We start from the raw sequence: 50,462 nt of genomic DNA on the forward strand, positions 1-50,462 counted from the left end.
AGTCCGTCGCCATCCGTGTCTGTTTTGTTAGTTGAGACTTCTATGAGTTTGGTCACGTCCAGCTCCATACCCGGTAGATCCTGGACCTGAAGCTGGGACAGCATTTCCAGAGCTGATACGGTTTCCACTGACAGGTAGGACGTTTTTTGGTCTGTGTTTTGATCAAAACTGCTTGACGCCACTGCTGTTTGGAACTGAGCAGCTATGAGGATTATTATGACTGCAATTATCCAAATCCGACCACCCTGCATGGAATGATTCCTCCCCCTCCTATATAATTATAATGGTTGTATTAGTACATATATATATTCCCATAATGTCCTTTTTAAAAAACTCAGTATGTTATATGAAAAAGAATACATGCAGCCGATTCTTCCGGCTGCTAAAATTTGATTTTAGAAATCAGTCATGACCCTGTACTGGTCGATCTCAGCTTTTTGCATGTCTTCCAGGAATACCTCGGTAGCCAACCTGACATCCTTGGCCTTGGTAATGGACCTGCCGACCACAATAATATCGGCTCCGGCATCACAGGCATCGCTTACTTTCGCAGAACCCGCTTCCAGCTTACCTATACCGCCAGCTACAGCCACCAGCAACTTGGGATGAACCTTCTTCATATCAGGAATGCTGCCCCATGCGTATGCGCTGTCCTCTGCATCAATAGCCCTGTGCAGTTCAATAATATCCGGCTTCACGCTCAGGTCCTTGAGCACCTTTACCGGGTCAGGCACATTGAGCATGTCAATACATGCATAGATGCCAGTCTTCTTTGCTTCCTTGATGGCCTTCTCAATAGTAGAGAGCGGCGCCAGTCCTGATATTACAATAGCATCGGCAGTAGCATCAGCCACCATCCTGGCCTCCAGGTTGCCGGTATCCAGGGTCTTCAGGTCAGCCACAATAAACGCATTGGGCCGCGCCTCGCGTATATTTGACACCACATCCAGGCCGTAGCGCTTGATAAGGGGTGTACCGGCCTCGATTATCAGGTGGTCGCTCTGTGGCAACTGATTCAAGACCTTCTTCACGAAATCCATATCCGGGATGTCGATAGCTACCTGCAGGTACGGCGGATCCCATAACCTTGTCACATTGAATCCCATTATGGGGTGCATGGTCCGATCCTTCTCATCCATCACAGTATCAACATCAGGGAAGCCTTCCATGGCCCTCTGCACTGCCAGTTTGGTAGCTCCATAGTTGTACCTGTATATCTTATTGTAATCCTCGGCCTGTGGGTGGATGAATACGCTGGCCACAATTACAATGTCCTCAGCCTGTTCCTTTGGTATGATACCCTCATCCATGGCATCGGCTACTGCCCGTGCAACCGCACTTTGGGCCGGTCCGAATATCTTGGCCGCACCATCCATATTTTGTACCGTCACCTTTGGTACGATAAGCGTTGCCGGTTTGGTAAGTAGGTTTGGTCGTATCACAGAAAGCAGGGGCGTGTGCCCTGCTGACAACTGGGTGAACCCAGTAGCAAAAGCCTGCCCGGCAGGCCCGTTTTTATCTCCAATGATAATATCAACATGTGCAAGTTCTGGTTCCTCGCCAATAAGTGCTTCTCCGATTAAAAACAATATTATTACACCTCTGGGCGATATTAATGACAAAAAAGTATTTAAGGATACCGTGAAACCTGCCCGACAATCCACATTTTATTTCAGGAAAACTTAATTAGCCACATCAACTTTCTATCCACCATGTCCCATACAGCACTGGACTGCTCCAGACTCCCCCGTAACAGGATCATGTTTATCCTAACCATGGGCTTGTTAATTGTTTTCATGTCGATCCTGTCCCTTATCCCAATGCTTCCTGCAGTATCCTGTGAACTGGATGTAAGTAAACCCATGATGGGTATGATTATGGGCTCGTTCATGGTGTTCATGGCAATCCCCCAGATACCGATCGGCGTACTTTCTGACAGGTACGGTCGCCGTCCCTTTATCATCATCGGTATACTAGTATTCAGCTTCGGGCTACTAATTTTCGGAACTGCCAGTTCAGGATTACAATTATTGGTGGCCCGCTCCCTGTCGGGTCTGGGGGTGGCTATGTTCTTCCCGGCTGCATATGCCATTGTAGGAGATATATATCCAATCAGGGAAAGGGGAAAGGGGTTTGGTATAGTTGGTCTGGCAGTTGGTCTTGGAACTGTATCCGGCTACATATTAGGTGGTGTAGTGGGCGGATTATTCGGATGGAGGACCGTATTCCTGTCTATGTTCTGGGTGTCACTGGTAATTGCAGGGGTCAGCCTGTGGCTGACCGAGACCAGCTCCTGTAGCAGGGATCTGGGTTTCGGAGCCAGAAAAATGATGGTGTCCACCCTACTCATGTTTAAGGACAGGAACATTTTAATGGCAGGCATTGTGAGCATGCTGTGTGGTGTATCAGTTATTGGGGCATCCTACGTACTCCCTTTCTTTGCCAGCGGCACTGTTTCTCCCGTCCAGATGGGTTTTATTTTCATCCCTTACGCCATAACCAGCAGCCTGGGCGCATCCGTTACCGGTACACTGAGTGACAGCATTGGCCGGAAACCTCCCCTCATTGCTATGATCATCCTGGGAGGTGGCGCATTGCTGCTAATGTCACATGTGACCCTAAGCCCATTGATGATAGCCATAAATTTTGCTTTTGTGGGATTGTGCCTGGGTCCGGTGGTTACACTGACTATAGCTATTATGGCAGACCAGGTAGTGAAAAAGGACACCCGCCTTCTTGGCACATCACTGGGTGCATTTAACATGATCAGATGGCTGGGGGCAGCCGCCGGTCCTATGATTGCGGGCCTGGTCATGGAACTCGAAGGTGCCAGGACAAGTTTTTTGGTACTGGCAGCACTTGCGGGCCTGGCAACTGTTATTGCTTTTTTCCTGAAGGAAACCGTGGAATAGAACAATACCGGGTTGTGACGTGCGAAATTAAACATTTTTTCTAGACTTTTTAAACAGTTAAGTTTATATACGTTTAACACTAACAAAAGGTTAGTAACCAAGTGTTAATAACTATAAGTTAGTAACCTGATGTTACTAACTATATGTAAATAATCACTCAAATATCAGGATGAAAAGGTCTATGGAGTCAACACAACTGCTGGATTTGCTTGGGAACGAGAACAGGAGGAATATAATCCAACTACTCGCCTCCAGGCCCTACTATGTAAGCGAGATCGCCGAGCGCCTTGGTGTAGGTCCCAAGGCAATACTGGGGCATCTGGAGCAGCTTGAGCAGACCGGACTGATCCGTGCAAAAACCAATAAACAGCGGCGCAAATACTACCACATAACAGAGAACCTGAAACTGGAAGTATTTGTGTCGCCGTACTCCTATACTATGGAAACATGCACGGTCCTGCAGCAGCCACAATCGGAAAAGCCGAAAAGTCCCCACCGGGGTCCCACGGATGATTCAAAATCCATTGAGACTTTGAAAAAACTGAACACGGAATTGTTCGAACTGGAATCCCGGAGGCGGCAGCTTGCAGACCAGCAGCACAAGATCGAAGGGGAAATGACTGATGTTATGGCAGAGTGTGTCAAATGGATCCATGAAGTGGTAGAGAACTACCCTGAAGAGGAGATATTGATGACAGTCCTGAAAAAACCGCAGGATATGCGCTCCCTTTCCATGAGCATGGGGCTGCCCGAATATTTCATGGAAGAACCTATCCGGTCACTGATGGACAGAGGAATAATAAACGAACGGCAAATAAACAACAGGCAGTTATTAACCCTTATCTAAAGCAACAAGTAATTAATACTAGTCATTAATAGATATAATCTATAAGAATAAGTAAAGGAGGCAAAAAAATGGCCAAGGAACTGACACTCAGGGTTGCGGAATCCCACCACCGTGATGTGGGACGCGACATCGCACGTATCGAGCGGGAAAAGATGGAATTGCTCGGACTGGTAAGCGGCGATTATATAGAGATTGTTGGTAAGGATACCACATATGCCATCGTATGGCCTGCTTATCCTGAAGATCGAGGAAATGACCTGATCAGGATCGATGGTAATATTCGTAATAATGCCGGGACAAGTCTGGATGACAAAGTAAAGATCAAGAAAGCAGAGGCTAAAGAAGCAAAGAGGGTTACACTTGCACCTACCCAGGCCATAAGGCTGGTAGGCGGTGCCCAGTATATTCACAGGCTACTTGAAGGCAGGCCTATAAATAAGGGACAGCAGATCAGGGTAGAAACTGTCAGCAACCCCCTGAACTTCGTGGTATTATCTACCAGCCCTAACGGCCCTGTATTTGTGGGAAAGAGCACAGCCATCAACCTCAAGGATGAGATTGTGGATGAAAGCAAGCTTAAAGGGTCGCCAAAGACAACTTATGAAGATATCGGGGGTTTAAGGCGCGAGATCGAACTTGTCAGGGAGATGATCGAACTCCCACTGCGCCATCCCGAACTTTTCCAGAAATTGGGAATTGACCCGCCTAAAGGCGTACTGCTACATGGTCCGCCTGGAACAGGCAAGACCCTGATAGCTAAGGCAGTGGCTAATGAGACAGATGCTAATTTCGTATCCATCAGCGGTCCCGAGATCATGTCCAAATACTACGGTGAAAGTGAGAAACATCTCAGGGATATGTTTGATGAGGCAGAAAAGAACGCACCTACAATCATATTCATTGATGAGATAGACAGTATCGCACCAAAACGTGGTGAGGTCACAGGTGAGGTCGAACGCCGGGTAGTGGCACAGTTGCTCAGCCTGATGGATGGGTTGAAGAGCAGGGGCGAGGTAATTGTAATTGCGGCTACAAACCGGCCAAATGCCATTGATGAGGCTCTGCGACGTGGTGGACGGTTCGACAGGGAGATCGAGATAGGTATCCCTGACATGAACGGCAGACTGGAGATATTACAGGTACACACCAGGGGCATGCCCCTATCCCCTGAACTTAATGATGAAGGTAACGATGCAGGCAAACTGAAAAGGATTGCGGAACGTACACATGGGTTTGTGGGTGCCGACATGTCATCACTTTGTAAAGAAGCGGCCATGCACGCACTGCGAAGGTTCCTTCCTGAGATCAATATGGATGAGGAGATCCCTGCCGAAGTCATAGAAAAATTGGAAGTTACTAACAAGGATTTCGATGAGGCGTTTAAGAATATCGAACCCTCTGCATTGAGGGAAGTGTTCTTTGAGATACCCCAGGTGCGGTGGACCGACATCGGTGGACTGGATGCCATCAAACAGGAATTGATAGAGGCAGTGGAATGGCCGCTTAAGTACCCTGAAGCTTTCGAGGCCATCAACACAAAACCACCCAAGGGTATACTTCTCTTCGGGCCTCCGGGTACAGGCAAGACCATGCTTGCCAAGGCAGTAGCAAACGAGAGCGAGGCTAACTTCATCAGCATCAAGGGACCTGAGATGTTGAGTAAGTACGTTGGTGAGAGTGAGAAAGCCGTACGTGAGACTTTCAGGAAGGCTAAACAGGCCAGTCCGGCGATTATATTCTTTGACGAAGTGGACAGCATTGCACCCATCAGGGGAACAAGTTCCGACAGCCATGTCACTGAACGGGTCATCAGCCAGATACTGACTGAAATGGACGGCATGGAAGAACTTAAGGATGTACTGGTAATAGCAGCTACCAACAGGCCTGACATGGTGGATTCGGCATTGCTCAGACCTGGAAGACTGGACCGGTTGATCTATGTAACGCCGCCTAGTGCTGATGCCAGGAAGGCTATCTTTGAGATACACCTGGATGGCAAACCGCTGGATGACAAAGTGGACCTGACCGAGCTGGCCAGGATGACAGACGGATATGTGGGTTCTGATATCGAGGCCATTTGCCGGGAAGCATCCATTATGGCACTCCGGGAGAAGATCACGCCCGGTATGGACAGGGAAGATGCTAAAAAGATCAAGAATTCCATTGTCATCACAATGGACCATTTCGATAGTGCCATGACACGGGTTAAGCCCACTACGTCCAGTGGTAAACTCCAGGATTATGAAAAGCTTGCCATTGAATTCGCCAGGTATGCTATTGTGGGTTCAAAGGATGAAACTGAGGAAAAATACAAGATATATGCATGAAAATAAATTAACACGGTGATTGATAATGTTGAATAGACGACGAAAGGATTTATTTGAGGATATTTTCGAAGATATTGATGACATAATCAGAGGTATGTTCGAATCCAGGATCGATACTGAAGAGATGGGTGAACCCCTTGTATGGGGCTATTCCATGACCCAGCGCGGGAACGAACCGCCTGAGATCAGGGAGTTCGGTAATGTAAGCCTGAGGGATGAAATGTTCTCCGGGCTTGGGTTGGAGCATCATGGTGGTGTTGCACATTTGGAACCAGGTATGCGCAAGCCTCTTGTTGATATCATAGAAGCTGAGGATAGCTTGCATGTGGTTGTGGAAATGCCTGGTATTACCAAGGAGGATGTCAGCCTTGAGATTTCCGGGACTGTGCTGAACATTAAGGCAAAGAATGGGGACCGGAAGTATTCCGAACGTGTGGAACTGCCTGCCAGGGTGCTGGCTGATTCGGCAAAGGCCACTTATAAGAATGGAGTGCTGGAAGTGGTGTTCAAGTACGACAGGTCTGATAATAAATCTATTAAGGTCGATTAGGCATCGCTATTGGATTTATGCCGGTTGAGTGTGTTTTTACCGGCGTTGTTTTCTTTTTTGTTCTCTTTGGTATTTTGTTTGATTATCTTTTTTTCTTGTGTTTCAAAGCACTCCGTCGCACTACTCCTAAGTGAATTCGAAGGCATTTGTGGAATTTACAGTGAGTTCGCTTTTAAGAGTTGAATAACGCTATTAGTTCCCTCTAATATACCATTATTAATTCTTGAATTGAAATAATTCAATATTCCATTCCAATGAGATTTAATGGTCTTTGCAACCTCAATCATCGGTTTTAATCTGCTATACGTAGCCCAAAAATACCATTTTTTAAGATAATCTTCAGCAAGAAGGCGTTCATTGATACTCCAGAATTCAAGTGTCAGATTGTAAAGGGCATAGGTCATATGGCACAATTCTAAAATCAAATTATTTCAATAATTTCAATAGACGCAGATTTACGCAGATTTACGCAGATGCAACCTTAAATCGGCGTTAATCTGTGTAAATCTGCGTCTTAAAAATAACTGAAAAATGGAACAGTGTCAGATCATATATCTAGCGATATTGTATGGTTGACTCGCAAGTTCCCCATACTAAAGAGCGAAGAGCCAAAAAGTTGCCGACTCGCTATCATATGTCATTGCAACGGAAACCTCAGTGGCTACTCCTGAAATAGTGCGATTATTCAACCTGCAGGAAGGCAAAACATACGATTGGAAAAATATTAATGGCTTCCCTGCCCTACGTGAGCGGAGATAAAATTATTTTTTCAAAGCTTCGGCGATTCTTTCGGGCAGATTGCCGAGTTTTTCATTCATACTATGTAATACCTACGTATTTTCAAGACCGTTACAATTTGTGTTGGTTAATCTAATTAAACCACAGATGAACACAGATGAACACAGATTTTCAGGTAGCGTATCCGCGTTTATCCACGTTCATCTGCGGTTAGTTTGATAATACCAACATTTAATGTAACGGTCTCGTATTTTCTTATAGTAATGCGATTTGCTCGGTTAATGTTGAACTTTGGTCTTTTAGTATAATAGTATGTTCGGCTAATGTTGGACTTTGGTCTTTTAGTATGCTTCGGGCTTTTCTTCATGGCATGCCTGATTTGGCAGGCACCGGATTATTGTCGTGCCGCCGATACATATAAATTATAGATTGCCGTTTGTAGATATATTTCAATCAGCTGATGTATTGAAGCTGATAGTAATCTATTCAGCCCGGGCGTAAACATACCAAGTAATTCGTGAAGGTAATCAAATGAGTATAGAATACGGCGTTAAGACAAAAACAAGACCAAATCTTGTAAAGGACCTGATACCTGGAGATATTCTCCAAGTAGGGTCTGAGGAAAATGGAGACGTTTTCAAAGTAGTCAAGATTAATAATAAAGAATATCTATTCCAACAGAAAAACACCGAGGCTGCTTACGCTTACAGCCGGGGTGTAATGAACCAGAAGATCATGGACTTCGATGTACTTTATGATGCATATTATATCGTCACACATGAAGACCTTGAATAATAGGCCTAAGGTTCTTTATCTTTTTTTTTCATAAATATTACTGTTCAGGCTGTCCCAAAACCCTAATAAATCCACAAATTTTCACATTTGCATATAATAGTTCACATGAGTTTTGTTTTTTAGTTTTCAAATGCATTTCCCCTTAAATAATCTAAATAACTATACCCCGCAGCAGAGCTGCGGTTGGGTGTGCCATTGCAACGTTTGACCTTATTCCTGCTTTAGCGTTAGATGTCATTGCGTATCTATTTTACTACTGGTGAAGCTTCTTGGTCAAAGGGGTTCCTTCTCATGGCCAGGGAGAACAGGTAAGGGTAATTGCCTTGCAAGTATTTCATATAATCCAGCCAAGAGTGGACCAGCAGGGTATATGCCCGTTTTATGTCGCCACCCAGGTGTTCATAATCGGAATCTGGCAGTTGGGTTACATCTTCCCTGCTGGCCAGCTCCTCTGTGAGGTGGAACACTGCCCTGAGTAGTTCTGTGAAGGATTCATGTTCAAGCAGGACAGGATTTTCCAGCAGCCTTACCATGAAATCCCTCCTCCCGATTAAGAAATCGTGCAGTTTAACCAGATCTATTTGTGCCATATCAACATTAAATTCATAATTCCTCAGATGTTTATCGCCACTGGAAAAATCCTGGTCAGACCAATCACCTGTCACTATGAGCCCTTCTTTGATTCCGTCCAGGCCCGGGTCGTGGTCTGAAAAGAGGGTGAGCAGTCTGGTCCCAACCTCGCTGAAGAAAGTTCCTATGACCATGTTCAGTTTTTCCATTCTGGCATGTTTTTCTTTCCTATCGAGCAGTTGGTGTATTATCAGGGTGACCAGCAGGACTTCGATGGGAACGAATGCGATGTCCCCTATCAGGTAGATTAAGATGTGATGGGCGTCATGGAAGACCAGATAATGTACGAAGTACCAGAGTGCTGATAACAGGACCAATGCCGTGCCGAAGAAGATTTGCCATTTTATGGATTTCATGGATTTTATTTAACACTCAATCAACTTAGATGTTTTGACTTCCGTTACCGCCTTAATGGCGCACATGCTCTCATGCGTTGTAGTGGCAGGCTGTCCCAAAACCCCCATAAGTCCAGCAATTCCCGCTCTCTCATCTTATTTTCATCCAGGCTGTCAAAAATTATACCGCCGCACGTCATTGATTTGCTTTATGACATGGCAAGTAGAAGCATGTAATATCATAAAATGTTTACGGAATAGCAAAGAAACAAGTTTTCGCTTGTATGCGTTTATAGCCATAGCGGGAATTTCTGCCAGAACTTCAAGATATCGTGAAAAGTTGTTTTGGAGACAGCCGGTGTTGGATCCTTACCCTGTGCCCTTGTACCGTCATTGTAATAACAATCCTGCAATACTTTATCCTTTGTACACGCTTCCAACCACTTCCCTGATACGCTGTGCTGTTTTCGGGCCGATGGATTCCACTTCCATCAGTTCATCCGGACCAGCCCTCATTACACTTTCCACACTCCCGAAATGCTGCAACAGCTTGCGGGCGGCGACGGGGCCAATATTGGATATGGAAGATATAATATATTTCTGCTGCTCACTCAACGTCATTGCCGTTTTCCTGCCATGGAGACTGGGCGTGCGTTTTTCATCCACCTGCTCACGTTTTGCTATCACCTGGATCAGGGCCGCCGTATCCTGGGCATCTCTGGTGCTTATTATCGGAATACCGAAATCAGTTGCAATGGATGCCAGCACTCCTCTTATGGCGTTGGGATGTATCTGCCTGGCCGTATACAGATTGGCACCTTCGATAATAAGTACGGGCCTGTCATAGGTCCTGGCCAGGTCAGAGAGCTGCCCGAAAATGTTCCTGTCCTTATCAATAATAGAATCCAGAAAGTCCACATCGGTCTTACGCTCGATAGCCACCCTGTCACTTACGATATAATCCCCCACTTCCAGTGTGGTCAGTATGACATCATTGCCTGCACTCTCAAGAGCCCGGGCCACACCAGAGCGTATCTCGCGCTGGTCTACATATATCTGCAGTTTTTCACCTGAATAATCGAGCAGTTGTTTTTGTCCTGCTTTTTCTGCAGGCTGTTCCGGCACCCCCTGTACCCCCGGCATCTCCGACTGTTCTGGTACCCCAGTCATCCCCGGCTTCTCCGGAGTACCCGGTACCCCCGTTATCCCCAACTGCTCTGATGTCCCCATCACCCCTGTATCCAGCGTCCCCAACGTCCCTGAAGTCCTCAGCATTCCAGTACCCGGAATACCTGGTATTTCACCAAACGTCCGGGCATTTCTGGTATCGCTCAACTGACGCATCTTGCTGTTCATGGTCTTCTCTTTACGGCGGCTGCTCCAGTAATATGCCTCGTCCTTTGTACCCTTGGCTACCAGCACCACCACCTTCCCGGCATGACTGCGTCCCGTCCTGCCCTTACGCTGGATACTGCGAATCTCTGAGGGTACGGGTTCGTAGAACAGTACCAGATCAGTGGCAGGGATATCAAGCCCTTCCTCTGCTACTGAGGTGGCCACCAGGGCATTATATTCTCCCGACCTGAACTTATCCAGTATCTCTACCTGCTGTTTCTGGGTCAGGCCCGTATCCTTGTACTTGCTCGCCTGCCCCACGAACCTAACCGGGCGCACGTTGTCAGCACCCTCCAGGTTCCGGGTCACCAGTTCTGACATATCCCTATAATTTGTGAAAATTATCACCCTGGAATCGGGATTGTTACGCAGCTGCCCGGACACAATATCCTTAACGATCTCAAGCTTTGGATGCGTGACATCCATTTCCTTGAGTGCATACATGGCCTGGCGCATATACACATCCTCCACCAGCCTGCGGGAAGCTTTACTGCCGGATTTTGAGCCTGCCTCATGCTCCAGCCGTTCGAAATATTTAGCAAGGGCCTCAGGTCCCTGGGTCTCAGTTATCTCGATGGCATGGCTTACTTTTAGTATCTCTGCCACCAGGGATATGGCCTTGAACACCTGCTGGTCCGGCCCACTTCTCAATCTGGACTGAAGCCTGGATTGGAGGTCCAGAAGTTCCCGTTTATTCAGATATTTCCTGTTCGGGTCAATAAAATCCAGTTTAGTCAGTTGTTCAATCCTGTTATCTAAAACCCGCTGCATAGAATCCTTCAACCCCTTAATTTCCACTGGAACAGTAATATGCCGCCATTCAAGGTCACGATAGTGGACATAGGGCTTTACATCAGGGTCGTCATCGGTTCTTACCTGTACTTTTGATGTGGATAGGTTGCGGCAGACCTCCTCTATCTTCTCGCTGCTGGCACCCGGACTGGCTGTTATGCCCAATACCAGCGGGTCTTTTGCCTGAAACTGGTATTTTTCGGCTATATAGACATAAGCATAGTTACCAACTGACCTGTGGGCTTCGTCAAAGGTAATATGGACCACATCAGACAGGTCTATCCTGTGCGATAACAGGTCGTTCTCTATTACCTGGGGTGTGGAAACCACTATGCGGGCATCCTTCCAAAGCGCTATGCGTTTTGCGGATGGTATACTACCTGTGAACACCACGATCTCATCAGGCGGCAGGGTCATGAACTTTTTCAAAAATGAGGCATGCTGCTCAACCAGGGGTTTGGTGGGAGATAGAATTATGACTTTACCGCTCATTGCCTGGAGCCGGTTGGCTATGACGATCAGGGCCACTATGGTCTTACCAAGGCCCGTAGGCAGCACCACAAGTGTGGACTGTTTAAGTGCGGCTGCGGCCAGGTTGAGCTGGTACAGCCTCTGCTCGATAGCATCCGGTTTAATAAGCGGATGGGTGATAAAATCAGTGGTCTGCTTATCAGTGTCCTGTTGGAGTAGGTGTGTTTCCATCTGGGATATTGTAGTCATTACCACAATAAAACGCTATTTATTTAATGAGCTCCAGCTTTGTATACTGCTAAGGACTATAGAGGCTGTCCCCCATTCCAATTCAGGTAAATGTACAAATTAACACAATAATACAAAAAAACTTGAAATTCCTAAAATCCTCTCATCTCAAAAGCCAATTCCACAACCAAACCCACAATCTAACACAAAATATCTTTATTTCCCCCCATTTTACCCCATACAACTGTCAGATTATGCGCAATGCATGTTAAATTGAACAAAACGGACTTTCACATTTTTCAATTTCCGTGTTAAAAACTCCCTAAATCCCAGATTCTGCTTAATATTTCCAAATGGCCATTCCACAGTTTCCTTTCGTTTTTTATATTAAGTTCATTATATGAAATTTATGGGAGATTGTCGGAAAAGTACCTAAAAAGGGCTTAAATTGAAACTTTCAAAATTATTATTCCAACTAAATCATTATGCTGTGCCATGTCGAGTTTAGACCGTAAAGCTGGAATATTGAAAAACAAGGCTTTTCCGACAGTCTCTATGGATTTAAGCGACACTTTCTAAACCAAAACCTTTATGGATAATCGGTAAATGGTTCTTAATGATGCAAACTGAAATATCTATCATAATACCTACACTCAACGAAGAAAAATATATTGATACTACACTTAAAGCACTGGTAAAGCAGAATACTAATGTCCCGTATGAAATAATTGTTTCAGACGGCGGCAGTGATGATGGCACCATTGGAGTTGCAAAACTCTACACTGATAAGGTGATTCACTGCAAAGATGTTGGTATAGGATATGGCAGACACTTTGGTGCATTAAACGCATCTGATAGCAGCAAGTACTTCGTGTTTGTTGACTCAGATACAATACTGCCTAGCTATTTTCTTGCCTGGATGTATGATCGGTTCATGAACAATCCTGGTGTTGTTGCCTTTTCAACACATTTCGATTTCTCTGAACAGTCGCAGCAGTTGAAGCTCGCACAACAGGTTTCGAACCATTATTTTGAAATGCGGGACAAACTGTTCACGGCAACACTTCCAGGATTCATCACGTGTGTGCGCAAAGCTTCTTACTTTAAATGTGGAGGCTACCGTAATGTTTTACTTGAAGATGTGGATTTTAGCAGGCGGATCTGCAAGGAAGGTAAATTGAGATATTTCAACGATATCACAGTTATAAATTCATCCAGGCGGCTTGAAAATATGGGACTTATTGGAACTATATACTACTATGCTCAACTTGATATTGGAAGAAAAATCGATTCTACAATTGTCGATAAAATTACAAATAAACTCGGTATTGCAGACCTTCGTGAATATATCGGCATACGTGAGTGACCAGACTTAATGAAAATTGTCCCCTCAAAACCCACCCGAGATATTAGATTCCAAGTTAGACAGATGATAGTATTTTTTGAAGATAATGAAGCATCTTTTGCCCATAACTATCCAATTTTGTCAGGAAAAACCATTCAACAGTTTAAATTTCATCATAAAAATTATATGAAAACCACTGTTTTTAATCAAAATCAGCACCTTACCGAACTCGTAAAAGCCATGGTGGACATAGCTAATAAATCCGAACATGCAGCAGACTGCTTGATGACTATGATACTTAAAAGATAAAACCTGCCTTAGTGCAGGTTCCCGTCTTCGTTCAACGCACCCAGCATCTCTATGATCGAATACGCAGCGCGGGTTATGCCCATACTCCGGCTATCCGTATCCGTGCCAGCCAGATACAAGTTTTTGATCGGAGTCCTTATATCTGCGATTTTTCCATTAATGGTGACAGCCGCTTTTTCAGGAATTGTGATCTGTTCATGCTGCATTTCAACATGTCTTTCTATGGATGGCAGGGCACGGTAAACAGTATCATACGCATTCTTTATAACTGAATCTTCAGATCTGTCATCATCCATCACAAATCCGAACCCTACGAGCTGTTTTCCCTTTGGTGCAAGAGATGGGTCAAAATTACTTATCGGCATTGCCCAGTATGGGGTGTCCTTGAACCATACCTCTGAACCCATATAGTTGAACTCGTCCATCTTCCTGTCAAGACCTAACCAGATAGTCAGGCTCTTGGTCTGGACAATTCCGCCAAGATAGTTAATATAAGATATTGGCAGATCTTCAACAATATCAGGCAGGTTCTTTGCAAAACCTGTGTAGACCACGAGATCGGCATAGTAAGTCTGGTCCGTTTCTACACCTATGACTTTCCCCTCATTTGTGAGGATGCGTTTTACCTCACACTGAGTCTGAATCTCAACCGTTTCCGGAAGAGAGTAGAGAACAGCATTTAACATTGATCTGAGCCCTTTACGCGGATACCCTTGAGCTTGGGCAGTATCACTATTGGCTACAAACCTACTGATCGATGCAAGCGAGATTGGAACAGTGCTTTTGATCTGAAGTGATGATTCCAGTATCCCTGACAATGTTAACCCCAATGATGTATGAAAATTGGAGTGTAATATGGACTGAAGAATAGATTCAGTATGTTGCAGCATTTCTTTTGGCCCCACAATACTTTCAAACTGCTCCTGTGTGACACTGTCGCGTATGAAACTGCTGCCGGTCAGCATCCTGTGAACAGATGTCTCCTTCATAGATTTCCCTGACAGGAAATATGATATTGCGTTGACAAAATCATATGTATCCTTTGACAGGGTACGCGGCAGTGAGTCATACACCGATTGTTTAGAGAGGTCTGTACCAAAAGTTGATAGCGTAAGAACTTTTGTGGCTGCCTGTGACAGCACAAGCCTGTCTTTTTTTGGAAGAATGTCGTATGTGATAAATTCCTTCAAATTCGATGGGACCTTCTGGAAACTGTCTTCTGTTCTGATAAAATAATTGCCATAATCCTCAAACACTGGCACGTAATTGAAATAGTTATCCATCAGCCTCTTTAATGGTCCAACTGCAAGATGCGTGATGGCATGGGGACCGGTATCGACCTGATAATCATCCACTATGTAACTATTGCAATTTCCACCTACATGCCCCGTTTTTTCGAGCACCAACACTCTGTTACCATGTTTTGACAGTGTAAGCGCAGCCAGAAGTCCGCTAATCCCCGCACCTACAACTATAACGTCAAACTTATTCATTTTTTTATTCCACTTTAATGAGATGTGTATTGCTCAAATATTTCGGGCACAATGCAACCTATAACTCTATTCTGTTAGTTTCTCTATTGTCTCTCTGTGTATCAATCACAACTTATTCTGGAATTGTGCATGCTCTCCATTCGGCATCAACAAAATGCTTAAAAATAGAGATGACCTCATTCCCGTTTGACCAGATCGCAGTTAGATCTTCGTTTCCAATCTCTTCTTTAATGATAGCGATTAAAACTTCAGTATCGTCTACCACTAATATTCCACCCTTCACGGGAGCCATTGTTATTTTATCGGAATATGTCCGAATTTCTGCCCCTGGGAGAACTTCTGCAATTGCATCGGCATCATGTTGTGTACTGCCCGTGATTTTTACCTTGACACCTTGTTCCAGTCTTTTTTGTAGCGCCAGTTTTAGTTTTTCAAGAACCGGATAGGCTTCCATTATTTTGTGAAATGAAGGATATGAAGCTGCAAAAATAATCTCAAAAGTTGCGCTTTCAATCATTTTTATCATCCGGTCATTAACGTTTTTCACACCGTTGATGGTCCAGACAATTTCTTCTTTTAAATCTACTTCATGGGTTTTGTAGATGTTTTCTAACATCTCAAAGGCTTTCTGGCTTTCAGCGTAATAATCTTCTTTAAGTTTTTCAAATGCTCTGTCAGGTGATACGGCCCTGAATTTCATTGGTTTGGTGTGCTGGACCTCAATGATCCCCTTCTCATTGAGCTTTGTCAGTACACCATATACTGCAGACCTGGGTATTCCAGACAGGACGTGAATGTCTGTTGCAGTCCCGCTGCCGGCTTTCGTTATTGCAGCGAACGCTTTTGCTTCATAATCTGTCATACCCAATTTCCGAAGAGTTTCAATTAGATCATTCATTTAAACCACTAATCGTCCTATATGTCATTCAATAGTTATTTTTTTTCGTTTAATATACAAGTATATTGGTGTCCCGATAATCCCAAGAACCATCAATATTAAAACAGTTGGACTCTCTTTAACCTTATCCATAAAAGGGACAGCTGGTTTTACATTAACTGTAGCCTTCAAAGCTTTCGAATACTGGATATCTCCATGTTCATCATCATATTTGATTTCGTTCTTTATTGCATAACTTTTTGATGTTGCTGTTTCATCCACGTTAATCTTGTATAATGCTGTCCTTGACTCACCCGTTGCCATATCTCCAAGGTATGCCTGATCGTCAGTTGTACTGAACGGATCCACTGTGCTGATTCTTGCAATTGCGTCATAAGCTGTAACATCTCCTACATTCTTATATGTTACTTTCAACATCCCGCTTTCACCTGCTGTCAGATATGATGTAGTTTCTGTTACTTCAAAGAATGGTTGCTCTTCGATTTCGATATTAATTATTGCAGTCTCGTTTCCTTCCACATTCCAGAAATAGGTCTCACCATAGGGAGCTGAGACTGCAGAATCTTTCTGGTAAGTATATGTAATGTCAAGTCGAAGTTCATAGATACCTGCCCTGGCATTATCATATATCCGGATCGGGAAGGTAAGTGGATCTTCTGTGGACTTCCCTTCCTGAAGCGAGTCTATCAGTACAGTATTTATTTTTATTTCCAGAGGTGTACCAGCATTCACCAATGACAGTTTTCCTGTCATGGATTTTGCGGTTGTGACCTGGCGGTCTAAATTCAGTTCCTTTGCCGCAAGACCCATTACAAGGTCTGGACCGTAATCAGCAATATCATCATCCAGTTCGTCATTATCTGCTTCAAAGCCATAGGTCTCGCCGTCATTGAGCAGTGTAATAAAAAGGGTACCTTCGTCTCCCCGTTTGAATGTGTTGTCACCTGATATGACAGCAGTTATATGCGGCTGGCCGTACACGTTGTAATAGTCATCACTGATCTCACCGACATTGTATTCATCCAGTACCGCTGATGCACTAAATATAGTATTGCACAACAGCAGAGCAGTTATTATTGCGAGTAGTACTTTTCTTGATCTCATTTATTCATCTTCCTTTTTATTAATAATTATATTTATTTTTTAAAATTCTAAATTATTGGGTTTTTTTTCTGGATCTTCCTTTTTGACCTCCAGATGTCAAGGTGCACCATAACAGGAGGCAGGACTATGAGAGTGCTCAGTAGTGAAAATCCAACAGCGATGACGGTAACAACACCGAAATCGCTTAGGATTGGAAAGGGCGTTGCAATAAGGGCTGAAAATCCGAATATCACCGTAGAACCAGAGGCAATTATTGCTGGTCCAATCTTTGCTGAAGCGGTTTCCATAGCTTCCATGGGGATAAGCCCGTTTTCACGCTCTTCGAAATACCTTTCCATCATGAGTATAGTAAACTCTGCCCCGATCCCGAGAACCAGTGCCCCAAGGGTGGCTGTTAGAGGATTATATTCCATTCCCAAAAGATACATAACACCACCTGACCATCCTGTCACCATGAGGATCGGCAGGATTGGTACAAATGCCTTCAGCCAGTCCCTGTAAATAACAAGTAGTCCAAAAAAGATCAACGTAAGTCCCAGATATCCCATAGCTATCCTACCTGAGGTTAGTGCATCCAGGACAGAGGTCATAGTAACCTGCCGACCGGTAACGGTGGTTGATACACCTATTGGTGGAGGATACCATTCAATATCGCTCTTAACATTCTCAATCAGTGCTGCAATCTGTTCGGTCTTGAGATTTTGGTCAATCTTCAAGTTCAAGATTCCTAAATCACCGCCCAGCACATATCGGTCTTTAATCGTACCGGGCAAACCGTCCACAATGCTGTTCACAACAGCAGGATCGGACGGAACAGCACCATATGCTACCTTAATAGGAGTTGCAAGGCTGTCCGAACTTATTATGTCTTTTTGTTTTTCAACTTCACTCCGGCCAAAACTATCCATCCAATGTATGACGGAAGGGTCTGTAACATCATCTGCTCTAATAATGATGTTCAGTTGATCCATGCCCCCTATTAGATTGTTCAATTTGTCAAAATCATTCAAAGGCTTAAGGTCCTGCGGTATGAAGTTTTTAATATTGGTCTGGATACCTACATGCTCATCTGCGTACAGTCCCCCTATTGTTAACAGACTCGCAATTCCAATAACAATCAACGGGTTTTTCGCCATTGTGACGGTAAAATGTCCAAGGAATCGGCCGAAGCCTTCGGTGCTATCATTTTTTGTTATGTTTTCAGCTTTAATGGTGCTTTTACTGTTACCACCATTGCAGCGGGCTTTTTTTAATGCTTTTTTCTCTGCTCTACTGTCCAATAGGTATAGCACAGGCAACAGTATAAACATAGACACGAAGTAGCTGAGAATCACACCGATTAAGCTCATCTTTCCGAAATCCCGGATCATTGGGACCGGGGAGGTAAACAGGGCTACAAAACCGAGACTGGTTGCAACTATCGCTGTGCCTACAGCAGGTCCCATATGTTTTATGCTCTCGATAATGGCCTCGGATGCGGTTTCTCCCCGTGCCAGTTCTTCCTCCGCTCTATTATGAAACTGGATGGCATAGTCCACACCAAGACCGATGAGGATGGGAAATACTGCCATTGATACCATTGTCATGGGTACATTTGTAAAGCCCATAGCTCCGAAGGTATATATGATTCCTATCAGGACTATGGGTAAAGGAAGGAGTTTCCAGCGTACATGTTTGAATGCTATTAGCAGTGCAACTGCCATTAGAAGTCCTGAAATGGCAAGCATCAAACCCATACTTTTATTCATCTCTTCCTGAATTGCTATCATAAAAGCAGGTTCACCAGTAACGATTGTGGATGTGCCTGGCGGGAAATTCGCCCATGTAACTGCAGTTTTGGTCTCTGACAGCACCCATTCCGTATTCTCAGTCGTAACATCCTCTCTCATTTCAATCATGACAATTGCGTGGCGGTCATCAGGCATTAACAGGGCAAGATATTCCTCAGGAGTGCGGGAAATAATATGTTGGATGGTATGTTTATCTTCGGGTATATCGGAATGACCGTACTGCTGGGATGCAAAATCTTTTATGATTGTGGCGATGCTGAATGTACCTTTGACATCTTTTTTGCCTTCCATCGATGTTCCCAGTCTGTCCATAGCTTTCAGTACTTCAGGGTCAGAAATGTCATCTGATTCCACAAGAACGATTATTGCCTCTGCACCGAAATTTTGTTTAAAAAGGTTATTATAATCTTGATACAGTTTCGAGGATTTTTCGGTAAAAGTATCTTCACCGGTTTCAGTACTGATTTTTCCGGCACCGTAGAATGAGACAAATATTAAAAGAAATGCTACCAGAAGGATTAACAAAGTGCGTTTTTCTATGAATATTCCGATTTTTTCGTAGATGTCTTTTATGGACAAATTCATGCGATGCTTCAATACCTGAATAGTATTTAACTCTTTTTATTATTAAAATAACAACCGATATGTTTTAATTATTATTACAAAAACTATATGTATTATAACTACACATGATAAATATTCAGTGAATACAGCATATATCTGGTATGTTAAAAATGAAGGAAACAAAATCAATTTTCCCGGTATGCCATAATCTGATTGATGCGGTAATTTTTGATAATGACAATAAGACATGCATTGAAAAGAACTGCAAAGACCATGGAACGTTCAGGGATGATAACATAAATATAAAGAGTATACCTAAGAATATGATATATACAGGTAATACACCTTATATTAAAGCAGTTCTGTCTGCCAGTGATATATTCTTTTTTCCTTCCATACATGAGACTCAGGGTCTTGCTATTGTTGAAGCAGAAGCCAATAGCCGCCCAATTGTTTCAAAATCTGCCTGTATTCAAAGAATGGCTGACCCATGGGTGCGACTGCGTGATGGGGACATGTGTAAATGATTTTGCCGCGCATATACAGACATTAATTGAAGATGAGGATTTTGCAGTTAGGTTAGGGAGGGAAGCTCGTAGATCTGCTGTGAAACATCATGATATTAATAGGACATCCAGATCACTGGCTGGAATATATGAAGAGCTATAGGGTATCACAACCATTCGTGCGAAAATGCATAAAAATATTAATAATTAAACATCTAACATAAAATAGGAGTTTTTGTATATGATTGAAACTATCAGGAAATTGGGTCTTTTGGGAATTGGTGCCTGGGCACTCACTGAAGAAAAGATCAACGAAATCGCAAAAGAACTTGTTGATAAAGGTGAGATTAACAAGGAAGAAGGCAAGAAATTTGTAAAGGAACTTATTGACGAACAGAAGAAACAGAAAGAGGATCTCGAAAAAAGGATATCCGAAAAAGTGAAGGAAACGTTCAGCAAGGCTAAAACTGAAACAAAGGAAGAGATAGAACGTCTTGAGAGAAAGATTGACAAGCTCGAAGAGGCAATAGATAAGAAACTCTCAGAATAATTCTCCCAATCACAGTAATGTTGCAATTGATACTGCAATGTTACTGTAATCTTTTATAGCAAGTTGAAGGTTGACACGGGAATTGTTAACTCGCTACTTTAATATTGTACGTATTGACTATTTTTACCAAATACACAAAAACATTAGTTAGTATTTATACAGTATGCAACTCAGTAGCTTACACTTTTTTATATTTCGTTATCTTAAGACGATATAAATCAACTATTTAGAAATAAACCTTCATGCCCCATCCAATACATTCATGAGCATAAAAATGCTATTTTCACAGCAACAAAAATCAATTTATATATCCTTCTGTAGCTAACATTTATAAAACTTCACTACCTTAATAAATTCTTCGATTTCATATATTTCATAGTTTAGATATAAAAAATCATAAAAAAATATAGATGGGATGAATGTTTATGGGGAATGTTTGTTACTTACAGGAAACCATATTGAAACTATTCTTAGAAATTAATTTGAATTTATCAAAACCATTAAGAATGTCGCTTTCAAGTTTAATTGTCTGTTTGCTGGAAAAAATGAAGCACATATTTCGAAATTGAGTGAGCCCCTATCTGTTAATGGTACAAGTGTTACAGCTTGTGCACAACGGATACGGCGGTTTTTATCAACAGAAAGATATTGCCTACTATGACGGTTATACCGTTGATCTATTTATTACGTCCAAATCTCTCGAAACTTTCTATGATTGTGCTGACAATGGACCGCACCGACTGGAAAAAACGCTGTAAATGCATCAACATCCTATCGGTTGCTGTCAGTTATCAAGGGGCGTGCCATAACGTTATTTTGGATTGTTCTAGATTGGAAAGGAAATAGCTCCTTTGATCACTGGAAATATGTCTTGACACCAATTACTGAAGGATTACAGCAGATGTGGTGGCTTTCTGGCATATCCATTATTGTTGTTGCGGATAAAGAATTTGCCAGTCCAAAACTGGCAGAATAGCTTAAAAATACATATGGTGTGGACGCAACGCTACGAATAAAATCAAGCATGTACTTGAATGGCGATAATATGCCGGAAATAAAAAAGAAGAAGCAAAATTATTGCGGACAGTAATTGTTAGACAACCTCTATAACGGGAAAAGGAGCATCGTCAAAAGAACTTTTAAATTAGTTGACTGAAGTGGTGTAGTTATTTAAATATATAAGATATTACAAAATAGTACGATGTGACTTTAGAAACTGTTGCAATATTAACCGATTTTGTATTGATCTTCAGCCTGTCAATAGGCATTGTTTTCTTATTTCATAAACTGCGTATCGTCCCTATTGTAGGATATCTTGTCACAGGTGTGATAATCGGTCCTTCCGTAATTGGTCTGGTAAAAGACCAGACAATGATCGAACTATTTGCTGAGATAGGGGTCATACTATTACTGTTCACAATAGGTATCGAGTTTTCACTACAAGAATTGATAAGATCCAGGAGAACTATCGTGATGGGGGGTGGGATGCAGGTGCTCCTGACCATTGTAGTTGTGACTTTGATCGCACTTGCGGCAGGACAATCCATGGGAATTGCGATATTCCTAGGATTTTTAGTATCAATGAGCAGCACAGCCATTGTACTCCGTATACTGTCTGAGAGGGCTGAAATGGAGAGTCCGAACGGAAGAGTTACTATTAGTATTCTGATATTCCAGGACCTGGGCATCATCTTGATGGTCCTGCTTGTACCATTGCTTGCAGGTACTGCCGGCACATCGTCATCTGCAATGATATTCTCGATACTAAAAGCTCTTGCAATCGTTTTATTATTAATAGTAGCAGGAAGGTTCATTGTACCCACCGTATTATACCACATTGTCAGGACCCAGAACAGGGAACTGTTCCTCCTGGGTATGATCGTGATCTGCCTGGGTACGGCTACATTGACCTCTATGGCAGGATTATCCCTTGCCATAGGGGCGTTCATAATTGGTTTGATCATCTCGGAATCTGAGTTCTCCCATCAGGCGCTCAGCGAGATACTGCCCCTCAGGGACGTGTTCAATAGCCTGTTCTTTATATCAATAGGCATGCTTCTGGACCTGGGATTTGTACTGGATAATTTTTCAATTATACTGTATGTAGTTATCATAATTATCCTGATCAAGTTCATGCTGACAATGATCACTACCGTTGTATTGAAATATCCCATACATACCGCCTTCCTTGTAGGACTTTCCCTTGCCCAGATCGGTGAGTTCTCTTTCGTGCTCTCGTTGATAGGTATCCAGCATGGCCTGTTGAATAATGATATTTACCAGGTATTCCTGGCCTCTGCTATACTGACCATGATAGCTACGCCATTCATGATCCAGATGGGGCCAAGGATAGAGGACTTTATAACCCGTCATGGTAAGGAATCTGATCACATCCGGAAAGAAACAATAGGGTCTAAAATTGAAAAACATGTGGTTATCGCTGGCTACGGTATAAACGGAAGAAATCTTTCAAGTGTGCTTTCTGCTGTAAAAATCCCCTTTGTAGTGGTGGAAATGAACCCTGAAATTGTGATATCTGAAAAAAGGAAAGGTCTGCCCATATTCTATGGCGATGCCTCAAAAGAGGATATCCTTAAACTTACTAATATCTCAAAAGCAAAGATACTGGTTGTTGCCATATGTGATGCTGCACATACCCGCATGATGGTCAAGAATGCACGTAAACTGAATCCCGGAATCTATATAATTACCCGTATACGCTATGTCAGCGAACTGGAAGAACTATACGAACTGGGTGCAGATGAAGTGATACCGGCAGAATTCGAAACTTCCATCGAGATATTTTCCAGGGTGCTGTCAAGGTATCTTATCCCAAAGGAAGAGATCCAAAAGAATGTTGAAAGGGTGCGAAAGGATGGATATGAAATGATCAGGGATATATATCACCGACCCAGGTCTCTTGATGATCTGGGACATCACCTGACAAACATTGAGCTCGAGACTTTCAGGGTGATGGGGGGATCAATTGCCGATGGAAAAACCCTGGCAGAACTGAACTTAAGGAAGCAATGGGGTTTCACAGTGCTGGCAATCCAGAGGGGAAATGATGTGCTGAACAATCCTGATGGGGAGGATAAACTCCTGGAAGATGATATTGTTGTCCTTATGGGAAACAGGGAAAGACTTCATGATGTATCTTCAGTTTTTGCTGCTTCATGAATGTGAATGCTCTATATTCAGTTCAGGAAGACCAGATATGTCAGTTGTTCCACATAAGATATTCCAAAGCCCTTTGGTCATCGATAATTTGCCTTAGTCAAATGGATTCTAATCCAATTTATTGGTATATAAACAGGTCAATATGGCTGAGATGGTTATTTTCAGGAATGAGGATATTTTAGCCATATATGGTCTGGGGTCATGCCTCATGCTTACTATTCACGATCCAACCAGTTAGCTTTTGATCCACAAATACCATTGAAGTTGAATTGATGAAGTGAATGACCTTAGATTTCGTTACGCTCTGTCAGGGGCATCGGGGAGGATGAAAAAAACCGGGAGAATTGTTGGGATGATTAAGATAGTTAAAGGAGTGGTTTGAGAGCAGTGGAATGTTTGGAGATGTAATTTCAAAAAAACAAAAGCCTGAAACTTCATTCTAAACTAATGATCTTATTTTTCCAAATACGATTCAATTGTACTTTTAAACACATAAAAATCATCAAGATAATTGGTTAAGTAATAGTAGACCATATCATCAGCCAGGTGTGGATAACGATGAATTAAAACATTTCTAAATCCCTTAAGGTTTTTCAGTTTGTCACCAAATTCACTGGATATGACCAATTTTCCTACCAGTATATCGAAAATGCCTTCTTCGCTTGCAGGCAGGCCAAATTTTCCAGCAGAGACTATCATTGCCGATACATCGATTAATGATTCGATGGCCACCTCGATCGTCTTTTCGCATGCCCGCCTCCTAATTAAGTGCTGTAAATATTCTTCTTTATCTGGTAGCATTTCCTTGAGTTCTTCGACGTACCTTGTCATCTCATCAAGTTTCGAAAATATGCGCGTCCTGTCTTTTTGTTGTATGCATTACACCCCCAGACCTGAATAATACATATCAAGACGCGGCTTGAAATGCTCAAATTCCCTGATAGTTCTTAGAAAAGTGCAGAATAGTTCCCTGTAGCCCTTATAATAAATAACATTGCCAGACGACACAATGTCTTTCTGGATGTAGAGCGGTAGATCCTGGAAGGTTTGAATATCAAATTCATTGCTGACCCTGCCAAGAACCTTCACCCTGAAATCAAATCTTTCTTTCTTATCACCCTCATAGAACACAGCCAGGTCGATATCAGATAATTCTGTCATTTCCCCTTTTGCTGCAGAACCATATAAAACGACAAACCGTACCTTATCTCCACCAATAGTTTTAATTTTCTCGACCACACCCGATATACCAGATACCAGATTGCTCTTTAATGCCAATACTGCCATAAATTACCTTTTCTGATGCTTATTACAAGATTTACCTGATTATTACTATCTATTTCATTCCATAAATTTGTTTGCTCGTAGCACCGATATAATATCCCTGCCTCATACATGTTATACATTTTCCGCTACCTATTGCATACATGGAAAGGCTCAATACATCGTGAATCTTTTTTTGACAACTAATGGGACTAAATAGCAGCAACAATGAGTTTTGAGTGCATCGTTTCAGTCAGGTAGTGTAGGATGATGAGGGAAACCAGGAGAATAGTTGGGAGAGGTAAAGGAATGCTGCTGGATTGGTGGAATGTTTGAGTTTTTACCAAGAACTTATGTTGAAGCTATTAATCATTTTAACCTGGAAGTGAATTGCCCTAGATAATATCAGTCCGGTATGAACCAGCAAAGGAATAGGGCAAATGCAACTAACATAAACTAATTTATGCTGGTACTGCTTGTTATAGTAATGAGGTTAAATAATAGAACTGAGTCACAAAAAACTTGGAATAAGCATTATTGGAAACAGAATGACTCCTGAGATAATGCTTCTTGCAGGCTGTCCCAAAACTAAAAGCGTGTGTACAAATCAAATGAAATCTATCTCATCTGGGATAATAACATTGAATTATAATCAATAATTGCCCAATTATGATAAAATATAGCCGAATTGTATAATATAAATTGGTTTTGGGACAGCTTGCTTGAAAGTTTTTGCGAATATCTTGAGCGTTTACCTGAAAACATTCGGATATCTATCAGTGAGGTCAGCTCATTCAAATCCCTTGTTATATGTTGAATTGTACAGGAACAATCAAATAACTCTTGGTAAATTTGCTGAACTTGCAGGAGTGCCCATCCATAATGCTGCAAAAATTCTGGAAAGCCAGGGCATTACACCCGAACTTGGAAGCAGCACAATAAAAGAATTGGATGAAGAGATAAAGATTGCCAGAAGGATCGGGTAGCCTGTATGATAGTGTTGAACAACACTATACTAAGTGTATTCAAACGACTTGATGAAACCAATCTGTTAAAAGAGCTACTGTTAGGCGAGGTTCTACTTCCAACAGCAGTCGTGAAAAAATACCTTGAGATTGAAAAAGAAAGTGAACTGAAAGGATTTACGAAAATTAAAGCTATTTCCCGGATTTACCCATCCATTGCTTTATTAAATAGATCATTGATACAGCGAGCAGTATCATCACCACCACTATTAAGAAATTTATGATTGTTTTTGATGATTTATTCTCTGTTATGCCCAGGTTCCAGTCATATAGAAAGACTTCAGTATAGTATGCTGCAAGCTTTGGATTTTCGATTATGATGCCGATCTCTCTGTTATAGGTAGGGCTATGTTTGTTCCAGTTTATCGAAGAGATCAGTACCCTTTGGCCGTCAACGATCACACCTTTATTGTGAATTTTTGTAATTCCATCCCGTTTCACAAGCCGTGCTTCAAGGTTCAGGTTCTCCTGCGAAGCGAGATCGTTCAGATAGTTGCAGAGTTCATCATTATCATTCTCCTCGTTTGTGTTGTACCACATTGAATCAAGGAGGACTTTCACTTCCACACCCTGCATTGCAGCATTGATCGCAGATTGAAGGTAAGGGCTCTCATCGTTTCTCCAGTCCCTTCTTATATACGCCTGCTCGATATAGAGCGTCTTTTCAGCAGAGTTTATCGTTTCGATGATCGTTTCATAATGGAGGGTATTGTCAGGTCCGATAATTATGCTCGCTGTGAACTCACCGTTTATATCCTTTGCTTCAAACACCGTATGCCCGATACGGTCACCTGGCTCATCCGAATCTGATTTAGATCCCTGCGGCAGGTCATTGGGACTAACCTTTATTCCATGTGCCCAGTCATGCTCAAACACGGAAGACATATCATGGAATATCTCCCTGTCGCTTATGACAACACCCCAGCCGCGATTTCCGATGGAACCATCTGGCGGATAACCACCAATGTTCCAGTTCTCAGAACCGAGAATAAGGGTATCGCTGTCTATCAGTGCGTACTTTGCATGGTTCAGCCGGTAAAGCGAATCATTACTGAAACGAACCTCTCCCCCTTTTTCTATGATGTGCCTGAGTATTTTGACTTCATAATCGCTGATACCGCCAACAGGACTGCCCTCGATGAGAATATACACAGTTCCACCTCGACTGAGCAGATCTATCACCTCACGTTCAATATCCTGGCTTTCAAAGAGATAGACATTCACTTTGAGAACGGATGCACTCCGGATCTCCTTTTGAAGAATCTCAAGACTGCAATCTGGCGACACAAAGACTGTGACCTCGCCTGAAAATGATTTAGAAGATGGCATAAACTCTGACTGCCCGCGGTAATACTCTTTAAGAGGCAGCCACTCATATGCAGTATCAGTGTCATTATCAAGATAGAAGCGCCTGAATATGCGCTCTTCAGAAGCGCTGCCAAGAACGGAACCCTGCCAGCCTTCCCCTTCATACTCAGAGCCTCTGTAAATGACACAATCCACCATGCGTGACGTACTATCGAGAAGTATCACCTCGTCTCCACTGTTACTGAGCTGGATCCCATTTGCCGGAAGTTCGATTTGGTAGTTCGATTCCGGATCAAGAATTGTTCCACTAGGAATTTCAAACTCTCCCTCAAGGTCTGTGAGAGTAAAACCGGATATATCAATTCCCTGACCTGTCGGGTTGTAGATAACCACATACTCGCCCTGATCCATCAGAGCTTGTGGATTTGGAAGAAACTCGAGTATTACCGGATGTGTGATGCCGGATGCTGACGATGGATTTATGGCAGATGTTGCGAGAAGAAGAGCGCATAGAAGTATAACGAAATTAAATCTAATAATGCATCCCTTCCTTAACTACCAGGAGTTGACTATTTCTATTTGCATGCAGACACATCGTCTAAGAACTTGCTTATTAATTTATTAGCTTTCCCATAGCAATCTCTTATCTGCTCAGTCAGGGCAGAGAATTGATATTGCCAAAAATATAATCACGTTTAAGACTGCACTTGATAAGATGGTGGTCATTTTTTCGCAGGACTACCTCGACCATGTTAAACACTTCTGCGAACAGGGCAGGTGTTAGACTAATATGTGCACCTATGTCTACCTCGGACTTCTACAACGAACTGATTGTGAATATTGGATACACTCTAAACATGTATAAATACAAGTTATACCTATTACTTAACAGGGATTGTAGCATGGAATCTATAATGAAAGTTGGTCCAAAAGGGCAGGTAGTGATTCCCCATGAATTCAGGCATGCTTTGCATATCTATCCTGGGTCAAGGGTACTGTTCAAGCTAAAAGACAATAAACTGGAAATAGAAAAACCACCGATAGATGCGGTTTCTGTTTTCAGGGAGACCGCAAAAGGCATGGGCAAACTTAAATTAGAGCCTCACGAAGCATATGAAGAAGAACTGGAAGAGAGGGTAAATTGAACTATCTGGATTCCAATCTTGTCATCTACGCCATTCTTGATGATACAGAACTTGGTGAATGGTCGAGAGGGGTACTGGAAAGTGTGCAGAATGCACAAATGCCAGCCTGCACGTCTTTTTTAACATTTGATGAGGTTTTTTACAAGGTAAACAAGATTAAAGGCATAGACATTGCAATTAAAAACCTTGAAGCGTTTCTATCTATGCCAAATATAAGATTCATTGATGTCTCCGACATCATAATATGGAAAGCTCTCGAACTTATCAAAGAATATAAGCTTCTCCCAAGGGATGGCATCCACGCAGCAACTGCTTTTATTGCAGGTGCTGAGACCATAATTTCGCAGGATGCGGATTTTGATAATATTAAAGGTCTGAAAAGAAAGTGGATGATTTAAGTGACCAATTCTGTAAAATGATATGTTAGCGACGTCACAGTAGTGAATTGGTAAAGCAGATAGTGGAAGATGAATTTGCATCTATAACAGCTTCACAAGTGCTAAATATGATCTTTTTAATCTGAATGTTATGAAAATAACATACTTCGGGCATTCGTCTTTTTTGATCGAAGACCTGCTAACAGACCCGTTTTTAAGCGGCAATCCCAAATGCAGGACAACACCTGATGAGGTCAGTTGTAACATTATCTGCCTGACCCATGACCATGATGACCATCTGGGAGATGCCTTTGAGATAGGAAAACGCAATGATGCAGTGATTGTTGCCATTCATGAAATTGCGAAATATGCTGATTCGGAAGGGTTGAGAACCGAAGGGATGAATATCGGCGGCACAATAACTGTCGGTGACTGGGATATCAAGATGGTGGAAGCACTGCATTCTTCAAACATGGGTCATCCGGCAGGATTTATCCTTAAGCACAGGGAGTTCAACAAGACCATATACCATGCAGGGGATACAGGGCTGTTTAGTGATATGAGATTGACAGGGGATGAGGGGATTGATATTGCCATGCTCCCGATCGGGGATCGGTACACCATGGGAATCAAGGATGCGCTGCGGGCGGTTGAACTGATAAGGCCTGAACTTGTTATTCCCATGCATTATGGGTCATTTCCTGCGATATCAGTGAATCCCTGGGATTTCAAACAGGATTGCCCGGTCAAGGTTGAGATATTCAAGCCGGGTGAGGAAAAGAAATTATAACTCATCTCTAAGGTGCAAAAATAGAAAAACGCCCGGACCGGGATTCGAACCCGGGTCGGAGGCTCGACAGGCCTTCATGATAGTCCCCTACACTATCCGGACGCTGTGAAATCCGTGTATACACACGATGTTTCGGGTACTTCTGAATGCGATTCATTACATTTAAGCCTTACGTTGGACCACTGATATCTAACATATCAGTGAAAAATATGAGCTGCTGATAAGTGAAAATAAAGTGATTGAACTGGAAATGAATCCCATAGAACCGGAGTCGATGGAAAGACTTAATAAAGGTCTTTATAGACTAAACACGTTTGACATCCGTGGTCCGGATGGAAACTGTACAATGTAATGTTTGAATAGCAAGTGATTATGTTTAAATTGGCAGGATAACTTGAATATCCGCAACTCATATACTTGCACATTATCCTTAAAGTGGGTGGCAATCAAAATGAATTACAAAATACTGCACGTCATAATACTTCTCATTGCAGTCGTTCTGGGCAATGCATGTATAGAGAAAGCCCAACCGCAAAGCAGCCAGGAAAAGCTAATTGTTGTGGTCAGCATCCTGCCGCAAGCTGATTTTGTGGAGCAGGTCGGCGGCGATAAAGTGGAGGTCATTATCATGATATCACCAGGGGCCAGTCCGGCTACCTATGAGCCCACTGCAAGTCAGCTAAAGGCAGTCAGCAGTGCCAAAATGTATGCCAAAATCGGATCGGGGCTTCCGTTCGAAGAAGTCTGGCTGGATAAGATCAGGTCCGTCAACCCGGATATGCTGCTGGTTGACACATCAGAAGGTATCACACTAATAGCAATGGAAGAACACCATCATGATGAAGAAATTTCCGGGCATGATGGTGACATAAGTGGTATGGATCCACATATCTGGTTATCTCCTGAGAATGCAAAGATCCTGGTGCAGAATATTTGTAATGGCCTGGTCCGTGTCGATCCAGCCAATAAAACGTATTACGAACAGAATAAAGAGCATTATATCCATGATCTTGAGGCCCTTGACTTAGATATCAACGAGTCCCTATCAGGTTTAAAGAACCGTACCTTCATGGTTTTCCATCCCTCCTGGGGCTATTTCGCACGCGACTACAACCTGACAATGATAGCGGTTGAGGTCGAGGGCAAAGAACCAAGTGCCAGTGACCTGGAGCATCTGATTAAAACTGCTAAAGAGAAAAATATCAGGGTTATCTTTGTCCAGCCCCAGTTCAGTACAAAGAGTGCAGAAGTAATAGCAAAGGAAATTGGAGGTAATGTTGTACCTGTAGATCCTCTGGCAAAAGACTATATAACAAATCTGCGCAAAGTTTCTAATACAATTGCTCAAGGTCTTACATGAACATGACTGCCGATGTTGTCGTTATCAAGGATGTCTGGGTGCATTATGACAGTATACCCGTACTCGAAGAGATAAATCTTGTTATAAAAGAGCACGATTTTTTAGGCATCATAGGAGTGAACGGGGGAGGAAAGAGCACTCTACTTAAGGTTATATTAGGATTGATCAAACCCAGCAAAGGGACAGTCAGGGTGTTTGGTGATATGCCTCAAATATCCAGGAAATACATTGGATATGTGCCTCAATACAGCCTTTTTGATCTGGAATTCCCTGTGAGCGTCTGGGAAGTTGTTTTAATGGGACGTCTGGGCCATACCGGTATGTTCAAACGATACAGTGAAGATGATAAAAAAGCGGCTTTGGATGCACTTGCAAAAATGGATATGCTTGAGTATAAAGAGAGACAGGTAGGAAAACTCTCAGGTGGGCAGCAGCATAGAGTTTTCATAGCAAGAGCACTGGCTGCCAATCCGAAATTGCTTCTCCTGGATGAACCTGCAGCAGGTATAGATACGATCATACAGGAAGAATTTTATGAATTGTTAGAAAAACTAAAAACTAAAATGGCGATTGTTTTAGTATCGCACGATATCAGTGCGGTTTCTGTTTATGTGGATAAGATCGCCTGCCTGAACCACAGGCTGTATTACCACGACTCAAAAGAACTGACTGCTGAGGATCTGGAAGCTACGTATCATTGCCCTGTCGAGCTGATCGCTCACGGTGTTCCGCACAGGGTACTGAAGAAACATTGAAGGGTTTTTACATGATGGAACTGCTGCAGTACGAATTTATAAGAAATGCTATCATGGCCGGCATACTTGCCAGTATTTCCTGCGGGATTATCGGGGTTTATGTGGTAGTGAAACGGATCGTCTTTATCAGCGGCGGGATCGCCCATGCATCGTTTGGGGGAATCGGACTTGGCTATTATCTCGGGATCAACCCTATTCTTGGAGTGCTGCCGTTCAGCATTGCTTCTGCACTGAGCATGGGGTGGGTGAGTAAACGATCCAGGCTCCCGGAAGATACTGCTATTGGGATATTGTGGGCGATGGGAATGTCTATCGGGATCATCCTTGTCAGCTTGACGCCGGGCTATGCTCCGGACCTGATGACATATCTGTTCGGGAATATCCTGACAGTGCCGTTCTCTGATATCGTCCTGATGCTGGTACTCGATGCAATAATTATCCTGGTGGTGTATTCGTTTTATAAGGAATTCCTTGCACTGTGTTTTGATGAGGAGTTTGCAACTGTGCGCGGCGTTCACGCAGAGCGCCTGTACCTTATCCTGTTATGCCTTATTGCTCTTACCATTGTGGTACTGATACGTGTGGTTGGTATAATCCTGGTCATTGCCCTGTTGACGATCCCTGCGGCTATGAGCCGGCAGTTTACCTCAAATCTTAAAAAGATGATGATGCTTTCTATTCTGTTCGGTGCGGTTTTCAGCAGTGGCGGGATATGGCTGTCGTATCTGTTCGACGTGCCGTCGGGGGCTACGATCGTTCTGGTCATGTCTGTGGTTTACCTGCTGTATTCACTTGTGAAAGGTATCAGCAGTTGAGCTGCTATCCGGTCCTGACATCCATGCGCTGAGCATGGGTTGGAAGTGGAGTGTGCGGGCGGTGGCCTCGGGTGTTGATGGGCGCAGCCGGTGGCGGGAATGGCTGTTAAAATATATAATTAATTAAATATTATACTGTAAAGTACGTAAAATTAAAGCAACATTGTCTTTACGGACTTTGCGGTGAAAAACTTAACAGTAACCTTCAATCAGCGTGTATCTGCGGTTCACATTGAAATGCTGTCCAGCCAGTTTTTCTACAAACAGCGTGGTCACATAAATTTGATTAAGTTCCCCACCACATCCACCACCTCAATCAGCCCCTCCTTAATGAACCGCTCAATCTCATCCCGCTTCTTATTCATAATGTAGTAAATTCCAAAATCAATATCCGCAGAATCGAACTGGAATAGTTTCCCTAATATATTCTGAAGTTTCCCCTTATAATTATCTGCTATATCCCCTCATTCCCTCCAAGTATAAATAAATTTAATCTGCACTCAAGTAGTATTATCGGATAAAACCCATTCTTCAAGATCATCTGTGAAATACAATACCTCATGAAGCATTTCAACTGATTGTCTCAATTCATTCTTACCAATCAAATTCCTTTTACGGGCCAATCTCAAAATCCCCAGAGTTCCAATAACATCCAGTCCAAGTTCTTTAGCGATTTTTCTTGGCTTGAGGTCATCTGTTACAATTAAACATTTTTCAGATATGCAAATTGCAATTGCATATCGTTCTCCCGGCCCCAGAGCTTTCGGTAAGCTCTCTGCATACTCAATATCCTTTTGAGTAGACTTGATCACTTTAATCTGACCCTTTTCAATGCACTTTTTAATCCTATCCACTCGGTTTGATTTTTTAGCCTTCAGCACACCTTCATAATAAACACATTCAGGTATATGGGTATCTCCAAATAATTTTAAAGGGATGTTGAGTTTATCGATATGCGCTAAGGCTGAAAGAGCAGTGTTATCCAAAATGATCATTTAAGATACTTCTCTGCCATATTTTCTTCTTCCTTTGCCTCAGATATACCCAGTAGCGAGTAAATCTTCATTTTTCTATTTTTAAGTTCGCTAATAAAATCCTCAAAGGGCATATCAGCGAGTTCAGCGGCTTTTCCCGAAGATATCTCTCCTTCCCGGTATAATTCAGTTGCAATGAGGATTTTGCTTTCTTTTTCAATGCTTTTATGCGCTCCTATGATGCTTATTATATCATACGGGAGTTTAACATTTACATTTGACAATTTTTCACCTTCTATTTATGAAACACGTCACCATAACATAAATGTTTATTCTTAACCTCCCAACAACGTATTTCTGCTTTTTCGATTCACTTCTTATAGTTCCTGCCATCCCATCCATCCTTGCATTCTCCTACCGCCTCGGCATCTGCACTTTCCCTGCCACCGCAGCCCGTCAGGGCGGCATGGTGGCAGCCAGCCTTGTGGATTCGTGCGGGTGGTGGCCTTGGGTGTTGAAATATAAAATTTATGAAATATTATACCGCAAAGCACGCAAAGTTAAGGTTACAACGTCTTTGCGAACTTTGCGCCCTTCGCGGTGAAACAGTGAACGGTAACCTTAAACCTGCATCCATCTGCGGCAAATATTTTATTGATATTATGCAGCAGACTATAATATCACCGTTCCCTACCCTTGCGCCTCGTCTTAATATCAATAATACCCTTTGCCCGTCTCATAATCACTTCTCCCAGGAAGACCAGTAGCGCAGTAATCAGGAACAGCCAGCTCAGGCTCACATGTTCTTCACTTGTCATGATAGAGTTCTTCCGGATATCGCTAAACAGCAGTGACCTTGCCTGGTCAACATTGTAGACCCCGCCGCCGTTACGCTTCACAGCTTCTAGGAAGTCAGGGTCGTTGCCTACGTCCCTGTATTCCAGGGGATAGTTCACTGCAGCCGTATCTTCCAGCGTAACACCACCGGCCGATACTTCCAGGTAGAACAGACCTATGTGGTCGGGTTCTATCACTCCTTCGTAAGTACGTTCCCCGGTCTGGCTGACCGGCACATCCTGCCCGCCAAATACCACGGCTGGCATTTCGTCACTCCGTATGATAACGGTTCCAGGGGAGCCAAGGTTCATATCACCTGAATAGACCACAATACCATCTTCGGGCCTGGGGTCACCAACAGCCCAGTTGACCATACTTGGGAACAGGCGGGCATTCTCTCCCGAGTACAGTGCACCGCCCCACAGGTTGCCGTTATCCGAACTGAGGCTTACCACCCGCCCCATGCCGAACTCCCATACTGTGACCACGGGTTTGCCCATACTTGTAGTGACCAGCCGTCTGGCACCTACCTTCTGGGTAACGTCATTGTAACCAGAGATGCTGCCTGAGATGTTCAGGTAACGTGTGATGAAATGCTCCTCGTCCAGCCGGACGATGGCATAAGCATCGAGTCCGTCCTCTGGCAGGTCAGGGGCTTCCTGGCCGAACGTTAGGTCAAGCCGCTGGTCAACTTCAAGCTGGATAAAATCGCCTCCAGCCTGGTCGGCAAGCACTTTCAGGAAATAGTCACCCCTGTTATTATCGGTCTTTACCTCACGTTCCTTTACCACATTGGTCTTTATCATCACAAAGATCATTTCAGTGACAGTGGTATCCATGCTTAAGATCTCTATTTTGCTATCCTCGAAACTATCCTTCACAGCCCCGTCAGAGAACACAAGCATATATTTCTGGCCGCTGGTATTATCCAGCATCCGGGCAGCAGTGATAATACCTTCATCCATGGATGTGCCGCCATACCCGGTCTTTAGCTTTGACACCCTTTCCATCAATGCATTACGGTTAGCATGGCTGGACATGGGCAGCACCCCGTTACTTACCGAGATGGCATCTCCGCCATAAGCCACCACACCCACATTTGTATCACTGCCCATATCCCCCAGCAGTTTGATGGCCATGGCCTTTTCATCGTCCAGCGCCTCATGGGCGCTGATACTGCCGCTGATATCCAGCACAAGCACCACATTAACACTGCCTGCATAGGCACTGGAATACGATTCTACAGGTAGTATGGCCTCAATAGATGAATCCAGGTAGTCACCATAATCATAACTATTATCGCCCCCAACCACGAGCAGCCCGCCTCCGCCTGCAGTATATTCCCGCAATTTCCCGATGGAACTGGCTGATAACCGGCCATCATTGATATTGTCCAGCACCACGGCCTTGTAATCAGTCAGGTTTGCATCATCAAGGGAGGAAAAAGTGTTTGTTTCGTACAGGTTCCTGAGTACCTTGTAAAGGGGTGAATCTGCATCAGGTGAGACCAGTAATATCCTGGGTTTGGGTACAACATAGATGGTCTTATTGAACACATTGTTCCCGGCCCGCATATCATTACCAGAGTATATCCTTGCAGTGATCAGATGCGGTCCCAGCGACTGGAAGGTACTTGAGAAACCTACAATCTTTATGGGATTGGTCTGGGTCACAGTCTGGCTGGATACAGGACTACCGTCCACCTCTATGGACAGCTTGTAGGTGGTATTGCTCTCTGCCTGCCTGACCTCCACACCAACAAGGTTCTCGTTACCAAGCACTGCGGTCCTGGCACCCGTTATCTCAACGCTCAAGTCATTCTCCTTCGGTGCCTGCGTCACAGCATATACGACTGTGCCGGTGCCAGAAACAAAATCAATTGTCTCGGCCAGGTCGCTGCCAAAGTTATTGTTCCCGTCAGAGACCACAATAATATGGTCGTCGCCTGTAGACGATGCCAGTATCTCATCACCAATATCAGACCGTAAACCCCCCATCTTCTCCATCCTGGCAGGAGTGGTATCCTGCAATTTATCAAATATCCCCTGTGCTGTACCGCTTTCGAATATATCCATACTTTCGGTCTCATCAGAGAGCACAGCAATGGTAGGTGTTTCATTGATCTCTGTCACAGTCACCGGATTATACGGCCCGGACAGTGCAACTACCAGCAGGGATACAATGATTATACGGCTCAGTATCAGGCTGCGCCTGGCCCCTTTATGTATCAGGACCCAGCCAATGACAATGACAGGGAGCACACCCAGCAGGTATTCAATATTCTCAAAGGCTATCGGAACAGAGGCTGTCATGACAGCTCCCTCCTGCGTTTAATGATAATAAGTTCAAGTATGATCAGGCCCAGTACCACCCAGATAAGATATGGGGTAATATCTTTTTTCACGTCCACACGGACCACTTCCGGTCGTTCAATGTACCTGCTGGTGACACTACTTGCGTCCAGGGAAATTTCATTCACATCAGATTCACGGGCATCGTACAGGTTTGCAGCTATCACCTGCGGCCCGATATGGTATAACCCGGCCTGGTCCACCCACAGGCTGGATGAAGTAAGAGTGCTGCCGTCGGGATAGGTAATTGTTTGCGTGGAAGGCATCCTGATAACAGTGCCTGTCCTGATATTGTGCTCGCTACTGTCAGTGCCCCCAAGCCAGTTAAGCATCTGCTTCCAGAAGATAGGGAATTGCGGCGTGGCTGCAAACCCTGACCAGGCATCATCGCCTGTGACATCGTTTAGCCCCAGGTAAACAACGGTCCCCTCACCCTGCCTGCGGTAGGAGAGTATAGGCGAATCGTCGGAAGCCTCCATCAATATAGTAGCATCTTCGGGTGCACTTCCCCTGATATGCCGTACTACCTCCAGGTCCACCTTCGGGTCATCCTCCTGGTCCTTCATCGGGATTCCGGCAGTTACCGGGTTTTCTCGGACCACCTTTAGGTCGGTCTCATTTGACATGCCTGTAATGTTAATTGGCAGCAAGCTGCCTCCTATAAGTGTCAGGCCAGGTGATGCAGTGGCGATCACCACACCCCCACTGTCCACGAATCCGGTAAGTATGGCCGCAGGGTCAGGACCCAGGGAATTATTATCCACCATTCCCAGGATAACAATTCCGTAACCGGACAGGTCCTGCGGCAGGGATGAACTGTATTCAACATCTCCTGCAGGTAGTAACAACTCCAGGGCAGTCATGGTGGCAGTCCTAGTATGAGTCCCGGTGGCAGTCTGCTCCCTGGTATCCACCAGTAAAACACGTCCCTCTGCGCCCACCGGGATATAAACGTAAGCAGTATCATCGATATTCAGCTCACCGCCGCCAGTGATGGTGATTTCGGTTATTCCGGTTTTCAGGTTGGGCACAATGTATGCACGGGTACTGCCTGCAGGGATGCTGAGGGTACCGCCTCTTTTTTCATTACCTGTCCTGATATCCAGTGACACCGTAGCCTTTCGGTCGTTGAAGTTCTTTACAGCCAGGTTCAGGTTGTATGCCCCATCCTTCACTTCAAGCCAGCCATTCACAATGCCAATATTATTACTCTTCCCGCCCACCTGTACGAACTCCACCCTTACCCCGTTGTATTCTGCCAGACCCTTTTCCACCAGCGGGTCATTCCCGCTCCATGTAGCAAAGTCAGAGAATACTATAACGGTCCCGCCAGATCCTGCCAGCCGCTGGCTATAGGTTATGGCGGCGGCGATATCGGCTGATATCGCCCGCTGGGGTGTAAGGGCGATGACCTCCTTTGCCCGGGTTTTGTCACCTTCTTTTAATGCAAGTACAGGAACATTTTGCGCCCATACCACGCTGTTTACAGCCGAGAGCCTCTCTACTGCCATGGCTTTTGCCTCATCCAGCCTGCCGCCTGCCTGCATGCTGGCCGAGTTGTCTATCACAATAACCGTATGCTGGCCAGATACTTTCTCCTCCATGATATAGGGGGCGGCAGCGGCAAGGCTTAACAGTATCAGTACAAGCAGTTGTATTAAAAACAGCGGGTCACGGATGAGCTTTCTCAGCAGCAGTGATAGTTTATTGCGCTGCACCTCACGTTTTAAGAAGAACAGCAGTGAAGGTATATCAAGATCAATGGTCCTGGGGCGTAGCAGGTATAGGATTATCAGCGGGATGATACTGGCCAGGGCCAGCAGTGCCAGCGGACTGGAGAACAGGATATCAGATATGGCAGCCAATAATATCATCTCCCGTGGATGGTCCTGTAGATTGCCTCAAGAATAGGCAGGTTGGTTTGAAACGTAAAGAAATCAGCACCCAGCCTGTCGCACTCATATTTCAGGGCCGCATTGTGGGACTGCAGTTCACTACCATATTCCAAAACAAGGCCGGTATTGATATCTGTGAACATCTGCTCTTGGGTCTCAAGGTCACGTAGTTTAACAGCTCCCAGTTCTGCCAGTTCAATTTCTCTTGGGTCCAGCACCTGGATAACGATCAGGTCATGCCGTCCCAGTCTGTACAGGGCAGGCTTGATATCATCCAGCGGTGCAAGAAAATCAGAAATGATAATGACCCTTGATTTTGATTTAATAACACTGCTATACTGCTGTACTGGCTCGTTAAATCCTGTGGAACCGCCGGGTTTAGTGGCATTCAACTGATCGATTGAGGCCAGCAGGTTCACCCTCCCCCTGCCTGGTTTGGATATATTGATATCGTCAGTGAATGTGGATATAGCGAACTTCTCGTTATCCTTCATGACCAGGTAGGCAAATCCCAGTGCCAGCATGGCACCATATTCGTATTTGTTCAACCCTTCAGCAGGATAATCCATGCTGCCACTGGTATCAAGCAGGATATGGGTGACCAGGTCCCGGTATTCCTCGAACTGCCTGACATACAGTTTCTCGGTTCGCGCATATACCCTCCAGTCTATTGTCCTGAAATCGTCTCCCCTTTCATATTCACGGAAACCATAGGCATCTGTACCCCTTCCCACCTTTGTGGAACGCCGGGCTCCTGTATACTGGCTGGATACCCTTTTTTGTGCCACAAAAGAGAAACGTTCAAGTTCGCGTAGGAAATCGGTCGATATCATGCTGGTCAAAGGATCCGGACCTTATTCATTAGAGTATTTTGGCGTGTTTAATGATACCATCGATCACATGTTCAAGGGTTACGCCCTTACGCTGGGATTCGAAGTTCAGGATGATCCTGTGTTTTAATACAGGATAGGCCATTTTCACCACATCCTCCTCACTGACAAAGTTGCGCCCGTTGATCAGTGCCCTTGCCTTGGCTACCAGGATAAGCCCTATACTGGCCCTGGGTGAAGCACCGAATTCAATAAATTCAGCATCTTTCCTTGTCTGGATAACAATATTGATGGCTCTCTTTTTCATTTCATCTGAAATGGGCACGTCCCTCACCAGGGTCTGGAGTTCAAGTAGTTTATCCCTGGTCAATGTCCTGCTGACGCTGGGAACCACATTCTTGGTGTATCTCTCCACGATCTCATCTTCTTCCTCAGATGTGGGATAGTCCAGGTTGATCTTCAGTAAAAAGCGGTCCAATTGGGCCTCAGGCAGGGGGAAGGTTCCTTCCATTTCAATTGGGTTCTGGGTGGCCAGTACAAAGAACGGTCTGTCAAGCTTAAAGGTCTCATTGCCAACTGTAACCTGTTTTTCCTGCATGCTTTCCAGCAGTGCGCTCTGGGTCTTTGGTGATGCCCTGTTAATTTCATCGGCAAGTACGATATTGGCAAATACAGGCCCGGGTTCGAACCTGAATTCCTTGCCGCCGCCCTTTTCTTCCACCACATAGGTACCTGTAATGTCGGACGGCATCAGGTCGGGAGTACACTGTATTCTTTTGAATTTCAGATCAAGTACTTGTGAAATGGTACTGACTGTAAGTGTCTTACCAAGCCCGGGATTGCTCTCGATAAGGGCATGCCCGTCGCACAGGATGGCGATCAATATCTGGGTCACTGCCTCCTGCTGTCCCACGATCACTTTTCCTATCTCGTCAAAGATCGACTGGAATATGTCGCTGGAACGCCGGTATGTATCTGACCGGTCTACGGTGTTTTTATTCATTCAATACCTCGCTACATTCTTTATTTATTCATTAAATCTATCAATTAAATTATTCATTAATATATCAGTTATATTATTCATTTGATGTATCAATTCTATTAGTGTTGGCTCAGCCGGATGGCATATTCCTTTATCAGGTCCCTGTCCAGGATGGACAATTGCTGGAGCAACTGGTAGCTCTCATCAGCAGCAGTTGAGGATTCCACATCAACGGGATAGGTCTGGGACGGTACGAACTGGATATCATCATCCTGGCCGACATGCCGTATGATGACAGAGGTCCCGATACCCGGAATTATGACCAACTCCACATTTTCCCCTTCGATGCTGGCAATTGATGTTTCCCCGTATATCTCTTCATCCAGTCCTCCGACAGGAGAAGTTGTCTGGTTGTCTTTGAACGCAAGAGTACTGTCAGGCAGTTTACCTCCCAGTTCATCCACCAGACCGGTAATATCTTCAGGGGTAATGTCCACATGGGTCTGGGTGGTAAATAGTCCGGCTGACACTATCGTCAGCATGACAGATGCTATTATCATAGTAAGCAGATGCCGCCTGTCAAGGAATGAGCCTGCATCCACGGCCTTTAATTTTGAAGTTACCTGGTTCCTGAGGTCGACCGCCACCAAATTATCGTCGTTTCTTGTGTCGTAGGCAGCCTTGAGCCTTTCCTGCATCCATTCATACCTGGATTCGATCATCCCGATTGTGTCAATGGCAGGCTTTCTTATATACAGTATAATGACCAACACCGCCGAGACCAGAATCGATAATGCCATTACCAGTATCTCGTCAAGGGAAATTGCATCTACAATATAGTATTCAATATATTGTGAGAACAGTGAAACGACATTGAAGTAATATGACAGGGTGTAGAGTATCAGGGCGAGGGCTATAAAATCTACCAATTTGTAATAGAACCTTTGCCTGTGGAATGCCTGGGATATTTTTTCAATATCGTCGTACATAGGACCCTCGAATGTTGATATAGACTTAATGTGTTATTATTTCTATATGTTGTAAGTAACATCATAAAGGTTTATCTTTAAGTACGGATGAGCTTGTAGTTTGCAATAACAGCATCAATACCAAAGGTTATATTCTGTTTGCAGTTTATGTGCTATGGAATTAATAAATGGTATTACTTATGTAGCAAGAAACAATTTAATATGGAAAAATATACTTATAATGGGAAATATTATTATAAAGGAATATATTTAAATAATTTGTTGACATATATATTTCATGTTTGTGTAATAAATTGTATCGCAATTGTGTAACTAATTATTTATTACAATATGATAAAAAGTAGGTGAATATAAAATGAAAATAAGAGTAGTCAGTGCAAAAGACGAGATTAGTACCATTGGAGAAGAGGAGATTGTCCACTTGGCATTCAGGCCGTCTAACAAGGATATTTTCACCCTTGTCCAGACATGTAATAACCTAAAGGCCATTCATATACCAAGCTCGTATAACAAGACAATATCCAAATCCATCCAGATGTTCCTTGATATGCAGAACATTGCCCTTCTTGAAGGCGATGTATGGGGTCACAGGAAGGATATCAATGAATACTATGAGATCAAACCACAGATATTTGACCGCATAGAGGATCTCAGGAAGGAAGGAAACTCAAATGATGAGATACTGGACCGCCTTGGTATGGAGACCAGGCTCAGTAAAGATCTTATCAGGTTCTTAATCTAAAGTACAAAACAACAAACTGATATTCCGGTGTTTACCAGAATTATCATTTTTTATATTTTTTATATTTTTATTTTACAAGAAACGAGCCGAAGGCACAATCCTCAAGTTCAACCACTTTTTCCCATAAAGAGTAACATTCACATTCAAGCCAGGACAATGCCTCAATATCCTGGGTGATTGAAAAATCACGCAGTGCCTGGGCCACATCACTGTCACAATTCCTGCAATTATGGGGTCCCCTTTTCGTACCGCCAGCTACCGGGTCAGATACTAATGTAAGTCCAGGGAATTTCTCCTTTGCAGTTCTAAGAACAAATACAGCACTCCAAAGCCATGGAGGCCGGTAATCCCTGCGGTTGTACAGTTCTTCAACAATTGTACCTTTCTGGATATTGGTCAGGTTCAGGGAGATGGTAGTGGCATACGGCGCAGCATCTGATATTGATGCCAGGGAATCCTCGATTGCTGTTTTCTCAGACAAAAACGGGGGTTTTTGCAACAGGTACGCTTTGGTGGATACTCCCATCTTCGAAGCTATCTCCGAGGCCCTGGTAAAGTCATTAAAAGTAAAACCCTTGTTTATACAGTCCTTGCGTATAGTATCACTGCTGGTCTCAAGTCCGATTGCGACCTCGAACTTTATGTCATATTTTTTAAGTATGTCAAGAATGTTACCAAGAATTTTTTCATTAACAAACTCAGGCCTGGTCTCTGCCATGATCTTTTTTATAGAACCGGTTTTTCCTATTCTTTCCATCATTGCATTTCTTACCTCTTGGGATACCTCCCTCTCATCAAGAAAACTGCCTGATGTAAAGATCTTTAGCAGGGATGTTCCGGTTCCCATTTTCTCCAGGGCATGTTCAAGCTGGGACAGCAGGTCACCTTCTAAGGGGGGTTCATCTGCAGCATCATTGAAATATCCGCACATTGTGCACCCGCTTTTACGGCTCCAGTAGCACCCAATGGTACGAAAGATCACAGTCATTGAATCAACTGCCGTTCCTTCCTGCGGGTCGCGTCCGGTCCAGACTGCTACTGGCATACCAGGAGAATATCGCTTTTTTTTCATGGTAAAACACTCAGAATGTTATTTTTCATGGAATATACATATCAGCTATGGTTTTTAGCTATGGTTTTGGCCTAACTTGACCTGGTACCACATTTGGGGCAGATCTTCCAGCATGTATCCAGTTGTTCAACATTCTCTTCATCTTCATTCAAATTCGATGGTAGCCGGAGGTTTTGGTGAAATATCATAGACTACCCTGGCAACACCCGGGATCTCACTGGTTATTAGTGATTCAATTTTTTTCAATGTCTCCCAAGGGAGTTCCATTGGTACGGCAGTCATACCATCTCTGGATTCCACTGCACGCACTGCTATGATCCAGCCGTGGATGCGCTGGTCACCTTTCACCCCGGTCCCTTTTCCAAGCAGGGCTGCAAAGGTCTGCCAGGGTTTGAACTTCTCAAGCAGTTCATTTTCAACGATGGCATTTGCTTCCCTGACAGCGGCTATTTTTTCTTTTGTAACTTCCCCGATTATCCTCACAGACAGGCCCGGCCCAGGGAAGGGCATTCTCTTTGATATCTCGTCGGGAAGTCCAAGGGCATGGGCCACTTCCCTTACCTCATCTTTATACAATTCAGATACGGGTTCAATTATTTCATCAAAATCTATGACTGATGGTAATCCACCGACGTTATGGTGCGATTTGATCCCGCCTTCGGATTCGATCCTGTCCGGGTAGATAGTACCCTGGATGAGGTATCTTGCATTGAGTTCCCTGGCCTCTTCTTCAAATACCCTGATGAACGTCTCACCTACAGCCATGCGCTTCTCTTCAGGGTCGGTAAGTCCTTTCAATGCTTCTATAAACCTATCACCGGCGTCTATCACCTGGAGGTTCATATCTAAAAAGACTTCCTTGATCTGCTGTGTTTCCCCTTTTCGCATCAGGCCGGTGTCAATGTAGATCGGTGTCAGCATGTCCCCTATGGCTCTATGAGCAAGGACGGCACATACTGAACTGTCCACACCACCAGAAAGTCCGATAATGGTCGGTCCGTCAATACTTGTTTTTAATTGTTTTACTGCGTTTTCAATAAACTTATCCACTTTAACCATTGGATATTTTCCCCGGATATATATTTTTATTAATAAGATCTTGTAGATACTACAATACTTCTCAGTTAATATTTAATTTCATTTACTCAATCAAATTCTTATGTAATTTATGATATTTAAACGATAACTCGATTAATAACACAATAATTAAATACTATCATTTTTTTTACTAATTTATGAGGTTGGTTCATGCTGAGTGATGGTGTAGAATCCGAACTTGAACTGTTGGAACGCCATATTATCATACTAAAGGTTGTTATTAAAAATGGACCTATCGGAATTATGAAAATGTCTGAGGAAACTGGTATACCAAATCACAGGGTTCGTTATTCTTTGAGGGTGCTTGAACATGAAAGTTTGATAATTCCATCTACCTCCGGTGCTGTAGCCACTGACGAGGCCAGGGAATATATTGTGGGTTTTGAATCGGTCATTACACGTTTAACAGAAAAAATGAACGATATTAAGAAAATAAAGCAATAGATATTCTGTGATGGATTCTGTAAGGGATTTTGCAGTACTAAATACCCCCCGAAATTGTACGTCTGTTTTAACCACTTTGCGATCTTTGCGTACTTTGCGGTGATAAATAATTGTAGTGGTAAGACATTGTTTTCAAACATATTGCCACCGCAAAGGTCGCAAAGAGTAAGTTTTATTTGTTTAGTTTTTAACTATAAAATAACAAACCTTTTTGCATTTAACACAAAATTAAGATAACATGCAAGTACTGGTTGTAACAGGGCGTAAGGCCGCAGGGATAGTACGTAAGTCAGTTGGAAATCTGGCCGAGGTTTTGGTACTTGATATTAATGTTGCTGCATTTACAACGCCGAACCGTCTTGAAAAATCCCTCATTGGGCAAGAATTTGACCTTATTATCATACCAGGGCTCGTCTCTGCCGATTTTTCAGGGCTCGAAAAGCAACTGGAAACTCCTATTCGGCTGGGTCCGAAACATGCTGTTGACCTGGGATTCGTGCTGTCAAGTTATGGTGATGTTGAATTATCGACCACCATACCCGCTTGTGAACTACTAATGCAGCAGCGACGGGATATTGCTTTATCAAGTCTTGCAGAGATTGAAAATGCCGCATCACCAGCTTTAGTGTTGAGCCACCTCAAGATCGGCGGGGATTCGACCATAAAAGTGATGGCAGAAATAGTGGATGCTACTGCCCTGCCCGGTGATAAACTTATTGAGAGGATACATATTTTCCAGTCCAAAGGTGCAGATATCATTGACCTTGGTGTAGGCATGGCCGCTACTGCAGGTGATGTTCGGCGCACGATCAAGGCAGCCAGGAAAGTTGTTTCGGTACCCTTAAGTATTGACACACTGGAGCCCGAACTGATCGTCGCGGCAGTGGGATCTGGCGTTGATATGGTATTGAGCCTGAATTCTGGCAATATCCCGCAGGTTGCACCCGTTATTTCCCAAATGGATATTGCTGCGGTTGTTATTCCTGACAGCGATGGTGGCATGGACAGCCTGGAGGCAAACATCAAGTCTGCAAAGGATGCAGGCATCTCGAAGATCATAGCAGACCCTGTGCTGGACCCACCGGGGCAGGGCATGGTTGAATCCATGACACGGTATAAACAATTCAGGCGATCACATCCCCACATCCCTACCTTCTTCGGTGTCGGTAATATCACTGAACTCATTGATGCCGATTCGGTTGGAGTGAATGCGATGCTCGCTTCCATTGCAGGTGATGTGGGTGCAGATATTTTGTTTACACCCGAATACAGCGACAAGGCCAGGGGCAGTATAGCCGAACTTAAAACTGCGGCCGGGATGACGGCACTGGCCGGGCGGCGCAGCACTCCCCCCAAGGACCTGGGACTTGACCTGTTCGTGTTGAAAGAAAAACGGTTCAGGCCCTTTGAAAGTTTGCCTGAAGAGTTCATAGAGGGCGAAAAAATCTACCAGTGGATGCGGGACCCTGCCGGGAGTTTCAGGATAAGTATCTCTGATCAATGTTTCATGGACGGCGAGTTCGGGCAGGGCAGGATCATTGCCAGACATGCAAAATATACCATTGTGGGGGATAATGCAAAGGAGGTGCTGGATACTGCCCTTGACTTGGGATTGGTATCAAGGCTGGACCATGCTGCTTACCTGGGTTCGGAATTGATGAGGGCCGAACTGGCTATTAAACTGGGGCGTAGTTATTCCCAGGATGATGATTTTTAGACGAGCTATAGTTTCCTGCCAAATATCAGTTCAATACTAACTGCAGAGTTTGCCGAGGTACGCAGAGAGGGGTAAAAATGCACTGCGCAGTCCGGTCCCTGGCGGTTCAAAGTTCACACAAATCCACAAGGTTGGCTGCCACCTGCCGCCCTGTCGGGCTGCGGTGGCGGGGGTAGGGGGGGCAACCATGCACATGTCATTTATTATATATTTTAACTGCTTCCGGCAGCAAACAAACACAACATCCACTTCGCACCCCACGGACCGCTGGAAATCCATTCATCCACAAGGCTCCACAAAAGCGCCTGCCTATCCCCACATCACAAGGGCGAGCGGAGAGTTGTAGAATGGGTGGGGGCTCAAATTTAAATACAGATACCTTGATGTGAAGTACTTTAAAAAAATATATAGTATATAGAATTCATTTTACACATATGGGAAATAAATTTTTGTTTTTAATGATATTTACAATCCTATTTTCACCTCAGTTTGCTTCTGCTGATGTGATTATTCCCGTATCATTTCTTACTATCCCCTTGATTCCCCTCATAGTAATAATTGAGGCTGTTACTTTCTGGGAAATAGCAAATAAAATCATAAAGGTTCCTATTGGTTTCTGGAAATTAATCCAGATTACATTTATTGCAAATGTAGTAACATCATTACTGGGGACTTTTATTCCGATGTATAAATATACTTCTGAAAATTTAATTTGGATAGGAGTTGCACTTGTATTATCAGTATTTATTGAATGGGGGATTTACATTCCATTTTTAAGGAAAAACACTATAAAAATCATAAATATACTAAAAATTTCTTTTGTATGCAATTTAATTACTTATTCAATCCTTGTTTTCTTTCTATTAATGTCAGTCTGACGTTTCCGTAATCAATCACTGCTCCCCATACATCCACGAGGTACCACAAAAACGCCTGCCAGCCCCCACACCACAAGTGCGGGCGGAGCAGAGCGGGACGGGCACCCGGGCAGAGTGAAGACGAGAGGGGGTGGCAGGAGAGTCAGGAGAAAGATGGGGGCTGGAATCAGTTAGTATTTTATTGATCATTATGCAGCAGACTATAATTTAAACAAGGTAATTTAACCTCTGCAATATTCAACCAAAAAGAGACTTCTTCTCAGGTACATCCATTGCACCCATTTCTTTATATCCTTCATCCAACATGAACAACGTAAGCGTCTTACGTCCCTCTTTTTTTTGAGTATATATTATCTGTCCGCCCAAATCCATATACTGTGAATAAACGCCATCGAACTGCTCTTTCTCCTGCTCCTTAAGCTCAATGAACAGGGTTTTATCGCGCAACTGGTCATATGCCACTACCACATCAGCCTCGCGCAGACGCTTAAGTTCAGTGATAAGCTCAGGGTCTGTGGATTCGTCGATATACACACTTTTTTTATGTTCCGGGGACCAGCCAATCCTGCGTTTTTCAATCTCCATGACAGTAATAGCGGTCCATTCACCCTGTTTCTGACGACGGGCAGATCTGTTCACGATGTCACCTGTGCTAAGTACAGCACCCATAAATAAATAATCTTTTAAACACCAAAGTACATTTAAAATCACGACCGGAGCCTTTTAAATGCACCTGAACGACCCTTATGTTGTAACTTATGAAGGAATATATGCTATTTGCGACCGCGAGAACCGGTTTGTTGAAATAATAGAGAACTCCAGATGTTATGGCGGCTCTGCCTGGACCATGCATCACTATGCCAGCAGTCCGTTGATAATTGATGTCAGGTCTGTGGGTAATATGATACGCTACCGCACCAGGGTCGGTACGTCAGAACTCACACTGGAAGCGTCGGTTGCCGCTGCCGGAATTGAATCGGTCATAGTAAAAGGTGATGAAGTGGAGATCACCTATGCCGGTCTTGGCGGCGGGGGCGTGGGTGCCACTGTGTGCCGTGCTAACAGCCGGGGCGTGCTCAGGTCCGATATCACCGAATCGGGCGGAGGCAGGGCAGCCAAAGGCACGATAGTCGTGCCGAGAATGGAGCGTGTACTTGTAGGAATCGATGATACTGATAACAAAGAAGAAGGGGCCACATGGTCCCTGGCACACAACATCGCAAGCGAACTTGACAGTGAAGATGCCAGGTACCTGTCCCATTCCCTTATCCAGTTGTTCCCCGCACCTTCCAAGACCCAGAACTGCGTGTCCACAGTGCTGGAATTCGGGTGCATGAACAGTAAAGCAAAACAATCATTGCTGCAGGATATTAAAGCAGCACTGGAACAATACAGCGTATCCAGTGAGACCGGGATGGTGGTCATTGACGGTTTTGATGCTTCACATCTTGAGGATTACAGCAAGGAATGCAGGACCCGGATACTCACAAAAGAATATGCCGAGCAGACCGCCCGGGCTAATGATGTCCAGGTGTGGATGGACGGCAACGGCATTATAGGGGCACTGGCAGCCCTGCCCTGGTTTGACAGGCCCAATAAGTCAGTAAAGATAGATAGAACTCATCTATGACGTCTTACCATCACAACGGCAGATGCGACTACAAGTAATAATGCAACGAATGACAGACCTAAAAGGGTAGGAATATCCTTGTTATCATCCAGTGGTACACCGCCAGTACCATTATAATGTGGACTACCTGTTTTGTTAAAGGTATCTGTATAACTGACACCTGCTTCCATTGCTGCTGATCTCATGCCCCACCCTGTAATACTGTTCAGGTTGCTGATGAGTATTGTACCTGATTTTTCATCATAAGTGGTATCCTTGGACGCATCTGCATATTCAGGTGCTACCATTTCAGATTCGTAATAATCCACTGCCACCACGCGCCTGTATTCGAGGCGTTCGTATTTGCCACCAGTGGTCTTTGATATCTCTTTGAACACGTCTGTGCCGTGGTTATAGTCCTTTATGCCGCTACAGCCAAGACTATGTATGGTAATACCCAATTCGGCAGCAAGTTCACTCTCTTCCAGATAATCATAACCCAGCGGGCAGCCCTGCTTAAACGAACTGTCACCGTTCCCCTCAAGACCATGAGGTGGTGCATCACCTATCAAGAATATGACCATCATAGCATCACCGGACCAGTCCATATCATGTACTGCAGCATGCAACCCATCTGCCACAGCTTCAGGACCATCCCCTCCGCCCATGGCATTAATGTCACGCAGGTCATCCATTACCTGATCTATATCAGTGGTCAGGTCGAACATTTTGTAAATATATGTTTCATCCTCAGGAGAATGGTCGCGGTATGTAACGATGCCTATCCTGAGATCGGGCCTGGGGTTGCCGCTCATGGTATCTTCTAGAATGTTCTGTATATGGCTTTTGACAGAAAGTATTTCATCACTCATACTGCCTGTGGAATCCAGCAGGAATACAACTTCGATGAGGGGAATATCAGAATCATTGGGTAAGACTGGACTATTACTGTTGGGATTATCTGGTAATTCAGCTGTTACCGCAGGAATAAATGACAGGACAGATATTGTTAATGCAACTATTAAGTATGTAAATAAATCGTTTATTCGTGGTTTATCAAAAATTAATTTGTAAATTTCAATTATCATGAGATATACACCTCAATTTTAGTATATTTGATGTAAAAACACTTAAAAATTGCTTTAACTATTAATCAATTCGTAGTTAGCTCTTATTTTAATAAAATATACTACATTATGTGTATAATCCAGAACTATGGATGAGAGCCACAGAAGTAAACGATCAAGAAGGGAGTGGTTAAATCATAATTGCACATATATATGCATTAAAATATTAATATGTTTATATAGGGCATTGGGTTCCTGCCTCCAAATATATATCCTTATTTTTATATAAAAAATCAATCATAAATCTTAACTACATTCATCCCAGCCCATACCTCAGGCTTGAATAAAAATGAGATTATGGAAAAACGAAGATGCCAGGG

General features: G+C 43.8%; 48 protein-coding genes, 1 tRNA gene and 1 pseudogene. 23 read left to right on the top strand and 27 right to left on the bottom strand.

The window, feature by feature from the left end:
• The coding region (locus HF974_05015; GenBank protein MBC2697702.1) for a hypothetical protein at positions 1–251 on the bottom strand (251 nt) is incomplete at its 3' end.
• A gap of 144 nt (positions 252–395) precedes the next feature.
• Positions 396–1,589: a bifunctional 5,6,7,8-tetrahydromethanopterin hydro-lyase/3-hexulose-6-phosphate synthase gene (locus HF974_05020; protein MBC2697703.1), complete on the bottom strand. Its 1,194-nt coding sequence runs from the start codon at positions 1,587–1,589 to the stop codon at positions 396–398.
• Between the two features lie 123 nt (positions 1,590–1,712).
• On the opposite strand from HF974_05020, the gene HF974_05025 reads away from it, so the two are divergent.
• From HF974_05025 to HF974_05040, 4 genes are all read left to right on the top strand, one after another.
• Positions 1,713–2,912: an MFS transporter gene (locus HF974_05025; protein MBC2697704.1), complete on the top strand. Its 1,200-nt coding sequence runs from the start codon at positions 1,713–1,715 to the stop codon at positions 2,910–2,912.
• 181 nt (positions 2,913–3,093) lie between these two features.
• Positions 3,094–3,759, top strand: a complete 666-nt coding sequence (locus HF974_05030) for an ArsR family transcriptional regulator (protein MBC2697705.1) — start codon at positions 3,094–3,096, stop codon at positions 3,757–3,759.
• Between the two features lie 68 nt (positions 3,760–3,827).
• Complete coding sequence (locus tag HF974_05035; protein ID MBC2697706.1) at positions 3,828–6,086, top strand: CDC48 family AAA ATPase; 2,259 nt, start codon at positions 3,828–3,830, stop codon at positions 6,084–6,086.
• A 28-nt stretch (positions 6,087–6,114) separates the two neighbouring features.
• Positions 6,115–6,636, top strand: coding sequence for an Hsp20/alpha crystallin family protein (locus tag HF974_05040; protein ID MBC2697707.1), 522 nt, complete (start codon positions 6,115–6,117; stop codon positions 6,634–6,636).
• A 155-nt stretch (positions 6,637–6,791) separates the two neighbouring features.
• On the opposite strand, the gene HF974_05045 is transcribed toward HF974_05040, so the two are convergent.
• Entirely contained in the window at positions 6,792–7,040 is a 249-nt protein-coding gene (locus HF974_05045) for a transposase (protein MBC2697708.1), read from the bottom strand.
• A gap of 865 nt (positions 7,041–7,905) precedes the next feature.
• Here HF974_05045 and HF974_05050 point away from each other — a divergent pair.
• Entirely contained in the window at positions 7,906–8,169 is a 264-nt protein-coding gene (locus HF974_05050) for a hypothetical protein (GenBank protein MBC2697709.1), read from the top strand.
• 245 nt (positions 8,170–8,414) lie between these two features.
• Here the strand turns inward: HF974_05050 and HF974_05055 are convergent, their stop codons facing one another.
• From HF974_05055 to HF974_05065, 3 genes and pseudogenes are all read right to left on the bottom strand, one after another.
• Positions 8,415–9,155, bottom strand: a complete 741-nt coding sequence (locus tag HF974_05055; GenBank protein ID MBC2697710.1) for a hypothetical protein — start codon at positions 9,153–9,155, stop codon at positions 8,415–8,417.
• A gap of 396 nt (positions 9,156–9,551) precedes the next feature.
• Positions 9,552–12,023, bottom strand: coding sequence for a DEAD/DEAH box helicase (locus tag HF974_05060; GenBank protein MBC2697711.1), 2,472 nt, complete (start codon positions 12,021–12,023; stop codon positions 9,552–9,554).
• Between the two features lie 197 nt (positions 12,024–12,220).
• Positions 12,221–12,407: pseudogene (locus tag HF974_05065) on the bottom strand (IS5/IS1182 family transposase).
• A 232-nt stretch (positions 12,408–12,639) separates the two neighbouring features.
• On the opposite strand from HF974_05065, the gene HF974_05070 reads away from it, so the two are divergent.
• Together HF974_05070 and HF974_05075 are read left to right on the top strand one after the other, a co-directional pair.
• The gene (locus tag HF974_05070) at positions 12,640–13,386 is read left to right on the top strand and encodes a glycosyltransferase (GenBank protein ID MBC2697712.1); all 747 of its coding nucleotides are present in this window, start codon (positions 12,640–12,642) and stop codon (positions 13,384–13,386) included.
• Positions 13,387–13,395: 9 nt separating this feature from the next.
• Positions 13,396–13,674, top strand: a complete 279-nt coding sequence (locus tag HF974_05075) for a hypothetical protein (protein ID MBC2697713.1) — start codon at positions 13,396–13,398, stop codon at positions 13,672–13,674.
• An 8-nt stretch (positions 13,675–13,682) separates the two neighbouring features.
• Here HF974_05075 and HF974_05080 read toward each other — a convergent pair whose 3' ends face one another.
• The 4 genes from HF974_05080 to HF974_05095 all read right to left on the bottom strand — a co-directional run bounded on the left by HF974_05080 (position 13,683) and on the right by HF974_05095 (position 19,544).
• Complete coding sequence (locus HF974_05080; protein MBC2697714.1) at positions 13,683–15,167, bottom strand: NAD(P)/FAD-dependent oxidoreductase; 1,485 nt, start codon at positions 15,165–15,167, stop codon at positions 13,683–13,685.
• 112 nt (positions 15,168–15,279) lie between these two features.
• On the bottom strand, positions 15,280–16,065 hold the full coding sequence (locus HF974_05085; protein MBC2697715.1) for a TrmB family transcriptional regulator: 786 nt from the start codon (positions 16,063–16,065) through the stop codon (positions 15,280–15,282).
• 24 nt (positions 16,066–16,089) lie between these two features.
• Positions 16,090–17,169 carry a hypothetical protein gene (locus HF974_05090; protein ID MBC2697716.1) on the bottom strand — a complete coding sequence of 360 codons (1,080 nt, stop codon included), beginning with the start codon at positions 17,167–17,169 and terminating at the stop codon, positions 16,090–16,092.
• Between the two features lie 47 nt (positions 17,170–17,216).
• On the bottom strand, positions 17,217–19,544 hold the full coding sequence (locus tag HF974_05095; protein ID MBC2697717.1) for an RND family transporter: 2,328 nt from the start codon (positions 19,542–19,544) through the stop codon (positions 17,217–17,219).
• A 140-nt stretch (positions 19,545–19,684) separates the two neighbouring features.
• On the opposite strand from HF974_05095, the gene HF974_05100 reads away from it, so the two are divergent.
• The 4 genes from HF974_05100 (at position 19,685) to HF974_05115 (ending at position 23,759) form a co-directional block, all read left to right on the top strand.
• Positions 19,685–20,050 carry a glycosyltransferase gene (locus HF974_05100; protein ID MBC2697718.1) on the top strand — a complete coding sequence of 122 codons (366 nt, stop codon included), beginning with the start codon at positions 19,685–19,687 and terminating at the stop codon, positions 20,048–20,050.
• Positions 20,051–20,270: 220 nt separating this feature from the next.
• Entirely contained in the window at positions 20,271–20,579 is a 309-nt protein-coding gene (locus HF974_05105) for a hypothetical protein (GenBank protein ID MBC2697719.1), read from the top strand.
• Positions 20,580–21,166: 587 nt separating this feature from the next.
• A complete protein-coding gene (locus HF974_05110; GenBank protein ID MBC2697720.1) occupies positions 21,167–21,337 on the top strand; it encodes a hypothetical protein in 171 nt (56 codons plus the stop codon).
• A 445-nt stretch (positions 21,338–21,782) separates the two neighbouring features.
• Positions 21,783–23,759 carry a potassium transporter KefB gene (locus HF974_05115; protein ID MBC2697721.1) on the top strand — a complete coding sequence of 659 codons (1,977 nt, stop codon included), beginning with the start codon at positions 21,783–21,785 and terminating at the stop codon, positions 23,757–23,759.
• Positions 23,760–24,212: 453 nt separating this feature from the next.
• On the opposite strand, the gene HF974_05120 is transcribed toward HF974_05115, so the two are convergent.
• Both HF974_05120 and HF974_05125 read right to left on the bottom strand, forming a co-directional pair.
• Positions 24,213–24,590 carry a DUF86 domain-containing protein gene (locus HF974_05120; protein MBC2697722.1) on the bottom strand — a complete coding sequence of 126 codons (378 nt, stop codon included), beginning with the start codon at positions 24,588–24,590 and terminating at the stop codon, positions 24,213–24,215.
• 48 nt (positions 24,591–24,638) lie between these two features.
• Positions 24,639–25,046, bottom strand: coding sequence for a nucleotidyltransferase domain-containing protein (locus tag HF974_05125; GenBank protein ID MBC2697723.1), 408 nt, complete (start codon positions 25,044–25,046; stop codon positions 24,639–24,641).
• 755 nt (positions 25,047–25,801) lie between these two features.
• Here HF974_05125 and HF974_05130 point away from each other — a divergent pair.
• Positions 25,802–26,008: a hypothetical protein gene (locus tag HF974_05130; protein MBC2697724.1), complete on the top strand. Its 207-nt coding sequence runs from the start codon at positions 25,802–25,804 to the stop codon at positions 26,006–26,008.
• Between the two features lie 171 nt (positions 26,009–26,179).
• On the opposite strand, the gene HF974_05135 is transcribed toward HF974_05130, so the two are convergent.
• Positions 26,180–27,766 (bottom strand): hypothetical protein, encoded by a 1,587-nt coding sequence (locus HF974_05135; protein MBC2697725.1) that lies wholly within the window; start codon positions 27,764–27,766, stop codon positions 26,180–26,182.
• Positions 27,767–28,257: 491 nt separating this feature from the next.
• On the opposite strand from HF974_05135, the gene HF974_05140 reads away from it, so the two are divergent.
• From HF974_05140 to HF974_05150, 3 genes are all read left to right on the top strand, one after another.
• The gene (locus tag HF974_05140; protein ID MBC2697726.1) at positions 28,258–28,500 is read left to right on the top strand and encodes an AbrB/MazE/SpoVT family DNA-binding domain-containing protein; all 243 of its coding nucleotides are present in this window, start codon (positions 28,258–28,260) and stop codon (positions 28,498–28,500) included.
• Positions 28,497–28,898: a type II toxin-antitoxin system VapC family toxin gene (locus HF974_05145; GenBank protein ID MBC2697727.1), complete on the top strand. Its 402-nt coding sequence runs from the start codon at positions 28,497–28,499 to the stop codon at positions 28,896–28,898. Before HF974_05140 ends, HF974_05145 begins: the two co-directional genes overlap by 4 nt.
• 130 nt (positions 28,899–29,028) lie before the next feature.
• Complete coding sequence (locus HF974_05150; GenBank protein ID MBC2697728.1) at positions 29,029–29,667, top strand: metal-dependent hydrolase; 639 nt, start codon at positions 29,029–29,031, stop codon at positions 29,665–29,667.
• Positions 29,668–29,696: 29 nt separating this feature from the next.
• Here HF974_05150 and HF974_05155 read toward each other — a convergent pair.
• Positions 29,697–29,769, bottom strand: a tRNA-Asp gene (locus HF974_05155).
• A 349-nt stretch (positions 29,770–30,118) separates the two neighbouring features.
• Here HF974_05155 and HF974_05160 point away from each other — a divergent pair.
• From HF974_05160 to HF974_05170, 3 genes are read left to right on the top strand one after another with little or no spacing between them, the layout of a single operon-like run.
• Complete coding sequence (locus tag HF974_05160; protein ID MBC2697729.1) at positions 30,119–31,027, top strand: zinc ABC transporter solute-binding protein; 909 nt, start codon at positions 30,119–30,121, stop codon at positions 31,025–31,027.
• Between the two features lie 2 nt (positions 31,028–31,029).
• The gene (locus HF974_05165) at positions 31,030–31,782 is read left to right on the top strand and encodes an ABC transporter ATP-binding protein (protein MBC2697730.1); all 753 of its coding nucleotides are present in this window, start codon (positions 31,030–31,032) and stop codon (positions 31,780–31,782) included.
• Between the two features lie 11 nt (positions 31,783–31,793).
• Positions 31,794–32,597, top strand: a complete 804-nt coding sequence (locus tag HF974_05170) for a metal ABC transporter permease (protein ID MBC2697731.1) — start codon at positions 31,794–31,796, stop codon at positions 32,595–32,597.
• Positions 32,598–33,097: 500 nt separating this feature from the next.
• Here HF974_05170 and HF974_05175 read toward each other — a convergent pair whose 3' ends face one another.
• From HF974_05175 to HF974_05205, 7 genes are all read right to left on the bottom strand, one after another.
• On the bottom strand, positions 33,098–33,583 hold the full coding sequence (locus HF974_05175) for a DUF3368 domain-containing protein (protein ID MBC2697732.1): 486 nt from the start codon (positions 33,581–33,583) through the stop codon (positions 33,098–33,100).
• A 5-nt stretch (positions 33,584–33,588) separates the two neighbouring features.
• On the bottom strand, positions 33,589–33,855 hold the full coding sequence (locus HF974_05180; GenBank protein MBC2697733.1) for a UPF0175 family protein: 267 nt from the start codon (positions 33,853–33,855) through the stop codon (positions 33,589–33,591).
• A 396-nt stretch (positions 33,856–34,251) separates the two neighbouring features.
• Positions 34,252–36,720: a VWA domain-containing protein gene (locus HF974_05185; protein ID MBC2697734.1), complete on the bottom strand. Its 2,469-nt coding sequence runs from the start codon at positions 36,718–36,720 to the stop codon at positions 34,252–34,254.
• The gene (locus HF974_05190; GenBank protein MBC2697735.1) at positions 36,717–38,624 is read right to left on the bottom strand and encodes a hypothetical protein; all 1,908 of its coding nucleotides are present in this window, start codon (positions 38,622–38,624) and stop codon (positions 36,717–36,719) included. Before HF974_05190 ends, HF974_05185 begins: the two co-directional genes overlap by 4 nt.
• Before the next feature lie 5 nt (positions 38,625–38,629).
• The gene (locus HF974_05195; protein ID MBC2697736.1) at positions 38,630–39,487 is read right to left on the bottom strand and encodes a DUF58 domain-containing protein; all 858 of its coding nucleotides are present in this window, start codon (positions 39,485–39,487) and stop codon (positions 38,630–38,632) included.
• Positions 39,488–39,515: 28 nt separating this feature from the next.
• Positions 39,516–40,487 carry a MoxR family ATPase gene (locus HF974_05200; protein ID MBC2697737.1) on the bottom strand — a complete coding sequence of 324 codons (972 nt, stop codon included), beginning with the start codon at positions 40,485–40,487 and terminating at the stop codon, positions 39,516–39,518.
• 98 nt (positions 40,488–40,585) lie between these two features.
• Entirely contained in the window at positions 40,586–41,455 is an 870-nt protein-coding gene (locus HF974_05205; protein MBC2697738.1) for a hypothetical protein, read from the bottom strand.
• Between the two features lie 355 nt (positions 41,456–41,810).
• Here HF974_05205 and HF974_05210 point away from each other — a divergent pair, with 355 nt between their 5' ends.
• A complete protein-coding gene (locus HF974_05210) occupies positions 41,811–42,197 on the top strand; it encodes a DUF1699 family protein (GenBank protein ID MBC2697739.1) in 387 nt (128 codons plus the stop codon).
• Positions 42,198–42,264: 67 nt separating this feature from the next.
• On the opposite strand, the gene HF974_05215 is transcribed toward HF974_05210, so the two are convergent.
• Both HF974_05215 and guaA read right to left on the bottom strand, forming a co-directional pair.
• Positions 42,265–43,269: an archaeosine biosynthesis radical SAM protein RaSEA gene (locus HF974_05215; GenBank protein ID MBC2697740.1), complete on the bottom strand. Its 1,005-nt coding sequence runs from the start codon at positions 43,267–43,269 to the stop codon at positions 42,265–42,267.
• A gap of 144 nt (positions 43,270–43,413) precedes the next feature.
• Positions 43,414–44,328 carry a glutamine-hydrolyzing GMP synthase subunit GuaA gene (gene guaA / locus HF974_05220; GenBank protein ID MBC2697741.1) on the bottom strand — a complete coding sequence of 305 codons (915 nt, stop codon included), beginning with the start codon at positions 44,326–44,328 and terminating at the stop codon, positions 43,414–43,416.
• A gap of 192 nt (positions 44,329–44,520) precedes the next feature.
• Between guaA and HF974_05225 the strand changes: the two genes are divergently transcribed.
• Together HF974_05225 and HF974_05230 are read left to right on the top strand one after the other, a co-directional pair.
• Positions 44,521–44,811 (top strand): hypothetical protein, encoded by a 291-nt coding sequence (locus HF974_05225; GenBank protein ID MBC2697742.1) that lies wholly within the window; start codon positions 44,521–44,523, stop codon positions 44,809–44,811.
• Between the two features lie 238 nt (positions 44,812–45,049).
• The gene (locus tag HF974_05230; GenBank protein MBC2697743.1) at positions 45,050–46,528 is read left to right on the top strand and encodes a dihydropteroate synthase-like protein; all 1,479 of its coding nucleotides are present in this window, start codon (positions 45,050–45,052) and stop codon (positions 46,526–46,528) included.
• 36 nt (positions 46,529–46,564) lie between these two features.
• Here HF974_05230 and HF974_05235 read toward each other — a convergent pair whose 3' ends face one another.
• Complete coding sequence (locus tag HF974_05235) at positions 46,565–46,807, bottom strand: hypothetical protein (protein ID MBC2697744.1); 243 nt, start codon at positions 46,805–46,807, stop codon at positions 46,565–46,567.
• Between the two features lie 155 nt (positions 46,808–46,962).
• Here HF974_05235 and HF974_05240 point away from each other — a divergent pair, with 155 nt between their 5' ends.
• Positions 46,963–47,406: a hypothetical protein gene (locus HF974_05240; protein ID MBC2697745.1), complete on the top strand. Its 444-nt coding sequence runs from the start codon at positions 46,963–46,965 to the stop codon at positions 47,404–47,406.
• Between the two features lie 15 nt (positions 47,407–47,421).
• On the opposite strand, the gene HF974_05245 is transcribed toward HF974_05240, so the two are convergent.
• Together HF974_05245 and HF974_05250 are read right to left on the bottom strand one after the other, a co-directional pair.
• Complete coding sequence (locus HF974_05245) at positions 47,422–47,595, bottom strand: hypothetical protein (GenBank protein ID MBC2697746.1); 174 nt, start codon at positions 47,593–47,595, stop codon at positions 47,422–47,424.
• Positions 47,596–47,643: 48 nt separating this feature from the next.
• A complete protein-coding gene (locus HF974_05250) occupies positions 47,644–48,045 on the bottom strand; it encodes a hypothetical protein (GenBank protein ID MBC2697747.1) in 402 nt (133 codons plus the stop codon).
• A gap of 88 nt (positions 48,046–48,133) precedes the next feature.
• On the opposite strand from HF974_05250, the gene HF974_05255 reads away from it, so the two are divergent.
• Positions 48,134–49,036: a DUF1743 domain-containing protein gene (locus HF974_05255; GenBank protein ID MBC2697748.1), complete on the top strand. Its 903-nt coding sequence runs from the start codon at positions 48,134–48,136 to the stop codon at positions 49,034–49,036.
• Here the strand turns inward: HF974_05255 and HF974_05260 are convergent.
• Positions 49,027–50,103, bottom strand: a complete 1,077-nt coding sequence (locus HF974_05260; GenBank protein MBC2697749.1) for a VWA domain-containing protein — start codon at positions 50,101–50,103, stop codon at positions 49,027–49,029. The genes HF974_05255 and HF974_05260 overlap by 10 nt on opposite strands.
• Positions 50,104–50,462: the final 359 nt, after the last annotated feature.

The sequence above is a fragment of the ANME-2 cluster archaeon genome, from assembly GCA_014237145.1.
Classification (GTDB): domain Archaea; phylum Halobacteriota; class Methanosarcinia; order Methanosarcinales; family Methanocomedenaceae; genus Methanocomedens_A.

Bases quoted from the DNA above. Each gene is read 5' to 3' on its own strand.
- HF974_05045 (MBC2697708.1), bottom strand. From the start codon at position 7,040: ATGACCTATGCCCTTTACAATCTGACACTTGAATTCTGGAGTATCAAT.
- HF974_05170 (MBC2697731.1), top strand. From the start codon at position 31,794: ATGATGGAACTGCTGCAGTACGAATTTATAAGAAATGCTATCATGGCC.
- HF974_05080 (MBC2697714.1), bottom strand. From the start codon at position 15,167: ATGAATAAGTTTGACGTTATAGTTGTAGGTGCGGGGATTAGCGGACTT.
- HF974_05120 (MBC2697722.1), bottom strand. From the start codon at position 24,590: ATGACAAGGTACGTCGAAGAACTCAAGGAAATGCTACCAGATAAAGAA.
- HF974_05030 (MBC2697705.1), top strand. From the start codon at position 3,094: ATGGAGTCAACACAACTGCTGGATTTGCTTGGGAACGAGAACAGGAGG.
- HF974_05260 (MBC2697749.1), bottom strand. From the start codon at position 50,103: ATGATAATTGAAATTTACAAATTAATTTTTGATAAACCACGAATAAAC.
- HF974_05200 (MBC2697737.1), bottom strand. From the start codon at position 40,487: ATGAATAAAAACACCGTAGACCGGTCAGATACATACCGGCGTTCCAGC.
- HF974_05055 (MBC2697710.1), bottom strand. From the start codon at position 9,155: ATGAAATCCATAAAATGGCAAATCTTCTTCGGCACGGCATTGGTCCTG.
- HF974_05230 (MBC2697743.1), top strand. From the start codon at position 45,050: ATGCAAGTACTGGTTGTAACAGGGCGTAAGGCCGCAGGGATAGTACGT.
- HF974_05090 (MBC2697716.1), bottom strand. From the start codon at position 17,169: ATGAGATCAAGAAAAGTACTACTCGCAATAATAACTGCTCTGCTGTTG.
- HF974_05105 (MBC2697719.1), top strand. From the start codon at position 20,271: ATGATTGAAACTATCAGGAAATTGGGTCTTTTGGGAATTGGTGCCTGG.
- HF974_05150 (MBC2697728.1), top strand. From the start codon at position 29,029: ATGAAAATAACATACTTCGGGCATTCGTCTTTTTTGATCGAAGACCTG.
- HF974_05035 (MBC2697706.1), top strand. From the start codon at position 3,828: ATGGCCAAGGAACTGACACTCAGGGTTGCGGAATCCCACCACCGTGAT.
- HF974_05205 (MBC2697738.1), bottom strand. From the start codon at position 41,455: ATGTACGACGATATTGAAAAAATATCCCAGGCATTCCACAGGCAAAGG.
- HF974_05210 (MBC2697739.1), top strand. From the start codon at position 41,811: ATGAAAATAAGAGTAGTCAGTGCAAAAGACGAGATTAGTACCATTGGA.
- HF974_05185 (MBC2697734.1), bottom strand. From the start codon at position 36,720: ATGACAGCCTCTGTTCCGATAGCCTTTGAGAATATTGAATACCTGCTG.
- HF974_05135 (MBC2697725.1), bottom strand. From the start codon at position 27,766: ATGGATCAGGGCGAGTATGTGGTTATCTACAACCCGACAGGTCAGGGA.
- HF974_05060 (MBC2697711.1), bottom strand. From the start codon at position 12,023: ATGGAAACACACCTACTCCAACAGGACACTGATAAGCAGACCACTGAT.
- HF974_05235 (MBC2697744.1), bottom strand. From the start codon at position 46,807: ATGGATTTCCAGCGGTCCGTGGGGTGCGAAGTGGATGTTGTGTTTGTT.
- HF974_05255 (MBC2697748.1), top strand. From the start codon at position 48,134: ATGCACCTGAACGACCCTTATGTTGTAACTTATGAAGGAATATATGCT.
- HF974_05070 (MBC2697712.1), top strand. From the start codon at position 12,640: ATGCAAACTGAAATATCTATCATAATACCTACACTCAACGAAGAAAAA.
- HF974_05110 (MBC2697720.1), top strand. From the start codon at position 21,167: ATGGTACAAGTGTTACAGCTTGTGCACAACGGATACGGCGGTTTTTAT.
- HF974_05075 (MBC2697713.1), top strand. From the start codon at position 13,396: ATGAAAATTGTCCCCTCAAAACCCACCCGAGATATTAGATTCCAAGTT.
- HF974_05050 (MBC2697709.1), top strand. From the start codon at position 7,906: ATGAGTATAGAATACGGCGTTAAGACAAAAACAAGACCAAATCTTGTA.
- HF974_05195 (MBC2697736.1), bottom strand. From the start codon at position 39,487: ATGATATCGACCGATTTCCTACGCGAACTTGAACGTTTCTCTTTTGTG.
- HF974_05085 (MBC2697715.1), bottom strand. From the start codon at position 16,065: ATGAATGATCTAATTGAAACTCTTCGGAAATTGGGTATGACAGATTAT.
- HF974_05160 (MBC2697729.1), top strand. From the start codon at position 30,119: ATGAATTACAAAATACTGCACGTCATAATACTTCTCATTGCAGTCGTT.
- HF974_05025 (MBC2697704.1), top strand. From the start codon at position 1,713: ATGTCCCATACAGCACTGGACTGCTCCAGACTCCCCCGTAACAGGATC.
- HF974_05125 (MBC2697723.1), bottom strand. From the start codon at position 25,046: ATGGCAGTATTGGCATTAAAGAGCAATCTGGTATCTGGTATATCGGGT.
- HF974_05165 (MBC2697730.1), top strand. From the start codon at position 31,030: ATGACTGCCGATGTTGTCGTTATCAAGGATGTCTGGGTGCATTATGAC.
- HF974_05240 (MBC2697745.1), top strand. From the start codon at position 46,963: ATGGGAAATAAATTTTTGTTTTTAATGATATTTACAATCCTATTTTCA.
- guaA (MBC2697741.1), bottom strand. From the start codon at position 44,328: ATGGTTAAAGTGGATAAGTTTATTGAAAACGCAGTAAAACAATTAAAA.
- HF974_05245 (MBC2697746.1), bottom strand. From the start codon at position 47,595: ATGATCAATAAAATACTAACTGATTCCAGCCCCCATCTTTCTCCTGAC.
- HF974_05095 (MBC2697717.1), bottom strand. From the start codon at position 19,544: ATGAATTTGTCCATAAAAGACATCTACGAAAAAATCGGAATATTCATA.
- HF974_05140 (MBC2697726.1), top strand. From the start codon at position 28,258: ATGGAATCTATAATGAAAGTTGGTCCAAAAGGGCAGGTAGTGATTCCC.
- HF974_05100 (MBC2697718.1), top strand. From the start codon at position 19,685: ATGTTAAAAATGAAGGAAACAAAATCAATTTTCCCGGTATGCCATAAT.
- HF974_05215 (MBC2697740.1), bottom strand. From the start codon at position 43,269: ATGAAAAAAAAGCGATATTCTCCTGGTATGCCAGTAGCAGTCTGGACC.